Here is a 47,861-nt window from a genome sequence, read left to right as displayed (position 1 = left end):
GCATCGCAGTACTGATCTACCACGGTGATCGTGGAGGTAGCCGTTCTTGAACCCAATTAAATACCCTTGCTAAGTTAAACTGTTAGTAATTAATTATACTCTCATGAGAGTAATAAAAGAGCGTTAGGTTGTTTTGCAGCAGAGCGGCAGATTCTTTAGATATGACGACATTTGCCATGCCACCAAAACCACTTGTCACACCGTAAATGGGCGCTCCTGTTTCTACAGCGTTGTGAATGTAGTCACAGGATGCTTGAACACCTTGTAGCGCATCATGATTATCAGTTATGCAAATTGGTACTCCATAACGTGCAACGCTGACTACTTCATCTATTGTTAGGTCATGATTGTCAACAGTTACAGTTTTACTGGGATTGCCAACAAAGCCTGATATCGAATGAGAGGTTGTGTTTTTAGTTGTTGATGTAATATGCATTGAAGACTTTTTTCCTATCGTGGTGAATAACTGTAGATTGCAGCTCCTGTTTCTTTAGATACTGATGGGGCTGGCAACTCTCGTGCTTATTTTTGGTGTTGTAAGTGGATAATTGTTTTGAGTCCAACGACCAAAGAATTTACCAAGAACAGCCATTTCTTGCATTAATTGGTCAAATGCTTCCAAAGTTAGAGATTGTGGACCATCTGAAAGCGCTTTGGCTGGATTGGGATGAACTTCTATCATCATTGAATCTGCACCAGCGGCGATCGCTGCCATAGTCATGGGTAGCACAAACTCAGATTTCCCTGTAGCATGGCTGGGATCAATCATAATTGGCAAATGAGTTAGCGATCGCAATACTGGGATTGCAGATATATCCAGGGTATTCCGTGTATATTGGCGATCAAAAGTGCGAATCCCCCGCTCACACAAAATCACATTGGGATTATCCGCTGCCAAAATGTATTCCGCTGACATCAACCAATCTTCAATTGTGGCTGCAAGTCCACGCTTCAATAGTACTGGCTTACCTGTCGCTCCTACTTTCTTGAGTAGGGAAAAATTCTGCATATTACGAGCGCCAATTTGAATTACATCTGCCACTTGAGCTACCTTGTCTAAGTCAGCTGTATCCATGACTTCTGTAATAATCCCTAAGCCTGTAGCTTCTCTAGCTCTAGCTAATAACTCTAAAGCACTTTCACCATGACCTTGAAAAGCATAGGGGGAGGTGCGGGGTTTATATGCTCCTCCTCGTAAAAACTGCGCTCCTGCTGCTTTGACTCGCTGTGCTGTTTCTACAATCATCTCTTCGTTTTCTACAGAACAGGGTCCAGCTACTACGACTAAGGGATGGTTTTGACCGAAGATTACAGGTTTATTTGGTGTTAATACAACTACCTCACTAGCTTCACCATAACGAAATTCTAAAGAAGTCCGTTTAAATGGCTTATTCACCCGAATTACCTGCTCAATAAAAGGGCTGATATTTTGAATTTGTTTTGTGTCAGTTTCTGCCGTTTCACCTACTAAGCCAATTACTACTTTATGCTCACCTTGGCATATTTGTGGCGTGATTTTATAACGACCAATTTTTTCAACAACACGCTCAATTTCTACTGATGGTGTCCCTAATTTCATGACGATAATCATTGCTTTGAATCTCCTATAAATATTGCAATCATTTCTTTAGTTAGAGTTCCTAAGTTTGAGGATGTTGTTTATCGAATCCTCAAATATTAATCAGTCTAGTTTTTTCTTTTTATGCAAAATACTATCAGGGCGGCCGCATCATGTCAATAAGCAAAGTATATTCTCAATAGAGTGAAAAGTAATGTCATTAACTTTTGCTTACTGCGAAAGCTTTAGGCGTTGGCGTCGTCCGCCGCAGGCATCGCTTTGGGGCTTAAAAAATAATCAAACGCGAAAGGAAAGATTTTTTCGTTGGTTCTTAACCTTCGTTGTGATCAAGAGTAATTTAGATGCGTTTGCGCTGCTCTTATGACCCTAAAAGAAACAAATTAATGCCTGATGATTAGAGGTACATGAATGTAAAACTAAGTAGGTAAGAAAAAACTAAGTTATGTGAAAACAAGTAAATCCGGAGAAGAAATTTCTCAACATAGCTAAAACATGGGTGCTTGTTTAAGTATCTTCCTAATTATTATGACATTATTCTTGATTTAAGTTTGTTCCAAACCTCATATAAAATTTCATATAAAACTCATGATTATTATCAATAATATAATTAACTTTTAAGAGGATATTTTAAAAGTTGAAGCGGATCAAAAATTATATGAGTTGTCGAACCATAATACGTATCATCGCAGTATAAATAAAAGTATTTAAGGTTTATGTAGTCGTTCATAATCTTTGCTTAAACGCCGACACCAATTAAGCCAACCAAAAGTTCGCTCTACAACCTAGCGCTTAGGTAAAGAGGCGAAATGAGCAGTGATTCCGAAACTTAAGCTAAGGACTTGATAAGTCGCTATCAATATTGCGTAGCTTGCCACCGCAGGCATCGCCAGGGATGAAACCGTACCAATTGAAGCCTCTGAAGTGCGGACACCGAGATAACGGCAAAATGGAACACGTTGTAAACAAATATTGCGGGACGTACTTTAGTAATTTACTAACTTGCCCAAAAATGGTGCTGAGAGGCTGTTTGAAAAGTCCTTTTGTTAGTAGCAAAAAGTTTTAGATCCCCCTAAATCCCCCTTTTCAAGGGGGACTTTGATTCTAATTCCCCCCTTTTTAAGGGGGGCTAGGGGGGATCAACGAGTACTTAAAATCACAGCTAACCACTTTTCAAACAACCTCTGAGACTCACAAGGTAATGATGTTTACAAATTTCAGATTAAGCCTTGTAAGCTTTCTTACAATAGCCCTTCATTTTTAAAACATCTCCTAAAAGCTGCTTTGGGAAATCTACATGGAGTTGCGAAAATTGACGCTGGCTTGTCTGATTTTTATTTAGCTGACGAGATTCAAGGTACTTATCGCGGCATGATGGTTCCAATTCCAGCACATCATTGGCAAACATTAAGACATTTTCTCCTTTAAGTGACAAAAATCCGGGTTCAGATATGCAGATTAATCCAACTGCTGTCAAATACCAATTCATAAATACGGTTATGAACTTTTAGAGAACCCTGTTGCTTGACCACCAGCCCTGATAAGAGCAATTCTTTTTCTTCTGGACTATCAACTGAGACGACTTCTTTTTGATGCCAAATTCTTCGATAGAGTTTGAGTAGCTCTACAGGCCTACATTCACTTTTAAGGATGCGATCGCGAATTGTTCTCAAATGCTCTGGCTGATCTTGAGATTCCCAGTTTTCAATCAAATGCGTTTGCACTAAGTTCTTAATCCTTTCTGCCTCACAACTAACAGGAATAGAGAATGAAGAATTACGGATGATCTGACAAAGCTTTTGAGTAAGAAAAGGCTGACCACTTGTCCAAGCTAACATTTCTTTCAGTACTACTTGGGGATTCCTAACCTTATCTGTTAATCCTTGAAGTAAAGGTTGGGCTTCATGTTCTTTAAAACCTTCTAAGTGAATTGCTTGACCAATATTAAAAGGTGTTCTCTTGTAGTCACTTGTTAAATCAGAAGGTGTAACAACACCAAATAGAGCAAAAGTTAAACGTCGATAGTTTGGATTAATACTTCGTTGGTTATAACAAAAGCGAATTAAAGTAAAAAAGTCATTAACGGGAAATTTTAAGCCCAAGGTGCTATCAATTTCGTCTAGAAAGATAAAAATTTTTTCAGTTTTAACGTAATTTAAAATAATATCTTCTATAAATCGACTCAAGCACTGGATTGGCGATAAATCTTTTTGCTCATTCCACCAGGCTTTAAAATTCACTGTTTCTAGTAGATTAAAGCTTTGCCACAACTCGACTGCTAATCCTTTATACCACTGAATAGGAGTAATGTTTTCACTGCCAAGACGAGTCATGTCAATGGCTGCACAGCTGAAACCTTCTTGCTGAAGATGATGCATCATACGCACCATGAGGCTTGACTTGCCCATTTGCCGCGCATTCAGAATGTAACAAAAATCCCCAATCTTTAACGCTTTATAAAGATAACGGTCTGCGGAACGCACCACATACGTGGGAGCATCCATTGGTAAACTACCACCAACTTGATAATCATAGGTTGAAGGTTGCTCCGCATTCCTGAGTAAGGCATTTTCAAATATCAGTTTATTTTGAGTAACTTTCAGAACTTCTAGCGTTTGTGATAGTTCTTGAGTGCGTTCTTCAACTTTTTGTTCTAGGGTACGGTTGGATTCGGCTAATGCATCTTTTGCCTGCTGTAAGGCAACATTTTTAAGTGTTAATTCCTGTGTAAACTGAATCCGTTCAGCTTCTGCTTTTCTGCGTTGGCTAATATCTTGAAAAGCAGCTATGGCATAGATAATTTGACCATTGTCATCAAAAATCGGTGTAGCTGAGACTTCTAAGGGAGTAATCTTGGCTGCTTGGCGAATTTCAATATCGTCCACAGAGACGCTTTCACCACTTAACGCTCGCACAATGGGCTGCTGCTCAGTGGGGTACAACTGCCCTGTCCCTGCCAAATAAGCTTGATAAATTTCGTTTAATCGATTGTTAGTGACTTCTGTTACGATTCCCTTGCCAAGTATCTGTTGTGCATTTTGATTAGCGTAGTAAGATTTGCCATTGCCATCAATAACAAATACCCCCACTGGTACAGCTTCTAAAAATTGAGCAAGCCTGCTCTCACTTTCACGCAATGCCTCTTCCGCCTTTTGGCGCACGGCGATCTCTTGTTGCAGATTGAGCAATAATTCTGCTTGAGCTTGCTGTGCTAAACGCTCCTCTTCCCAAGCTGCTTTCATCTGCTGCACGTGTTGCAGAGTTTTGTTAGTAGTAACTTCTAAATCTTGAAGATCGAGCGGCTTAGTCAGGAAATCAAAAGCACCGCGATTCATCGCTATTCTGATATTGCCAATATCATTATAAGCAGAAATAATAATTGTTTTAATGAAGGGATATAACTCATTCAATTTATTTAGTAAAGTTAACCCATCCATTTCGGGCATATAGATGTCAGTTAATACTATATCGATATTTAGTTCAGCTTCTAATTTCTCAAGAGCTTCAAAACCATTGTGTGCAAAAATAAACTCAAACTGCTTATTTCTGATTTCTTTCTTAAACTTCTGGCGGATTAAATATTTTATATCAGGCTCATCATCTACAACCAGTATTTTTACCGACATTTTTATTTCCTATGTTATTTGATTTATAAATTTAATATTTTTGTTTTGAGTGTATTAAATGCAATTGGTTTTATAATATAATCATCAGCTCCATATTCTTTAGCAATTATGTAATTACTCTCGTCGTTATATGCACTAATCATAAATACTTTTAAATTAGGAGAAATTGTTTTGATAATTTTGAGCATTTCTAGCCCGCTCATACCCGGCATATTAATATCTGTTAAAATTAAACTGATGCAATTATTTAATTCTCTTTGTAAATATTGTAGTGCTTCTTCTGCTGAAAATGCAAAATGTAATTGAATTTGGTTGTTTTTAATTTCTTTGCGAAATTGCTGTTCAAACAATAACTGAATATCTTGTTCGTCATCTACAACTATTATTTTCATGAGAACAATCCATTAAAAATCTGCCTTACATATAAATACTACAATGAATCATGAGAAATTTTCAGACGATTCAATTCATTTTATAGCAGGTGCCAGGTGCCAGGTGACAGAGTTAAAGTCCTTTCGTGTCTAAATTTTATCGTTTATCGATGTCCTAACTACCTTGGCTTAAATATTATTCTGATTTGGTAGATCCTTAGGTAAATTGATGATGAAAATTGTATAATTTTTAACTTTAGATTCTACTCGTATTTCTCCTTGATGCCCCTGCACAATAATATCGTGGCTAATTGATAAACCTAAGCCTGTTCCTTCACCTGTAGGTTTGGTGGTGAAAAAGGGATTAAAAATTTTATCGACAACTTCCTGAGAAATACCATTGCCGTTATCTTGAATACGTATTTCTACTTTTTCAGCCAAATCCTTAGTTTTAATCGAGATTTTTGGCAAGAATCCTGCTTCTACTTCTTTCTTTTTCTCATTGGCTGCATAGCAAGCATTATTAATGATATTAATGAAGGCACGGCTAATATCTTGCGGTATGATATTCAACTTAGGAATTTGTTGGTCATAATTTGTTTCGATGGCGACTTGAAAAGAAGGATCTTTGGCACGCATCCCATGATAAGCCAAATTTATAGACTCTTCTAACAAAGCGTTGATATCATTTAGTTGTCGTTTGCCGAGTTGCCCTCTAGAGAGCATAAGCATTCCATTGACGATATCATTTGCTCTTTTACCATGCTCATTTATTTTTTGAGCGTTTTTGCTCAGATCATCTAAAATTTCTTCAATGTTTTCTCTGCTTTGTGACTCTAATTGATCTTTTTGAGTTTCTAGCTCTTCAAGCAATTCCTGGGTTAATTGCACAGAAAGTTCGGCAAAATTGTTAACAAAGTTTAAGGGATTTTTGATCTCATGGGCAATACCTGCTGCTAATGCTCCTAAAGAAGCTAATTTTTCTTGAGCAATAATTTGGTCTTGTGTGGCTTTGAGCTTTTGCAGGGTGCTGGCTAATTCCTGATTTTTGTCTCGTAATTCCTGGGTTCTGGCTTTTACTTTCTGTTCTAGAGTTCGATTGTAATCCTCTAATTGCTCGTAAAGGCAAGAATTTTCAATGGAGATAGCTGCTTGAGTAGAAAGGATTCTTAAAATTTCAACTTGTTCAGGAGTAAATGCACCCGTTGTTAAATTATTTTCTAGATATAAAATACCGCTCAGTTTGCCTTGATAAAGCAGAGGAGTGCAGAGAACCGATTTAGGTTGATTTACTACAACGTAAGGATCACGGATAAACTCTCCTTCATGAACTGCATCATTTAAAACTATATCCTTTTGAGTACGAGCAACATAATTGATGATAGCAGCTGATAAGGGAGGTGTTTGGCGATCGCTATCTGATGAGTTAACTGGAATCGACTGCATAATAGTAACGCTATCAGAACTTACCGATCCTTGAGCTCCAATTACCCACTCACCTGCTTTGTCGAGAATTAAATAGCCTTTTTGAGCACCTGCATTCTCGATCACAATTTTCATCAACTTTTCCAGCAATTTGTTCAATACAATTTCACTGGCTATAACTTGCGATGCTTTCACAACTGTTTTCAAATCCAGTACTTCTGAGCTAGTTTGTTCACTGGTAGTTTTAAAACTAGGTTTTCCTGGTGCTATGATCTCAGATTTGATAGCTAGCAAATTAGGATATCTATTTTCTAAATCTTTAATTTTAGCTGCTGCTCCCCATTTGAGATAGCAATACCAGGCATCGGTCATATAAATTTGAGCGATTTTGTTGAGACCATTAGCTAAATAGAACTTCGCCGCTAGTTCATTAGCTAGTGCTTCTTCATTGCAATATTGATTTTCTTTAGCTAACTCAATAGCGCGATTATAAAATTCCATCGCTTTTAGCGCATCTCCTTTCACACGATGCTGCTCTGCTTCTACTAAGTAAAATTTATGCAAGTAATTTATCGAAGCATAACGCGTCCAATTTCGCATTTTCTCTTGATGTTCTGTAACTTTTACTAATATTTGCTGTTTTTGAGTTTTTGATGCAGAGTCATAGTTAGCAAGGCGAGCTAGGGAATCATAAAAATAAAATAGAGAAATCAGTAATGTAGCAGTTGCTCCATCTAGATATTGTTCTGCTTTTTCAGCATTTTCAACAGCTAGAGAATAATCTCCAAAAAGATAACATAGGTACAGTTTATTAAAATATAAAGCGCAAAGGGCATAGCGATCGTTTGTCTTGAGATGAAGCGGAAGCATAATTTCTTCATTGTATGCTTCTCCTAACAAACGGTAGGGAGATTCAGCACGCCCCATCAAGTTTAAGACAGTCTGACCATAAATATTATTGTAATTGAGGGTACCTTCTTGTTTTAGTTGGCTAAGAGTTTGACTGTAGCTAGCTATTTCTAATGCCAAATTATTAAGTTCTTGTCCTACAAAAATTGAATGGAATGAGTATATAAAAGCACAGGTAGTTCCATAATATAAATCTCCCATTTCTAAGCCAATTTGATAGGTAATTTGCAATAGCTTTAAAGAGGATCTAATCGGTTCTTTCCAAATACTAATAGTTGCGTAAAACACAGCCTTGATTTTAGAAATAAGTTCTTTAGCATGAAATTTATCCACCAAATTTAGAGCTAGGCAACCAAATTGATAACCTTCCTCAATTTCATCTAATACACCACACAGAATTAATCCGTAATTAACATAAGCAAAAGCAGATAGAGAAGTGTTCCCATATTCCAGCGATAAATTTACCTGTTTAGAAACTAGTAATGGTAACAAATTAGAAGCAGCAATATAGATAGAAGAAAATATGCAACTTGTCACTCTCATTACCGCTAATTTGTACGGTTCGTTCATTTGGGGCAAATTAATTAAATCCTCGATACATTTACCCGCTAAATTTGTTCGAGTTTTTTCTAATTCTTGTTGAATATCTAATGGTTGAACTAATTCGGGAAAATCAATTCCTAAAGTATGCAACACGGGCAATGCAGTCTTAATAGCTTCTAGCTCTTTATTTTGGGCTTGTAAAGCTTCAATATTGACTTCATATACTTTTAGCTTATCTAATGAAGTTTTTGCTTCTGTTAACACCACTAAAGTTAATTTTTCCATCTGTTCAAAATTTCCATTTAAATATGCTACCTCCGTTGCTTCCACATATATATTTAGTTTCAAATTGTAGTTTTTTTGCCAACTTTTATCTTCTAAAAGTTCCTGCCCTACTTTTAAATATTTGAGTGCGGCTTCGTAAGCCATTGCTGCTTTGGCTTTTTGTCCTGCTAGTAAATTGAGTGCTGCAACTTTAATTTGTTCTTGTTGATCAGTAATAAGTTTACGCCCTACATTAAGATGATCGACAATCTCAAATATTTTTTCAGATAAATCTTCTGCTTGAGTATTCTTCCATAGCAAACGGCCAATTTTTAAGTTAATAGCTGGATTTTGTTGTTCATCAATGAGAATATTAGCTGCTTGCTGGATGCGGTCATGCCCGAATTTATAATTTTGAATTAGTAGTTGTTCGTTTAATTCTGACACAGGAATAATTAAACCTGTATCAATTGCTGGAACTAAACTTTTGAAAATTTCCGTTTCTGGTTTTTTACAAACTATAGAAATTGTATATAAGTTAAATTCTGCTCCCATACAAGATGCTACAATTAAAATTTGTTGAGTAGCTTGTGGCAATTTTTGCATTTGAACGAGCATTAATTCAACTACATTATCAGTAATGTTTAACTCTTCAATCAATTTTATATCCCAATGCCAAGAGGGTTTTTGATTTTTATCGAATGAATCATGCTTATATACAAGCAAGTCATTTGAATGAATTGTTTTTAAAAATTCATTAACAAAAAAAGTGTTGCCATTAGTTTTTCGGTAGACTAATTCTGCTAAAGGTTTTATATATTTTATTTCACTGAAGATTGCATCTGCAATTAATTGATTAATATGATGTAATTCTAGTGGCTTTAAAATAATTTCATTTATAATTATTCCTGCTCGTCGTAAATTTATAAGAGTATTTTTTAAAGGATGAGCGTGGTTGACTTCGTTATCTCTATAAGCTCCAATGAGAAATAAAAATTTAAGTTTTGCATCCATCATAATCAATTCTATTAACTTTAGGCTGGCCGAATCTGCCCATTGTAAATTATCAAGAAAGATAATGAGAGGTTGCTCAGGGGAACAAAATACGCGAATAAAATTTTTAAAGACCAAATTGAAGCGATTTTGAGCTTCTGTTGCTCTTAATTCTGATACGGGTGGTTGCTTGCCAATGATTAATTCGACTTCGGGAATAACATCTATAATTATCTGTCCATTAACTCCTAAAGCAGTTAAAAGCTTTTCTCGCCATTGATTCAGTTGTGCTTTACTTTCACCTAAGAGTTGCTGTACCAAGTTAGTAAAGGCGTTGACAACCGCAGAGTAGGGAACATTACGTTGAAATTGATCAAATGTACCTAAGATAAAATAGCCTCGTTTTTCAGTTAGAGGTTTATAGAGTTCTTGTACTAACCTTGTTTTTCCAACCCCAGAATACCCACCTACTAGCATAAGTTCCGTTACGAATGGTTTGGCTTTTTCTGGTGCTGTTACTCTTTCAAATGCTGCGATTAGGGTTGAAATTTCTGCATCTCTACCATAGAGTATTTGAGGAATTTGGATCTGTCCGGTAATATCTTTAGTGGCTAGGGGAAAGTCTACTATTTTACCTGTAGATTCAAATTGTCTGAGGCATTCTTCTAAATCAGCTTTAATACCGTAGGTACTCTGATATCTTTCTTCAGCCGTTTTGGCCATCAGCTTCATCACTAAATTAGAGACCACCAAAGGAATGTTAGAATTGAGTAAATGAGGAGGTATGGGTTGTATAGCTAGATGGCAGTGAACTAACTCCAAGACATCAGTTCTCTCGAAGGGTAATTGTCCTGTCAGCAGTTGGTAGAAGCTAACGCCGAGAGAATAGAAATCGGTGCGGTAGTCTAAAGGGCGATTCATTCGCCTGGTTTGTTCAGGGGAAATATAGGCTAAAGTGCCTTCAATAATGTAGGGATTTTTGAGGCTAGGATCTTCTCGTTTGAGTACGGTAGCAATACCAAAATCAATGATTTTGAGTTGTTTAGTGGCGGGATTGAAAACAATATTAGCTGGATTAATATCTTTGTGAATTAAATGGGCTGCATGAATATTACCTAAACTTTTAACTATCTCAATAGCAATAGGAAAAAAAATTTCAAATCTAAGAGGTTGTTCTTTGAACCATCGGTCTAAAGATATCCCCCCAAAATCTTCTAGGATCATAACCAGCGTTCTCTGATAAGAGCCTAAACCATAAACTTTTATTGCTCCTTCAAAATTAAGATTGCGCGTAATTTCATATTCCTGCTTATAGCGAGCAAGTTCTTGGGTAGTAGAATAGTCTTGCTTTAATACTTTGAGGATAACTGGCTGATTGTCAGATTCTTGAATAGCCCGATAAACTTCTGAATTATTGCTTTCGGACATTTGGGTAAGTATTTTGTATCCACTCAGAGTAATCATAATAAACTACCAAAATACATTAACATCAAGTGGCAAATACAACATGGATTTTATAATGTATTTTGAGCTATTGCTTAAAATACATCATATTTTGATTTATGTTTTAATTACTACTGGTTCTTCTGCGAATGTTATCTAATGAGTCGAAGAAGAATTCGTAAGGAACTTTCGTTATACTGCGTAAAGCAGATAATAATCTATATCTTCTATAGCTATGTTTAGCAGGAATAACTTTCTCAAAATACTCTGAATGCAAGCTAAAACCAAAATGAACTCCTTCTGGTACACGAAGTTTAGCAATAGGGCCTTGACTCAGATAATCAGCAGCGAATAACCATGCTTCCAGGTAATCTGTAGGTGTCAAAATAGTGGTAAAAATATATCCCTGCTCTTGTGGAATAAATTGAATACTATTGACAACATACCCGTCAGGAAAGACATAAAAATCAAGCAATTCTTTACCTAAATGAGATATATGAGTATCAGGATTTTGTTCTTGTTCTTCCTTGATTTGTTTGGTAAGTTCTTCCCAGTTTCTATTTAAGGGAACTTTAGCTAAAACTGACGGAACATCATGTTGGGGTAGTTGTTCGTCCTTGAGAATACGATTCTGGCAATCACGAAATCCAAGGTATTGACGACGGCAAATAAAATCGCGGTGATAGCCAGTATAAACTTGATAGATGGCAGAATATCCTTCTTTAGTTAAGAATTCTCTGGGATCGGCTGTGTAGAGTGTTGTGGAAAACCATCCGGGATGGATAAAGGCTTCTTGGCTTTGACAATGAGCATCTTTGATTACTACTTTACGCAATACCCCAGGATCAAATGCAAACATCCAAGGTATACCCCACCAATCTTTACTGTAGGGTTCGCCACTAAAGTGTTTAACATCCTCCTCTTCGAGTGCATCTGTCAGGCTAATTGTTGCTTGTTGTATGGCGACGCAATGAATTTTGTCGTCAATATGATAGTAGTTGCATAAAAAGTGGTAGCTATCACCATCAAAAGTTATTAGGCGTGAGGTGATACTATCTTTATGTTCTTTTTCAATCTCTTCACCTTTATGTTCTTTTTCAATCTCTTCACGGCTGACAACATAAAGCTGGGTTTTTTGATACGGCTTAAGAGGAGGAATTTTTAGCCCTAACAGCATTGATACTCCCATTTGGAAGGGCATATCTGGGAGCATAATACATTCTTCTGTGACTATAACTGTGTGTGGAGTACCATCAAGAACCGTTCCCTTGACTTTCCAATGTTCTAATTCTCCTTTGCCATCCCAATAAGTAATGTAGACAGCACTAACCATATCAGTAAATAAATTGCCTGGTCGAAGCTCAGACTTTAATTCACAGGAAATAAGTTTTTTAATGTTAGGGTCGTACAAGGGGTGGGCTGTATTTGCTACCAAAGGAAAGAAGGCTAAGGGAACAGAAATGATATGTTCGTCAAAATATCCTATGGGTGTTATCGTTTCAAGAGTATCTGGATCTACTTCCCAGTAACGACCTGCATCTGCTGTTAAAAGCAGCCTTCCATCCATGTTCACAACAGCTGTGTTGGCAATTTCTGATACTCCTAAAGGAGTGATAACTGCCGGGAAAAAAGCTTTTGACAGATTATATATTGGTAGTTTGTTATTCCAAAAACTATCCCAAGTTCTCAGTTTATTTGCGTAGATTTTGATTTTGTCATTTTGAGCTTTGAGATCCCATTTAATAATTACACCTTCACCAGCAAATAAATGGCGGTCTTTCAGGCGGTGGAAAGGGGCAATCATAAAGACATAACCGGATAAATTATTTGGACAAGTTCCCTCAATTATTTCCGCTTCCCAGCCATTACTGTTTGTTTGAGGAGAACGTTTAAAATTTTTAATGTTAAATTTTGGAGTATTTGTTGAGTTCTCTTCCATAAATTTCACCTTTTAAGAGTTTTTATTGTCTTTTTTTTAAAAACTTGCTAATATAATTAGCTCCGGTTTTTAATAACTATGACTAATATTAAATATACTTATTATTAATCAATTATTAATTACAGGTTTCATCTGTTCTTGATTGCTGATTATTGAAATACTGCCGATATAACTGACAACTGGGTGTAGCTTTATTGGCATCTAATTTGATAAGTCCCATGCTACTTAACTTGTAAGCTAGAATTGGTTCTAATTGCACAGGTTCCGTAGAACTCATAACTGCATGAACAGCTATGAGCAATTCCAACTGTTGTTGCAGAGTTACCCAATGACGTTGTAAGTGATAGGAATAAATTCCGGTAGATGTAGGAGCAGTTTTCAATAGTTGCGCCAAAGTCATCTCTTCAAAACTTAGATGATAGATTGCCATGTGTATCAGTGCTGGATGTCCCCCAACCATAGCCATTAATTGTCGGCTTTCCTCTCCATTGCTCCAGTCAAGTCCATAACTTTGGGCTAACTGCTGCACCTGATCCAAACAGAAATCACTCAACTGAATCGGTAGACCCACATTGAAAGGCGACTGGTTAAGTTGCAGAGGAACATAAATTTCAGTGGAGTGAACGACAACCAAGCGCAGCTTTTGCCAGATGAGCAGTCTTCTGGCTTCTTCATACCACGAACGCAACATCGGTAGAAAATCTCTTGCCACTTGTGGATGTTCAAAAATCTGGTTCACTTCGTCTAAAACCAAGACTACAGGAGAGTTGATTTGCTCTAGTAAATACTTTCGGAAATATAATGAACAGCTGACTTTGCTGCCGATATCTTCATCCCAATAGTCGTCTAATCTTGGTTCAATTTGTAGTTGGCGGCTGACATTAGCACATAGCCAGCGCAAAAATAGATTCAATTCATTCAAAATTGAACTATCAATCTGTTCCAAATTAAGACTTACAGTGCGGTAGCCTTGGGAGTCAGCGTAGTTCAAAATCCTCAACAACATTGAAGTTTTACCCATTTCCTTGGGAGCTTTTATCCGTACTAAGGCTCCTGGTTTAGAAATTTCTTCATAAACTCGTGTAGAAAGGGTAGAATTTTCAATGTAAAAAGAGGAACCAAGAGGAACTGGACCACTGGGGTAGCTAGGTGACGGTTTTTGGTCGGTATCAGGAAATGAGTCCACAGAATCTTGCTTTAGAATCGTTGTTTTTAAAGGCGTACAGGTAGCATCAAGATAAGACTCCAGTAACACCCGGCAATTTTTTTTAGTAACACGACTACCGACGAGTTCGGTGAGTCGTTGGCACAATTGTGGAGCAACGACGTTAGTAAAGTAGCCAGCACTATAGCCCCTCTCTTGAGCAATTTGGTGATACGTTTGATATTGCCAAATACCTTGCATAATCAGAATTTCTGTGTAATTGAGAGGGCGAATTTGCTTTTCAAGTAGCTTGCGATTAACAATTTCAACTAAAGGTTCGAGTTCTATAGAATCCATGCACTTATCCTCTCTGCTGTTCTGCACAATAATTTATGTAATTACAAAAAAGGCTAGGATGTATATAGGATAAGCTTCATATCCTCTTAATATCCTAAATCACTCTCCAGTAATACTTTTGCTGATTATTATGTAATTTTATTAATTAATGCATTGTGCAACTTAATGTTGTTAAACCTTGATTCCTTGTGGGGTAAAGAGGAGTTTGAACGATTCCACAATAATTTAGAGAAAGTTGCACATCGCGTTAATTCTATCGCTAATTTTTTATCTTGATATTGTTAGATATAATTAGCTTAAGTTTGGTCAGATTATTACATGAAAATTGATTTACCTCCCTTCGTTTTAGTCATAGCTTTTAACCGCATTCAAGGTTTTAATGGATGAAAAAGAGTAATTTTTCGTATCTTTAATGCAAATCTTATCGCTTCCTAACACTATTTGCAAGTTATATATTATTTTATAATATTTTAAATATTTTTACCTCTAACTAGCTTTATAAATAAACCTTTATAGAGTTAACCTTTTTTAAGCATATCTTCAGAGATAATTGCTATTTTAATTTGAAAAATATTAATTTGTTTGTTTCTTTCTTTGATCTTAGCATTACCAAGCTAATTAGTTTCATAAAAATCTCATATAAAATCTCATTTAATGGCTTGAACCTTCATATAAAATCTTAGCGCTCGCTTTTAAATCTCATAAAAATCTCATATAATAAAATCTTATTTAATATTCTGCGCTTTAATAAACATACGCTGTGATACCAGGCTGAACAAAAAACTTAAAGCTTAATTGTTTTACGTAAATAACCAGGGTTAGTGCATCTCAAACCCTATTGGCAGGTGAATTCTAGCAGAGTGTTGAGTTTGGTAGAGCCGCCGCTAACACAGAAAACATATACCGGAACTTAGACAAAAATTAAGTCCAAATGAAGCCCAAACTGGCTTTATAGGCAGCAAACACGTCACGATGAATGGTCAACCAATCGTAAGGATTCAGGTGAAGGGGTATTGACAAAAGGGATGCTTAAGATAAAGTAGGCCAATCATGATCAACAACCTGCCTCAACAGCTAGACCTTGAACGCTTACGCCAGTTGCCCAAAGAAAAACTGGTGGAGATGATCATTCAGCAGGCGATCGTTAACAGAGAGTTGCTCTTATCAATCCAGGAACTGAAACAAGAGATAGAAAATCTTTGCTGACATTAACCTTGCCGCTAGTGAGATGCAACTTAGCGGTGCGATCGCCAGAGAATATCGCCTCAAAAATGCACTCTTAGATGTGCAAGATAATTACGACTTCATTCTCATTGACTGTCCCCCTTCTTTGAAGTTACTCAGTATCATCAGCCTGACTGCTGCTACTCACATTCGCGTTCCTATCCAATGTCAATTTAAGTCATTTAAGGGAACCGAACTTTTACTCAGTATGATAACCCAAGTACGCAGTCATACTAACCTCAGTTTACAATTTGCTGGATTTGTTCGCACAATGTTTGATGGTCGGACTGTCCAAGAGTCGCGTACACTTAAAGCTATAAAGAACAACTATCAGACATTGGCACTGTATACCTACCAATACCCAAAACTATTGCCTTTGCCGATGCTTCTGAGCGCCGAGTCCGACTAGCATTATTTGATAAAAACCATCCCGCCGTGGGGGTACTCTAAAAAATTGCCAATAGCATAGATAAACTTAAAGTAAAACCGTGAGTAGCAAACGTAACGAACCTTACGCTGCCATCAAAAAGCCCATCGAACTGCTGCTTGGCACTGCAACTGGGTCACAATCTGATGATCAACCCAGCGCTATTAACACAATTGCCATTGCTAAAATCAAGCTGCCTTTTTCACAACCAAGGCGCTATTTCGACGAGCACAAACTGGAAGAATTATCACGATCAATTAAAGAATTGGGTATTCTAGAACCTCTGTTAGTGCGTCCGCTCTCTGGGGGCGATTATGAATTAGTAGCGGGGGAACGACGCTACAAAGCAGCATTGATGGCTCTTTTAACTGAGGTTCCTGTAGTAGTTCGCACAATGGATGATGCGACTACATACCAAGTGCGCCTCCTTGAAAACCTGCAACGCGAAGACCTCAATCCGCTAGAAGAGACTGAAGGTATCCTTGAACTTTTGGCATTACGGTTGGTAATTAGCACGTCAGAAACCGTCAAACTACTGCAAAAAATGGAAAACGAAGCTAAAGGAAAAATTACCCGTAATGTTACGGGTAATTCTCAAACTCTACTTGTTGAGGAAGTATTTATAGCGTTAGGAGGTATGAAGTGGGATTCATTTGTTCGCAATCGCCTGCCTTTAGTCAATCTTCCTCTTGATGTGCTCTCAGTACTGCGTTCTGGAAAAATTGAGTACACCAAAGCACGAGCGATCGCTAAGGTGAAAAATGAAGAAATAAGAATTCAACTACTAGAAGATGCTATCACCTACAATCTCTCATTGAGTGAAATCAAACGGAAGATTCAAGAAATTGAGCAGAAATCGGAATCAGAGTGCTCCTCTCAAACAGAGTCAACATCTCTAAAAGACCGCGCTGATGACACACTCCGCCGCTTTAAGCAGTCTAAGGTATGGGATGACCCCAAGAAAAAAGTAAAGCTAAAGAAGCTGTTGACTCAGTTGGATGCACTGATGAAAAACGACTTCACAAATGGATGATTAATACCATTTCACTTTAATAATGATACAAATACCTTGGTAGGGGCTTGTCTTTGCCCATAGGTGTCAACTTAACGTAAAAGCTATGTCCCGCAAGGAACTGAACTTCCTTGGCTTTTAGCGGAAGTCTTCTGTTGATGACTAAATATAGCCAAAAATCTTTAGTCTACTTCAGTAGACTTTAGCTATCAGCCTTGAACTTTAGTTCGAGGCGGGTGAGGAAGCTTTCAGTTAAGCTACTTTTAGCTTAAGTTGACACCAATGGGCAATGCCATGCCCTTACGATAAATCTATATATATCAGGATTTTCGTGAATTGGTATAAGCCATATACTCTCTGTGCAATTAAAATTCAAATAAAAAATTAAATTTCTATAATAAATTTGTATTGCTCTGATTAACTTTAAAAAAAGGTAGCAGATGGGTAAAAATCACCCCTCTGCTACAAGCATGCGGAGGTATAAACTTGATTATTTAATTGGCATGAACCAATTCTTGAGGCGCTGCGGCATCATATTCTACAGCTTTAACAAATTCCTTGAGAACATCTTTGAGTCTTTGCTCAATTTCCTCATCTAACAGAACGCTGTTATCAGCTTGTCGTTGAACTTGTTTGTCTACCGCATAAATAGTAGCTAGGATATGCCGCGCTCCTAATTCAGATAACACAGGTTTTAGGGCATATTCAATTGCCAATAAGTGAGCGATCGTCCCACCAAGGGCAATTGGTAACACAGGTTTACCTGTCAATGATTTTTGTGGCAGCAAATCTAGAAATGTTTTTAGCACTCCTGTGTAAGCAGCTTTGTAAATTGGGGTGGCAATAATCACACCATCTGCCTTTGCTAATAAAGCTTTTGGCTGTTCTAAAGCTTGGCTCTCGTAACGTCCAAAAACTAAATCTTCAGCAGGCAAATCCCGAACTGAAATAATGTCTACATGCAAGCCTTCTTGTTGTAAAAGCTTGGCAGTGTATTCGACAACACCATAAGTTCTAGATGGATGGGTTGGACTACCAGCGATCGCTAAAATATTTGTCATTCAATTAAACTCCCAATTTCTAAAATGGGTTCAGTATGTTTTGTGGTTTTGGTCTTCATAGCTGATGCTGTGTTGACCTGATCACTCAGACGTTTGTAGGGACGGCGCAAACTCATACTCTCTACTTCCCAGATGTAGCCATGAATAACTACATCCTGGGGAATTAAAGCAGAATTACGCAGCAATTCTACCTGCTGTGTGCAGATTTCATCCACATCGGTAAACGTTTTGATCCATTTGGAAAAAACGCCTTTTGGTAGCTTCAACTCTGGCAAAGCAGGATCGACACTAACTTGATCCACGTCAATACCTTGATTTCGCAATACCTCACTGAGAAAGTCTCCTGATGCTGTCATCATGCCACATTCGGTATGATTAATAACGATGATTTCTTTGGTGCCAAAAAACTGTGTAGTTAACATTGCTGACCGGATAGCATCATCCGTCACTAAGCCCCCAGCATTACGGAAAATATGAGCATCTCCTTCACCAATTCCTAATGCTTTTTCCACAGGTAAACGTTCGTCCATGCACGCCAGCACCCACAAGCGTTTATTGTTAGGTATCCCCAACTGACGACGCAATGCCCACGCTTCTTTTTCTGAGATTTTTTGGTCAATTTGTTGGTGCAACATGGCTGGTAATCTTCTAGTTCTTAATTACTAGGATATAGACGTTGCTCTTTTTGGATGCTGTTGCTTAGGGAAATCTTCATTTGCCACAATCTCGCCAAATGGACTTAAGACATGTTGCTTCTCCACTACGGGCAAATTTTCTAATGGCAGATGAGGAAATAGAAGTTCTGCAACTCGATAAGCTTCTTCTAGATGGGGATAGCCAGAGAGAATAAAGGACTCAATACCCAAAGAAGCGTATTCCAATATCCTGGCAGCTACGGTTTGGGGATCGCCTACTAAGGCCGTTCCCGCACCACCCCGCACCAAACCAACTCCCGCCCATAGGTTCGGGCTAATCTCTAATGCCTCACGATTACCGTGGTGTAGTTGAGTCATCCGCCGTTGCCCAACTGAGTCCATCCGGGCATAAGCTTTTTGGGCTTTAGCCATCGCCTCATCATCTACATACTTAATCAATTGATTCGCCGCATCCCAGGCTTCACTCTCAGTTTCGCGCACAATCACATGTAGGCGAATCCCAAACCGCAAAGTTCGCCCTTCTGATAAAGCAAGTCTCCGAACTGATGCAATCTTCTCAGCTACTTGCGCCGGTGGTTCACCCCAAGTTAGATAGACATCTACGTGCTTGGCAGCAATTTTTTGAGCAACGCCAGAGGAACCGCCAAACCACAAGGGAGGATATGGCTTCTGGACGGGTGGAAACAGCAGTTTACCATCTTGGATGTTGAGATAGTCGCCCTGAAGATTAGCTTGTTCACCACTAGCGATCGCTCGCCATACTGTCAAAAATTCATCTGTTAATTCATAGCGCTGATCATGATCCAAATGCAAGCCATCTCCTGCTAACTCTACGGGATCGCCACCTGTCACGACATTAATCAGCAAGCGTCCTCCAGAGAGTCGATCAAAAGTCGCCGCCATCCGCGCTGCTACTCCAGGTGATACCAAGCCGGGACGAATCGCTACCAAAAAACGCATCTGTCGCGTCAATGATACCAGCGTTGACGCTACAATCCAAGCATCTTCGCAAGAGCGACCCGTGGGCAGCAATGCCCCTGTATAACCAAGGTCATCCACCGCTTGGGCAATCTGCCGCAGATAAGGAAAGCTTACTGCCCGTCCGCCTGTTGCAGTTGCAAGGTAACGTCCGTCGCCGTGGGTTGGGATGAACCATAGTAGCTGCATGAGTCCTGTCCTTTTAAACTACGGCAATTCGATAGAATTACCGCTCTTTATTTATAGCTTTCAGAGTATCACATATTCTACTTAACCAAGCAAGAAGTTTTTCATAAAACTCCGGTATCTCTATCAAGCTACGAGTTTAGAAGCAGCAGGCAGAGGTAGAAACTGTTTATATATGATTTGGAATCCTAAGTCATACTTGTAAAGAAAGAGAAAATTACTCGAAACTATCCTGTTTGCAGTTCAGAGGCATTTTGATTATTGGCTTCTACAGGTAAGAATCCACCTGCCTGCATTTTCCATAACCTGTAGTAAGCACCACGGCGTGCCAGCAGTTTGGTATGAGTGCCATCTTCGATAATGCGCCCTTGGTCAAATACCAAAATGCGGTCTAGATGGGCAATAGTAGAAAGTCGATGAGCTACCACGATGACCGTTTTTCCATTCATCGCTGAATCTAAAGTATCTTGGATGGCTTTTTCGGTGATGGAATCGAGGCTGGAGGTAGCTTCATCTAGAATCAGGATCGGTGCATCTTTGAGAATTACCCGTGCGATCGCAATTCGCTGTCTCTGTCCTCCAGAAAGTTTGATACCACGTTCGCCCACCAAAGAATCATACCCTTCCTTAATCTGAGCGATAAAATCGTGAGCGTAGGCCTGGCGTGCTGCCTCGATCACTTCCTCGTCGGTGGCATCCAGTCGTCCATAACGAATATTTTCTATTAATGTCCGATGGAACAGAGACGGATCTTGAGGAATCAAGCTGATCTGGGCGTGTAGCGCATCTTGCGTCATGTCTCGAATATCCACCCCATCAATGAAAATCTGTCCCGATTGGGGGTCGAATTGACGCAAAATCAGATTCACGAAACTGGATTTCCCAGAGCCAGAAAAGCCAACCAGTCCAACACGCTGGCCTGGTTGGATGGTGATAGACAGGTTGTCGAATACTTTTTTCTCAAGGGAGTAGCTAAAATTCACTTGCCGAAACTCGATCTTACCTTGGGTGATTGAGTGGGCGATCGCACTATCACGATTAATGATCTCGTGGGGTTGAACAATAGTGAAGACACCATTGGCAATATTGCCGATATGTTCAAAAAATTCTAGAAACCGTTTACTTAAATTGCGGGCTTCACTGATGATTAACAGTGACAGACTGGTTGCTACGACGAAATCCGCAGTAGCGATCTTTCCCTGACTCCAAAGTGAGAGCGAGTAATACAAAGTGCCAATTTTCAGGACTGCTGCTGAGATAAACTGAAACCAGCGGATTCGCTCCGAGTACCAGTTGGATTTTCTCACCTCTTTGAGTTCGTCCCTTAATTGCTCATTCAAATAGCTTCGTTCAAAACCCAGGCGAGCAAACAGTCGGCTACTGGTGAGATTTGTTACCGCATCTACAATGATGCCCGTTGTCTCACTTCTTGCTGCTGCGGCTTTTCGGGAGTAAATTCGGCAGCGAGTTGCCAGCCAAAACGAAATACTGATGAAGAGAACTGCCCACACCCCCACGAATCCAGCAAGTGGAGGATAGACGCGATACAGTAATATCGTGGTGACAGTATACACGATGATTACTGGCATAAATTCAGTAATCAGCATTTGCATCGTCTGAGTCACACCCAGAGAAGTTTCGCTAATCCGATGTGCCAATGCCCCGGAAAAACTGCTGCTCAGATAGCGATGCGAATGGTGCTGTAAGTATGCATATAGCGATCGGACGATGTGCTGTCGGTGGATCGGATGGAGGATAGTCTGCAAAAGTCCAGCCGCTCGCCCGAATATCACTTCACCCACACTCAAGGCGGTGAAAAGCATCAGGGGTTGGCTCATGGCATCAAAAATGAGTTTGCTGTCGCCCGCCCGTCGCGTCACACCCCGGATGATCTCGCCAATGGCATAAGGCAACATGATGCCGCAGGTTGCGTGTATTACCTCCAGAATCACCATTGTCACGTACCACCACCGAAAATGACTGACAAAATGACAAATGAACCTGAATGGACTATCAGGCAAGTTGGGCGCATCAGCAGCACGTTGAAAGTATTGGGATTTTCTGGATTTTTTCGTCATCAAAGTCGCTCTTCTAGCATCTTATACCAATTCGTAATTCGTTTTGCTGAGTAAACCAAGTTTTAGAATCTTTCTCCCTTTCTCTCTGTGTCGCGCCAGTTGCTTCTCCCTTGGCGCTAGCCTCTCCCTTTGGGATTCGGGGAGACGCGCAAGGGGGACAAGTCTCTTAACCGCACTGGCTTCTCTGTGCCTCTGGGGTACCCTGCAAGAAGCCCTTCGGGTTCGGGGGTGACGCTCGTTGCGCTAAAGCGTCTCCCCTTGGGAGAAGACTCGCTAACGCTGCGCTATCGCAAGACGCTCCTTTGTCGCTAACGCTGCGCTAACGACGGGAACCGCCAAGACTGCGACTCCCTCACCGCTTTGCGTCTACGTTATTTAACCCCGCATAGTTGTCTTGGCAGACTACTAGACCATAATTTCTGGCGGTGTGATTGCAGCATACAAATCAGGCGGAAGTAACGCATCCTGAATGTTGATTTTCTTCGGTATGACACCCTCTTGAAAGAATAAATCTGCTACACGCTGTTGTTCCGCTATCAGTGCAGGACTTAGGCCTCTACGCCCTGCGAAAGTGCGACGAGACATTACCTTGTCGGCTACATCTTCATCGAGCTTTTGTGTTGTGATCATCAATTTTTTTACTTCATCTCGATTCGCCTCTGCCCACTTATCAAGGGCATGAAGTTCTTCAATGATAATTTTGAGCAAGCCAGGGTTTTCTTCGGCAAACTTCCTCTCAGCAATATAGTAGCCCCCAGGAGAATCTAGCCCCACAGAATCTCTGAGGACACGAATTCGACCCATTTTTTGCGCGATCGCATAGTGCGGATCTCCTGTCATCCAAACGGGAATTCTCCCTTCGAGAAACGCACCCCGCGCCTCGATAGTCGCCATACTTTTGATTTTGATATCCTTGATTGTCAAGCCGATTGACTGCAAAGCTCTAAGAATAAAATAGTGCGATGCCGATCCTTTTTGAAAATAAACTTCTTGCCCCTTGATATCCTCAAATTTCTGAAGTGGAGATTCTGGAGGTACAGCAATCACACTACTTGTTCCTGTTCTTTCGGTTCTTTGTGTACCAATGACATAAACCAGGTCTGAACCAGCGACTTGGGCAAAAATTGGTGGCGTTTCTCCTACTGAGCCTACGTCAACTCTTTTCGCAGCCATGCCTTCCATGAGTTGAGGCCCTTGGACAAATTGCGCCCATTCCACCTTGATCCCCAGTGGCTCCAAGCGTTTCTCTAAAACTTGGCGATTTCTGAACAGATCCCCTGCACTTTGATAACCCATGCGGAGAACTTTAGTTTTTATACCAAGAGAAATTGAATTGCCACTAGTACCTGCTACATTCTGTTGGCTTTGTTGGCTACAACTTCCCAACAAATATGCCATAGAAAAACCGCCCAGACTAGATGTAGCAACATTTAGAAAACGACGGCGTTTAATCATAGTTGTTTGATAGATGAAATAGTTTGGATTGGAAAGGTTAAAATTTGCACAACTAACGCAGAGAATCTCCCCTGCGATATTCGGCGGTGATGTCGTCTAGCTTTTGTTTCAAATTGTCGTCGAGTTTTAGTTCTACAGCCTTGAGGGTGTCAGTCAGTTGTTCTGGACGACTAGCACCAATAATAGGGGCAGTAATAATCGGATTAGCCAGCACCCAAGCCACCGCTAGGGTAGTGAGTGACAATCCAGCCAAATCCGCCACTGTACGTAATTCCTCGACAGTATTGAATTCGCCATCGCGCCAGTATCGTTCTTGATAACGTTCTGCCGCAGCACCCAGAGTAAAACGAGTCCCGGCGGTGGGGCCTTGAGTGAGACTGTGTTTGCCAGTGAGTAGACCGCCAGCTAAGGGATTGTAAGGAATTACACCTAGTCCTTCTTCTTTCGCCAAGGGCAAAAGTTCTCGCTCAATTTCACGGAATAACAGGTTGTAGCGGGGCTGAATCGAAACAAAGCGAGTTAAATTCCGCACATCGGCGCGACCCAAAGCGCGGGCGAGCCGATAAGCTAAGAAGTTGGAAACCCCTATATAGCGAACCTTACCAGCACGAACTACTGTATCTAAAGCTTCTAAGGTTTCATCAAGAGGGGTTGAGGCATCGTCAGAATGCAATTGGTACAGGTCAACATAATCCGTTCCCAGTCGTCTGAGGGAAGCATCGATCGCATCCAAAATGTGTTTGCGCGAAGCACCCTGATCCCAAGGTGCAGGGCCAACCTTACCTACAGCCTTGGTAGCCAAAATAAAATGTTCGCGTTTGCCTTTGAGCCAGCGCCCAATAATTTCTTCGGTACTTCCAGCAGTAGCAAGCCCACCCCCAAGGGGATAAACGTCGGCTGTATCGAGAAAGTTGATTCCAGCATCGGCGGCGGTGTCAAGGATTTGTCTGGAAGTTTCTTCATCTGTCTGCAATCCGAAAGTCATTGTACCGAGACAGAGACGGGAAACGGTCAATCCAGTTTGACCGAGTTTAGTTGTTGGTAATGTCATCAAGATTTTCGTCGTTGTTGATTAAGAATTTAGAAGCTGAGTTTTTTCGTTACAGATTGCAAGCAGACTAATCTGGCTGTATTGCCTTACCCCACCAAACTCTTTTAAACAGCTTGCCCGTTTGCTCATGCAATATTTCGTAATGTTTTAACTCTACATCTTTCCAATCAGATAAGAGGTCTAGCAAATATTCTTGAGAGAAAAAGTGCATAGTTTGTCCGTGACGTTCTAGAAAGTAATTTGGCTCTATTTCGCGCATGGGTGGGTGACGTTCTGCCCGAACTAAAGCATCTTCTGTAGAATTAACGTGGAAAACAAACAATCCGTTGGGGCGTATTATTCGGTGAATTTCTTTAAACAATTCGCGTGTAATCCGATCTGAAAACATGTGGATGGCAACATTGGACATGACAGCATCAAAGGTTGCTTTATTAAAAGGCAAAGGTTTTGCCATGTCGGCAACTACAAACTGTGCGTCCAGTCCTAACTTTTCTGACTTCTCACGTCCTTGTCGTACTGCTTCATCTGAAAAATCCAGACCAATTACTGTAAAACCTTGTTGTACAAGACGTAACACGTCGTTTCCTGTACCGCAACCAAGGTCAAGCACGGTTTTAACTTTAGCAGCATTAAGGAACGGAAGGTGAACCTTCGTCCATTGGTTTCCCCAATCTAAATCAGTGCTAGTATCCTTTAATTTAGTGAAGAATTGATTCCAGTGATCAGATGATGCGTAAGACATAAGGTGTCAGACAACTAGGGGTATATTGCGACGGCTCTGTGAAATCAGCCATTGTTGCAATTTCGGGTCACTGTACACTTCATCGGCAATAAAATGATCGCCTTCCGGCAGTACAGTAAAATCTACTGTTCCCCCCAGTCCGCGCAAGGTAGCGACAATCTCCTGCGTATCTTCAATCGGTAGTTTTTCGTCCTTTCCACCTTGGAATATTTGGATAGGAATATCCTTAAGGGCAGCTAGTTGGCTTGCTTCTAATGTTTTGGGTACACGACCAGACACTGCTACCAGACCAGCGAAGCGCCTAGGATGAGAAGCAGCGATATGCCATGCCCCAGCCGTACCTAAGCTGAACCCAGATAAAATTATACGGGACGGATCGATGGGTTGGGAGGCGATGAGATCATCGAGCAAAGCAATCACATCCAACTCTCGGTCTACCCAGGTTTGTCCTTCAGGCAACTGGGGGGCGGCAAAGACATAAGGTAAGGAGCTGGACGAATCCACAAAACGAGGTAGACCCCATTTCAGCAGCACATTTATATCTGTACCGCGATCGCGCGCTCCATGTAGAAATAACACCAAGGGCGCGGGTTGGTTAATATTGTCTGAGATAGGCGAGAGGAGATAAGGTAAGGAACCATTACTGGTGTTAAACGAGCGGTGTTCGACAGACATAGTTGTGACTCCTAAAGTTTGGGGAAATTTGGGGATTGGGGAGTATAGATAAATTTTTGATTTTGCTGAGTAAACCAAGTTTTAGAATCTTTCTCTCTGTGTCGCGCCAGGTGCTACAACGGGGGGAACCCCCGCAACGCACTGGCTTCTCTGTGCCTCTGCGGTTCGTTATTTAAGTAAGAAGGAAAAAAGAGAAATAAAAGTTGATTCACCAAGCATTCTTGTCTTAACAGACTACTAGATTCAACTAACTGGCACTTTCTGTTTCCATACTGCATCTGCATACAGCGAGGTATCGAAGTCTGGTGCAACGTTGTCGCTAGTAATGCGGGCTTCATGTAGCGCCCAATCAGCAAAGAACAAATCATGGCTAATACGTCCTACCACTGCTGGTACGTCGCGCCGGATGCTGGGTATGTCACCAATTGGCAGTCCGAAGCTGACGAAGCCAGACGGGTTGAAAACATGGATATCCTTCAGGTAAGGTGCGCTACCTAGGACTTTTTCTTGGTATTCATGGGCGCTACCAAGATAAGGATAAACACTTAATTCTTCATCGCCCTGGTCAGATGGTGGTTCGTAGCGATCGCTCCACTGGGCAATATGATGGGCAAAGTCGGCAAGTTCAGGCCGCGCCGCCGGATCAACAAAGTAGCCAGTACCAGCGATCGCAAAATCGAACTCGAAAACATCGTCGTTCACCTGCGCGAAGATGCGGCCGTCTTGCTCGTGTGCTGATCTCCAAGTTGCGGATAGGTGCAGGTGGAAGTTCGGGAATGCGATCGCCCGTTCAATTGCGTCGGTTGGTGGTGTGGAGCCGAACTGACGATAACGCAAAGCCTGGAACCAGCGATCGGCATCAGGTATTTGGTAATAGTTGTTGTAAGCACCAGGATAACCACGCACACGAATTACTGGTAGTGATGCGATCTCTGACCGTCGTGAGAACAAGTGTACTGCTTTAGCTCCCGATTCCAGAGCTACCCCAGCAGCATCGAAGGCCGAAGCCGCAGCACCCAGCACCGCTACAGTTTTGCCTCGCAGCGCATCAAAGTCGATGGCATCGGCGGTATGTGCGTATAAAATGCGTGGTAAAGTAGCCAACACTGAAGGCACGTATGGGCCACCAGCACCGACAAAACCATTGCCCAGAATAATTTTGCGGGTAGTTTCCACCTGGGGGATACCGTTCACTTCTAGATGCAAGCGAAAGAAACCGTTAGCAGGCTCAATCCGCACCAGCTTCGTTTGGTAACGCACTGGAATTTCTAGAAACTGCCGATACCAACTGAGGTATTCAGCCCAAAGCAAGCGAGGAATACGGTCAATCGCCGCGTAAGCCTCAGCACCGTGTCGCGCCTCATACCAAGCCTGAAATGACAACGCCTGAATACCCAGTTCCGGCCCTGGCAGATTCTTGGGCGTGCGTAGCTTGTTCATCCGCGCCTGATTTAGCCATACACCAGCATGGGCTTCATCTTCAGCCTCATCGATAATTGTCACCCGGCCGATACCAGCCCGTCGCAGTGCAAAGGCAAAGGTAATACCTGTACCACTACCACCAACTATCGTTACATTGTGGTCAATATCAGCATGGTCGGGTACCCAGTTATCAGGATAGGGGCCGAGTAGGCGTAGCGCCTCACGCGCACCAAAATTAGGGTCAGTTGTTGTTGTCATGTCAATCTTCTAGGGTAAAACGCGTGTACTGAAGAAGGGGATGTAGAGGAGCAAGGAAGTTATTCCCTGATCTCCTCCTAATCTCTAGCCTTGTCAAGGTGACCTATGAAATTTAGTGATCAAATTTCTGCTTTTCTCTCTGTGTTCTCTGTGCTTAATAAGGTTAAATAAATTATTTTTTCACCGCAGAGGCGCAGAGAACACAGAGTTAAGAAGTTAAAGAGAATTTCTTGACCAAAATTTTTACCCACCTTTACAGGGCTATCCTAATTTTTTACGCCGTTACCAAACTCTTATCAGCTTGTGGAGATTCGATGTTAGCTACCTTAGATTCAACCGCCGTACCCTTGAAGAAGTCGGGATTAGCTTGAGTATAAAACTTGTAAGGATTATTGAATACATAAGCCTTAAAGTCCGCTTCAGAAATCACACCTTCTTGTACCAAATCCCAGCTTTCTGCTAATGGGTCGGTTAAATCTGGCACATCCCAGTGACCAACATCTGAGGAATAAATGGCGTTGATTTTCACACCCAAGGGATTGGCTTTGTCGTTGAATGCTGCTGCTATAGTGCGATCGTCAGACTCGGAACCAAAGAAGAAACTATTTACCCAGCGATCGCGGATATCTTCAATTGTTTCAATCCCAGCTGCGGCAAAATCTTCTAGTTCGCTACCAACGGGTGAACGGCTATGACGGTTGAAGGAAGAACCCAAGACACTCTTTGTTAGTTCCTCTTTATTCAGAGGATGTGCTTGCAGGAATTCGCTACCAAAACGCTCAAACAACACGAACAACTCATCAGCATTGGTGAGTTCTGGGTTGTAGTTTTGCAGTCCCTTCAGATTGCGCTTGGAGAAACGATCTACTAAATGAATGTAGACGTGAGCGCCCCAATCTGCACCACCTTCGAGCATACCTACGCGTAACTGTGGGAAACGTTTGGTAACACCACCAAAGAACAGTGCTTTGGCAAATGCTTGTGAGCCATCGCCAAAGTGACCGATATGGTTGTTCATGTAGTTGCTGATGGAGGAGCGTCCAGTCCAACCTTGACTGCCGTAATGGGTAGTAATGGGTACACCTAATTCAACTGCTTTTGCCCAGAATGGATCGTAGTCGTATTCACTATCCAATCCGTAAAAGTCAATGTAAGAGGCATACTTAGCGATTTCAGGGTATTGATCTGCTGGATATTTATCAGCGATCGCCTTAATTGGCCGTTTCACGCCACCAGGAATGTTTGCCACCTTCAGCCCTAGTGTTTTCACTGCAAATTCTAGCTCCTCAACGGCTTCTTGAGGATTACCCATCGGGATACCAGCTACAGGTGTCAGGCGATCGCTATATTTCCGATACAAGTCAGCATGATAGTGATTGACTGCGCGTTGTAGTGCTTGACGATTCTCTTTACTTGCTCCAGCCGGTGCAAGAACATTATTCGGAAACAGTACCGAATAATCTGACCCCTGCTCCGCCTGACGCTCATAGAATAGTTCTGGCAAAGTGTAAGTAGCGAGATCCAAAGTGTTACGGGTAACTCTCGCCCACCAAGGCGATCGAATTGTGCGGTTGTACTGGCGTTCTTCTGGAGTTTGTTGATACCAGTCTTTACCATTGCTCTTGGAATTGAGACGAGAATCTTCCGCCTTGCGTAATTCATCTACGAGTTTCGAGCCACCGTATTTAGCAATGTAATCCTCAAGCGCCGGAGTGAAATCATTAGTGTGAACATCAGTGTCAATTATCGGATAATTGAGGTTTGCTTTGATTGCGGCGGAACGAGAAGTTTTCAATCTGCTATATTCAGTCATGTTTTTTCCTTGAATAAATGACAAAAGTAGTGCTGAGAAATGAGTTATGAGTGCTGAGTACAACTACGCATCTGAATGTTACTTGGTAATTTATTGGATTGAAAGCCCAATAAAACCCTAAAATTGATAAGCGATTTATCGCATCTGGATAACTCAGCTAAGACAATTCAACGGAAAGAACCCATAACGTGCTGGCTCCCGCAGGAGTGTCTACAGCACTCGAAACTCACTACTCTTTTAATCAGGACTTACGCTTTTTGTTTGTAGTAAGGACTTTAGTCCTAATTTTGTTCAAGTAGCGTTTGCAAGAGAAGACTAAAGTCCTCTCTTTGAGACGCTATGCGAACACTACGAACTCAAAAGAATATGCGGCGTTGCGTAAGCCCTATTAATTTACGCCAACACCAATCTCTCATTCACTTGTTTAGCGGCAAATTGATTACTTGGACGACGCAGCCCCAGGTTTTCCCTCAAGGTGCTACCTTCGTATTCAGTACGGAACAGTCCGCGTTTCTGGAGGATGGGAACGACTAGGTTAACGAAGTCATCTAATCCTGTGGGCAGGATTGGTGGCATGATATTAAAACCATCTGCTGCACCATTGTTGAACCATCCCTCTAACTGGTCAGCAATGCTTTCGGGAGTACCAAGGATAGTACGATGACCTCTGGCGGTAGCAAGAGCGAGATATAACTGGCGCAGCGTCAGAGTGCCACGAGTAGCTAAATCCTTGACTAATTTCAGACGACTCTTATTATTATTTGTATCACTCGGTAGTTCGGGAGCTACATCATCTAAAGAATATTTCGACAGATCCACACCTTTGTAATAGTTGTTTAAAATACCCCAAGCTACATCAGCATGAATCAACGATTGCAGAAATTCGTATTTCTCTTGGGCTTCTTCTTCAGTCCGGCCAATGATTGGGAAAGCCCCAGGCATGATTTTCAGATCGTCTGGAGAGCGTCCATATTTCGCCAACCTACCTTTGACATCAGCATAAAATTCTTGAGCATCGACTAGAGTTTGATTGGCAGTGAAAATCACCTCAGCAGTACGCGCAGCTAAATCTCGTCCAGCTTCCGATGCTCCAGCCTGCACAATCACCGGATAACCTTGAGGTGGACGACCAACATTCAAAGGGCCTTTGACAGAAAAATGTTTACCCTTGTGGTTGAGTGTATGTAGTTTATTCTGGTCGAAATAGATACCAGATTCTCTGTCACGGATGAAAGCATCGTCTTCCCAACTATCCCACAGTCCTTTGACCACTTCCACAAACTCTTGGGCACGTTCATAACGTTGGCTATGTTCTGGGTGATGCTCAAGACCAAAATTAAGTGCAGCATTCTCGTTACCCGTGGTGACTACATTCCACCCCGCTCGGCCTTTACTCAAGTGATCCAGCGAGGCAAACTTACGTGCCAGGGTGTAAGGTTCTTCATAAGTAGTCGAGGCGGTGGAAATGAAGCCAATGTTTTGGGTTACAGAGGACAAGGCCGAAAAGAGTGTGACTGGCTCGAAATGGACAAGTTTACCATTGCGTTTTTGAGTTTCTGGAGCGCCACCCCAAACTCCTGGACTGTCGGCTAGAAAAACTGCATCGAACAAGCCGCGTTGGGCAGTCTGGGTAATTTCTTTGTAATGCTCAAAATTGAATCCAGCGTCTATCTGTGCATCTGGATGTCGCCAGGCAGAAACATGATGTCCAGTGGCTTGAATGAATGCACCTAAACGAAACTTGCGTGTTTTACTCATCTGCTAGTAATGCTTCTTTGATATCAGCTTCAAATGCTTCGGCTTTATCGCCATAGAAAATTTTCAAATGAAAGTCTACTTTACTGACTCATTGACTCATTGACTTTTACTTAGCCAATTGCTACAGGTCGGAGAACCCGCCCACGGTGCTGTCTCCCCAACGCAGTGGCTTCAGGGGGAAGCCGCAAAAGCGTCTACAGCACTCAGCACTTTCAAACTAGACGGTCATGTGATAAATCACACAAAGAGTGCATGAAAATATTTCTTTGCCCAGTCATCCGTCATCAGTCCCTATTTTCAAGTCAGTCAGCCAGTAAATGAAATGCTGGAGTGTATCCCTCACAAAATACTATAACTTGATTGATTTACCGTATTTTACTCTTTAACAAAGCTTTTCATACTTACAAGAAAAATGCAAGTGCTGCTTAACACAACTTTGCTAATAATGTCTTTAAATACACCTCTAAAGTGGCTTGCTTTTTAATGCATTTTATGATTTTAAACAGAGTTGATATTAAACTACTAAAGCTCGATAGTTTTTTAGTAGTTTGCTGACAAAGTTCTCAGAACATCGCACTGTGAGCCTTTCTTGCCTCATCTGTAATCTTTTAACACCATTTAGTCTTTGCCAAAAGCTGTTCGGAAACCAGAATTCAGAATCGATTAAATAATTCGTAATTCGTAATTCGTAATTCGTAATTAAGTTTTGTAATGGGAATTTAACCCCAACACAAAACTTGCTTTTTTATTGAACCGGGGACTTAAACCCACGGAACTAGTTAAAAAAGAATAATTGTCAACCAACACTTATCAGGCACTGGTACAGAATTCAGGGGAAATTCTGACTTCTAAGTTCTTCTTCATCAAAAAACCTCTGTAAAGCAATCTATATGAGAAATATCAGTAGATCGAAAACTTTTGTAAGTTGACGAAATAATCAGGGTTTCAGCCGACATTTTGGGGCTGATGATCGCGATCGCTTGCACTGCACTCTTAACCCACCAACAACACCCGTTCCTTGAAAAGCAGACTCTAACAGGATTGCGACAAATTGTGTTCCTAAACTTAAATGAACAGCTGGTAAGGGTTCTGGAAAACTTTTCGATCTACTGAATATGGTAATGCAGCACATCACGATGCATTTGTACAGTGCGTAAGTCCTAAATTAACATTTTTGAGGGGTCTAAGTCCCTCGCTTCTAAATCGCGACAAGTTTTGCGGTGGGGTTAAAATCCCCAGACGCTCGCGGACTCGCTAACGCTTCGCTAATGCAAAACTTAATTACGAATTACGAATTACGTTAGCGTAGCGGTAGCGAGGAACGAGCGTCATTACGAATTATTTTAACATTTTTGAGGGGTCTAAGTCCCTCGCTTCTAAATCGCGACAAGTTTTGCGGTGGGGTTAAAATCCCCAGACGCTCGCGGACTCGCTAACGCTTCGCTAATGCAAAACTTAATTACGAATTACGAATTACGTTAGCGTAGCGGTAGCGAGGAACGAGCGTCATTACGAATTATTTGAATTAGGAATAAGTAAGTCGGTGAGAATAATTAAAACTATATTAACTAATGTAAAAAATATTGAGATTAGTTTTTAGTGAGGACTTTAGCCCTACTTTGAGGGCTAGAGCCGCTCACTACAAACCTTTAATTATTTACGCCGTCCTACTTACTCAAAAATCAAAAATAGGTAAAAGTCAGGTAAAGCCAGTTGATGAATGAAAATAGTATAATTCTTCTCTAGGACTGTTAGATAATAAATTATTTATATGACTGTATATGAAATCAAAACTAAATATATATATTGGAAAATGTAAAGGACAGCCTTGATGACAGCAGCAAAGTCAAACTTTGAATATCAAATCGGAGGAAGTCTTGAGAGTAGCGCTCCTAGCTATGTGAAACGACATGCTGATACAGAATTTTATGAGCGCTTAAAGTGGGGTCAGTTTTGTTATGTGCTGAACTCGCGGCAGATGGGCAAGTCTAGCTTGCGAGTGCAGATGATGCAAAGGCTACAAGCAGAAGGAATCATCTGTGCGTTTATTGACTTGACAGGAATGGGAACACAGGATGTAACTCCAGAAAAGTGGTATGCAGGGATTGTCCAATCTTTGGTGAGTAGTTGCCATCTGCACTCAAAAATTCAATGGCGGAGTTGGTGGCGTGAGCGGCGAGATTTGCTTTCACCGGTGCAGTGTTTGAGCCAATTTATTGAAGAAGTACTGTTAGTAGAGGTCAAGCAAAATATAGTTATTTTTATTGATGAAATTGATCGTGTTTTAAGTCAGAATTTTTCATTGGATGATTTTTTTGCTTTAATTAGATTTTTCTTTCAGCAACGAGAAGTAAATTATAAATATAGGCGTTTGACTTTTGCACTATTGGGGGTTGCAAATCCTAACGAACTGATTCAAAATAAGACCCAGACACCATTCAATATTGGCAAGGCGATTGAACTGCAAGGATTTCAGCCTGATGAAGTACAACCATTAATAGATGGTTTGAACCAAAGAGTAAGTAACCCCGAAGGGGTTCTCATGCAAATACTAGAATGGACAGGTGGGCAACCGTTTCTCACGCAAAAGCTGTGTCAGTTTATAGTTTTGGAGTCAACTGCTCAAAAATTTTCATCGGTTGAGCAACTAGTAAGGTCGAACATTGTTGAGAATTGGGAATCTCAAGATGAACCTGAGCATTTGAGGACGATTCGCGATCGCATTTTGTACAGAAATGAAAAACGTACAGGTAGATTATTAGAGTTATACCAGCAAATTTTACGTCAAGGAGAAATTTCTGCTGATGGAACTCCTGAACAAATCGAATTACGGCTGTCAGGGTTAGTAGTTGAGCAACAAGGCAAGCTCAAGGTATATAATCGCATTTACGAAGCTGTATTCAACCACAGTTGGGTTGAGCGTAAATTAGCAGAGTTGCGACCCTATGCAGAAGCGATCGCAGCCTGGTCAGCATCAGCTTACCAAGATGAATCCTATCTATTGCGAGGACAAGCTTTACAAGATACCTTAACTTGGGCATTAGGTAAAAGCCTTGGCGATTTAGATTACCAATTTTTAGCCGCTAGTCAGGAATTAGCCAAACGCCAAGCCCAAATGTCACTGCAAGTACTAGCACAAGCTAATAAACTTTTGGCACAAGCTAGACAAAAAGCCAAGCCAGAAGTTTTACAACGGCGAATTGGCTTATTTTGGATACCAAGGATTGCTATATGTCTGACTGTACCTATTCTGCTGCTGCACTTTGGTGGACTGTTGCAGGGTGGCGAGTGGAGTATACTTGACCAGTTTTTTCGCTGGCGACTGTTGCAAGAGTCACCAGAGAAACGGATAGCGATTATCACTATTGATGAAGAAGATATAAAAAAGGCAGGAAAGTGGCCTATTCCTGATCAAGTTTTAGCTAAGGCAATTGCTAATATTAAAGCCCAACAACCTAGAGCTATTGGTTTAGATATTTATCGAGATTTGCCTGTAGAACCTGGGCATCAGGACTTAGTTAACATCTTCCAATCAACTCCAAACTTATATGGAATTGAAAAAGTTGTGGGAAGTAAGATTAATACCATTGCCCCTCCTCCCACTCTCAACCAAGAAAGAGTAGGCTTTGCCGATCAGGTGGTGGATGCAGATGGTAAGGTGCGTCGGGCATTATTATCAGTAGACCTCTCGCAAAATGAAACACGCTACAGTTTGGCAATGAAACTGGCGCAGCACTATTTAGAGGACGAAAAGATAACCATAAAATTTCTTGACAACGATCCCGAACGTCAAAGGTTGCGTTGGGGTAAAGCAGTGTTTGAAAGGTTTGTGGGCAATGATGGAGGCTACGTCCATGCAGATTCTGGAGGTTATCAAATTTTGCTGAACTTTAGAGGAAATCAGGAAAATTTTGCTACTTTCCCTTTAAGAGATATCTTGGAAAAGACCATTCCTCCTGATAGTTTACGCGATCGCCTAGTTTTGATTGGCACTAATGCTGCAAGCATTAAAGATGTATTTTATACCCCCTATAACAGTGGTCTATTTAGTTCTCCGCAGCCGATGACTGGGGTGAGTGTTCATGCCAATATTATTAGTCAAATAATTAGTGCTGTTGTTGATGGCAGACCTTTGCTTCGTGTTTGGCAAGAACCCACAGAATGGCTGTGGATTTTAGTTTGGGCGGGATTAGGAGCATTAGTTAGCCGACAGTTGAGGTCTTCAATTGCGATCGCTGCCAGTATAATCTTTGCTGGTGCTGGACTTTTGGGGATTGGCTTTTTAGCCTTTTGCTTGGGCTGGTGGTTACCCATCATTCCCTCGCTGTTAGTGTTTTTGGGGTCAGCAGTCGCCTTAGAGTTGGTTACTCACAAGCAACTTGAAAGACTCCAATTCCATCATACTTTGGCACTGCTTTTAGAAATGTGCCAAGACCATCCCCTTGCTGGAGCAATTGCCATTGAATACCTCAAACAGTCAGAAAGCCAGGATAATCAGGCTTTTATCGAGCAGCAGTTACGAGAAAAACAGTTAGGGAACTCCAAGAAATAAAAACAACCGCTTGAAGTTGTTGACTCTTGACCAAATAATTACTAATTCGTAATTCGTAATTCGTAATTCGTAATTAAAGGTACAGAGTAACTAACTAACATTTTATGGAGACAAATAAATTTATTCCTCAATTAGGCCCCCGACTTCAGTCGTGGGGTAATAATTACGAATTACGTTAGCGTAGCGGTAGCGAGGAACGAGCGTCATTATAAATTACGAATTATTTTGACTGTTGACTGTGAACAGTGGGATATTTTTTTATTTGGAAGTTCCTTAACTACTTCTACAATTGAAGTGGTTGAGTAGCGATCGCTTCTAGCCCTACGGACTTAAGAAAGTCAGTCCAGATATCTGCTATGACTTGATCATTAGGTTGAGCATTTCTGATTTGAGCTAGGGTAATGACAGCATCGTACCAAATTCCTTGTTCACTGTAAGCATCTGCCTGCTCCAAAGTTGTCCTCGGCTGACTCTGGAGTTGAGGTAAAACCACACGGCGTACCCACGAGGTGATCACTGGATCGTTAGGGTTAGGTTTTTCCCCACATATCAACACTAAAGACCACTGATAATTTTTGCTTACTTCCAGAGAGGGGAAGCTATCTGCTAACTTGATGCTAATAATACCAGGTTCACCTTTAATAGGAATGAAGCTTTGGGAATGAAGCTGATTGTCTTCTGTCATCAAGCTTAAGACTACTTGCTTGGCAGATGTTTGCGGCAGATACACTAAAAATGTCGGATGCTCTGCTATAGTCAACCCATAGTTGCTGTCAGTGGGAGCAAGAAGCATCAAAGGGGTTTTATTGGCTGAGGTAGTGTTTAATGTTGCATCTTGAGGACATTGCCAATTACTACGCGATCCACCCGATGATGTAAATTTTGGTTTACCCTGATTTGATGGTGGTTTGAATATTATCCGTTGGGATTTTGAGCGATTAGTCGGCGTTGGAATATTTGCATTTGATTGGGCAATTGTTGGTTGCGTCCCCATCAGAAACAACCCGATCATAATTAGACCAATCAACTGTTGATTATTTAACATAAGTTATCCTTTGGTGAAGTCAAAGCTCTTTAATTAAATAGCACTTACGCACAAGAGATCCCCCAACCCCCTTAAAAAGGGGGCTTTTCAGATCCCCCCTTTTTAAGGGGGGTTAGGGGGGATCGAGGTTTCAGGTTTTCACTGCGTAAGTCCTATTAAAGTGATACTCATTACTAATGCTCAATTCCGAAAATACAGTATATTACTTGCTGACTACAACCAATTACCTACTAAGACAAATGCTGCCCAGTAGTAAGGACGACTATAATTTGACGATCGCAACAGGAACAACTGAGCTTGACGAAGTGCCTCAGCTTTAGTTACCCCAGGTTGGTTCAATTCTGAATAGAACTTGTTCATCAGCTCAACTGTAGATTCATCTTCTACTGACCAAAGCGTTGCTAATGTACTACGTGCCCCTGAACGCACCGCCACCCCTGCTAGTCCCAGAATCGCTCGATTATCACCTGCGGCGGTTTGGCAAGCACTCAAAATTAATAATTCTAAAGGACTTCGACCAGGGCGATCGCGTGCTTGCAATAATTGGTCTAATTCTTTAACATTAATCCGACCGTCCCAAGTCAACAAAAAGGTATTCTCAGCCTGGGAAGAAAACTGACCGTGGGTTGCTAAGTGAACAATGGGGAAGGGTACATTGTTGATTTGAACTTTCAAGCGACTGCGGGTAAATTCTTGGTTTAAAAGAACTTCTGTGGGAACTATTTTTGTAATCTCCTGAACTTCCTCTTCCACTCCCGGCAGTTTGGAAAACCCTTGCCTAGCCTCAGCCAAACCTCCTACTAAAGTTTGCAATTTGTTTGGGGAAAGCGAAGCTGAATACAACAACTGCAACCCTGGACTCAAAGCAAGGTTATATTTTTCAATCAGATACTTCTGCTTCTGACTATCATAAAGTGCCGACATGGGTACTGCACGCAAAACTCCATCTAGTACAAACACCAAAGTTTTAATGTCATCCTTTTCCAGTTCTGGCTCAATTGGTCGGATTAACCAGTCATAAAAAGTTTTTTGTGGAAGAAGTGAATCTAAGCCAGAACTGTAGATGTTACGGGTGAAGCCAGCAAGTATATTATCGTAGACACGCTCGACCTCCCCGACTTCCCCTGGCTGGGAACTAGGTTTCAGAGGCGTTGCGTAGTATTTTAAATCCTTTTGAGGTCTAGACAAGATGACAGCAAGGCGATCAGGCAAAATAATCGAATAGATAACCGCAGCATTTGGATCTAGCTGGTCAATTGGTTGGGGTTGACTGGTTATACAAGCTTCCCGAAAGAAGTTAGTCAGTTCTGCTAGTTGGAGTGCTTCTATAACATCACGAGCTTGCTTGAGATTTTTCTGATTAATCTCCGTTTGTTTTATCTGTTGAGAAGCTTGGGGTTGCAAGAGCAAATTGACCAGTTCTCGATAGACTGGTTCTACACTATCACGAAAAGTAAATTGAATTTCTGGGTTAATACCAACTAAGTCTTTACGCAAAGACTGAAGAGTTTCGTAGGCTAAGGTGTAGGCTTGAAGTGCGCTTTTTTGGTTTTGTTGAGTTTGGTAAATCCGTCCTAACTGCCACTGCCAAAGATAGGTAATACTAGAATCATTAAAAGCAGATTTCTGCTGTAAAGCTTGTTCAGTTAATTGTCGTGCCTCTGTCAATTTCCCTATTTGCTGGTAAACTCCTCCAAGATAACCACGCACATCGGCTTCGGCTTGCTTGTCTTGCAATTGTTGAGCTTGGTTGAGGGCGGTTTGTAAAATTTGCCCAATTTCTGGCCATGAGGGAATTTTTGAGGATTCAAGAGTTTTAACACCAGTGCCCGTAGGTGTATTTTTTACAAAGCTACATAGTTGCAGAATCGGGGATGATAAAGCATTTGATGAGTTTTCACTCAGTCCTGATTGCAGACACATCAAACTTTGAGCAAATTTAATGTGAGCATAGACAGTGGGATGAGTAATAGGTAAGTCATTGAGATGAGACGTGATTTCAGATAGCAAGGTTGGTACTTCAGACCATTGTTGAGTTTGTACCAAAAGGCTGAATCGATTCAATTGAGCTTGTCTTTTGATATCTGATGAGGTAGATGATTCCGCTTGCCGATAGCAAGTAGCAGCCTGTTGATAAAATTCAGCAGCAGTGGTTATACTGGCTGCTTGAATGCATATAGACTGTGTAAGGGCTGGCTGTTGTTCGCTTGGTTTTCCCAACTGTATTTTTCTATTACCCAAAGACCGGGCTGTATTGCCTAAACTCAAGTAAATAGCAGCCAGATTTTGCGAATCTCCTGATTGTTGAGCTAATTGCCCAGCTGCGGACAAAACCATTTGGGATTGTTCGAGTTGACTAACAACTCGTAAAACATTACCGAGACTACGCAAAGCCAGGATATCTAAAGAAGAGGAATTTTCCTTGTTGACAAATCGTTCTTTTAAGGTTTGCAGTTCTTCTTTTGTGATCTGGCAGTTTTGATGATCAAGCTCTAAAGTTTTTAGTAAGGTCTTGCAAGCCATTGGGTAAAGACCCAAGTCTTGCATGGCTTGAGTTTGGTTAATCTGGCTTCTAATTGCACCATTTTGATTGCCGAGATTTTGATAAATTTCAGCCGCTTGTTTCCAAGTTGCTAAGGCTGCTTCTGATTCTCCTATTGCTAGTTGCAACTGTCCTTGGATATCTAATGTAGAACTGAGGATTTGCGATCGCTCTGGTGTTTTTGGCTGTGTTTGGAGGATATTTAAGCTGGTAGCGATCGCTTTTTTGGCTTGCTCCCACCTACCGAGTTGTTGAGATGTGAGGGCAAGATTGCTCAACGCCATTGCCTGGTTGAGTTTATCCTCTCGCGCCGCAAAAGTCGCAGCAACTTGTTCCCAAACGGTTAGGGCTGACTCAAATTGTCTGTTTTGGTAAAGTGATTTGGCTTGTTCTACTAACTGTAAAGGCTCTTGTTGAGTTTGTCCGATCGCAGTTGATGCCCAAACTTGGGTAGTAACCAGCACTCCTCCCATAGACAAGAAAAATAACAGAACTACTAAAATTAGCGATCGTACTTGGCTACTATAGAGTCTAGGGGCTATGAAATCACTCTGTTTATAACGGCTAATTTTCGAGAAAAATCTTGCTTTGAGCGTAGGCGTAGCCCCTCGTAGACATCGCCCTCTCTGCTTTTTTTTATTCATATTTTATCCTGTCAAGTAATTCACAAAAATAATTGTTTTCACCTTTTTGGCCTTATCGTGCAGGACAACTGCTTAAATTTTTAGGTAGACGATGGGTTCCAGTGACGTTGGGATTGTAAGCGGTGAGAACTACTTCACCTTTATTGTTGAATACCCATCCTTTAACTGGCACAATCGGGCTGGGGATTTGGGATTTTGAATTCTCGCTGGAGGAGGTTTTCTGCGGTGGTTTTACATTACTGACGGTTGAGACTGGTTCAACTAAACCAACCTGAGTAGCTTCTTGGCTCAAGTCTTCGTTGGGACTAGGAGGTAACCCACCACGTCCTGTGATCGTGAATTCACTACCAACACCTTTACTACAGGGATTTTGGGCGATTTGGTCATTGGGATCGACAACATTTGCAGGTAATTCCACTAAATTCTGGCTGGGAGCAATCTGATTGATGTTTACCACTCCCTGATTGCCACCAAACTCTGAACTAGCGGTGATCTCATTGAACAAATCTCTAGGCTTGTCCTGAAATTCAATCCCAAAGATACTAGTAGCTGTGATATCAACACGACCACCGTCACCATAAGTTGCATTGGCGGTTATATCACTACCCTTTGGTTTGGAGGGTAGTGCAACTAGAAATTGGGTATCAATCTTAATGTTCCCGCCAGTACCAATTGCCCCTGGTTGGCTTTCAATGCCTGCATTGGTAGTAATTTTGCTGTCACCTGACATCAGCAATAAATCTGCTACCTCTAGGCTGATATTGCCGCCTCTTTCTTTAGCGGTTTCGGCTGAGATCGTTCCCTGCTCCAAAGTTAGAGAATTGGCTTCCAGAGATATATCGCCTCCTATGCCGCTTCCCCTGCTATTGACAGAAAGTTCGGCGCCATTTTGAATCAGGACATTTTTGGGGGAGCCAATCACGAAGATATTACCGCCATCACTAGTAGAAGTGTTTTCAGTCTCAGCTAAAACTGCGGTTCCAAAGTCAGACAGAGTAAGGCTGTTTGGTACATTCAGTGTGATATTACCTGCTTTTGAACTCGCTGAAGTATTAGTGCGGATTTTTCCGGCGCTGGAGAGTTCAATAGTGTCAGATGTGACATCAATGTTACCAGCATTGCCATTCCCATTAGTATTGGCGCTGACAATAGCCGCATTACTTACCTGCAAGCGAGGAGCGTTGATAGTAATCCCTTCGGAGGCTCCGGTTGCGCCAGTCCCAACTTCGCTGGCTATGGCGGAAACAAGAGAGCGATCCCTAGATGTACCATCAACAACTACATTATCAGTAGCTGTGACTCGAATCGAGCCGGAATTGCCCTTTCCTAAAGTACTAGTATTTAGTTCTGCGCCATTGGTAACTCTCAGGATCGGAGCATTAATTTCAATTCCTCCTGACTTGCCCGTAGCAGTCTCTGTCACTAGGCTAGTTGCAGCACTGCCTTCACCCTGCCTCGATTCGCCATCAAAGATTACCTTATCATTGGCATTAATGGTGATCGTGCCTGCATTGCCTGAGCTTTTAGTGCTGGCATCAAGTAAAGCGCCATTCGTCACCTCCAAAATCGGAGTTCTAATCTCGATATCACCAGATTTACCATTTGCTCCGTCAAAAACTTGACTGAATGCAGCAGTGCGATCGCCTTTGCTCGATTGGCCATCAAAGAGTACCTTGTCAGTGGCAGTAATGCTAATCGGGCCTGCATTGCCTGAGCTTTTAGTGCTGGCATCAAGTAAAGCGCCTTTCGTCACCTCTAAAATCGGGGTGTTAATCACGATCCCGCCTGAGTTGCCATTTGCTCCGTCAAAAACTTGACTGAATGCAGCAGTGCGATTACCGCCAGATTCGCCATCAAAGATTACCTTGTCAGTGCCAATAATGCTGATTTTGCCTGCATCTCCCTGTCCGGAAGTACTGGCACTGAGTTGAGCACCCTTGGTGATGGCAACACTACCTGCGTCAATCTCAATTCCGCCTGAGTTGCCTACAGCACCTTTTTCCACCTGGCTCAATATAGATTTGCCATCTACCAATACCTGATCGCGGGCAGTAATGCTGATTTTGCCTGCATCTCCCTGTCCGGAAGTACTGGCACTGAGTTGAGCACCCTTAGTGATGGCAACACTACCTGCGTCAATCTCAATTCCGCCTGAGTTGCCTACAGCACCTTTTTCCACCTGGCTAAATGCAGAACTCAGGAATCCTAAAGAAGATTGGCCGTCAAACACGACCTTATCAGTGGCAGTCACTCGGATTGTGCCCGAATTTCCTTTTCCAATAGTATTGGCTTCCAGATAACCGCCATCAGTCACCTCAACGGTACGTGCATTAATCTCGATTCCACCCGAGTTGCCTACAGCATTCTCTCCCACCTGACTGAGTGCAGAACTACGGAATCCCAAAGGAGCTCCGCTAAAAACCACCTTATCAGTAGCATTCACTCGGATTGTGCCCGAATTTCCTTTTCCAATAGTATTGGCTTCCAGATAACCGCCATCAGTCACCTCAACGGTACGTGCATTAATCTCGATTCCACCCGAGTTGCCTACAGCATTCTCTCCCACCTGACTGAGTGCAGAACTACGGAATCCCAAAGGAGCTCCGCTAAAAACCACCTTATCAGTAGCATTCACTCGGATTGTGCCCGAATTTCCTTTTCCAATAGTATTGGCTTCCAGATAACCGCCATCAGTCACCTCAACGGTACGTGCATTAATCTCGATTCCACCCGAGTTGCCTACAGCATTCTCTCCCACTTGGCTGAGTGCAGAACTACGGAATCCCAAAGTAACTCCGCTAAAGACCACCTTATCAGTAGCAGTCACTCGAATTGTGCCCGAATTTCCTTTTCCAATAGTATTGGCTTCCAGATAACCGCCATCAGTCACCTCAACGGTACGTGCATTAATCTCGATTCCACCCGAGTTGCCTACAGCATTCTCTCCCACTTGGCTGAGTGCAGAACTACGGAATCCCAAAGTAACTCCGCTAAAGACCACCTTATCAGTAGCAGTCACTCGAATTGTGCCTGCATTTCCCTTACCACTGCTACTGGTATTTAATTGACCGCCATTTTTCACTTCAACGTTATCCGCGTTAATCTCGATCCGACCTGCGTTACCAGCAGATCCAGCTTCCACTTGATTGAATGCAGCACTGACAAAGCCGTCCGATACTCCATCAAAAACTACTTCTCCAGTGGCATTAATTTCGATATTTCCCGCCTGAGTTCCAGGTGAACCCAAATCTTTGCCTATTCCAGCTTGCAGCTGACTTCCTCCCAAAACATTCACGTTACGACCGTTAATCGCAATACTACCGCCACTCCTACCTTGAAGATTCACAACTGCTTCCTTAGAGAGTGCAACATTCACCACTGCTTTGTTAGAGAGGGATACATCAGCTCGTTCAACACCATTGGGAAAACTTAAAGAAGCTACTCTTGGTATTCCTTGGGACTCTTGGACATTAAAACCGACTATTCCCGCACCAGTCAATCCTCCTAACTCAATGCGACCCCCAGGTACCCCCAAGCTCCCACCATCAAGGATGACATTTCCACCGACTAGTCCCAAAGTGTTCCCCGCCGGTAAGTAAAGAACAGCAGATGATTGATTGACAATGCTGGCTGAATTCTCTCTCAAGCGCAATCCTACAGGAATATTCACTGTCAGCAGTGGTGGGGAAAGCGGGTTCGTGGCGCTAAACTCCAACCCATTATCAAACACTAGGCTATCGGCGGTAGAAGCTACAAATGATCCTCCCATATTTAAAAGGGCATTGGGGCCAAAGACAATTCCATTAGGATTAATCAAAAACAGATTGGCTGGGCCCAAAACCCCCAGAGTTCCCAGAATCCTCGATTCCTGACCTCCTGTCACCCTAGTCAAAATATTCGTAATTTCTCCTGGATTTGTAAAATAGGCTTTTGCTCCTTCACCAACGTTAAATTCCTGGAAGCTGTGGAATAGGTTACTTCCTTGAATTGCTCCCCCATTAATCCGCTCAATATCACTGCCTTCAAGTTTGCCTTTTACTACAACTGAACTTTTATCGCCTAGAGTCGCATCAGGTGTAATTTGAGATGTAATTTGTGCTTTTGCTGGACAGGGAGCAATACAAGAGAACAAAGCCAATACAAAATTCACCCCTATAGATAGAGGTAAAGTATTGGATAGGAGCGATCGCTTGGGGTGTTGCATAACTTTTGATTTCTAGACCTTTGTTAATCAGAGATTTTGTGACAAAAATTTTTAGAAAGGATTCGCAACTATTGAGAAATAAATACCGTCTTCCTGTAAAGTCCTGCCTCTGTCTTGAATATTTGTTAATGGAATACCATAATCAAGGCGAGCATTAAGGCGATCGCCCATTTGCCACTGTAAACCCAATCCCAACCCCAGCAAAGTATTAGGATTTGGGTCTGCATTCCTGGAACTATTCCAACCCACACCAAAATCAATAAACGGCACTACTTGCAAAACTCCTCCGACGTTTTCTACCCGCAGTACTGGTAATTGCACTTCTGCTGATGCCAAAAAGCCGTTATCTGTCAACAGAATATCTTGTCGATAACCCCGAACACTACGCAGACCACCCAGCCCAAATTGCTCTAAAGGCACAAGGGCACGGGTTGTCAATTGCAGGTCAGAACGGATCACTAGTAAAGTTTGCGGTGCTAAAAGTCGCACATATTGTCCTTGCCCGCGCCAAGAAAAAAACCGACTATCAGGAGGTTCATTGTTGACGGTAGCATTGAAGATATCTAAACCCAAGTTAAATTGAGAGCGCAGGGCTAAGGCTTGTTGAGAATCCCTCTGCTGATATTCTTGGAAGAATTGTAAGGCAAAAATGCGGGTTTCTCCCTGTTCATTAGCACCGGGTGACAGAGAAAAACCCCTACCTAGCAGTTCAGATTTGCTTTGTTGTCGTAACGCGGATAGACCCACAGCAAATTCTCTGTTGGGAGATAAGATTAAAGGTTGGCGGAAGCCTAACTCGAAGTAATTGGAATTACCAATGATATCTAGGCGGTCAAAGGGTGGTTCGACAATTTCAATACTCGTCAAACCACCTCTGAGGGTAATTGTGCCATTACGAGGATTAATGGGTATATTGTAGCGCAAGTCAAAGGAGTTGCTACCATCAGTATTGATATATTCCAGATTCAAGCCATCCCCAAAACCGAATAAATTTCCTTCGTTAATGCGGACACCGCGTCGTAAGCTGCCAACACTAGGCGCACGAGCATTATCTATAAAAAATTCTGTATTAAAGGAGTCGGCTTCTATTACCTTGACTGTTAGTAAACTTAATTCGGGACGCGACCCAGCAGACAATTCGGCTGATATATTCTGAATTAGGGGGTCAAGTTGCAATAGTTGCAAAGCTGACAGCAAGCGCTTTTGATTTAGGGGTCTAGCGGTGGCAATGGCTAATCTGCTGCGGATGTAGTTCGAGTTCAACCGTCGTGTACCCATTACCGCAATTTCTTCTAGTCCTCCTTCAATAATCTGGATTTTGACGACAGATCCCTGTTTAGATAAGGTTTGACCAGCCGGAATGACAGCACCACAATTAATATACCCCGCATCGGTATAGAGTTTAGTTACAGTAGCCTCAACTTCTAGTAATTCTACAAAGGTTAGCGATCGCTTGGTGAATTGGGCAGTAATTTTAGTTAACTTTTCGTCACTAAATGCCGTGTTCCCATCAAACTCGAATTTCCTAACAATGATACTTTCAGGAAGGTCTAAGCCTTCTTCAGAGGAGGGAAATGTTTGAGGAGGAAGTTCTAGGGCAGGTTCTGGTCGTGGCTGTGGAATTGGGATTGGCTGTTTTGGTTCTGAGTCGAGAACCTGAGATAAAATTGGGTCTAATCTTAGTTGATTCAACTTTGATAAGCCTGTTGTGAGTACAGGGATCTGACGCAATTGATCCTGGCTCGTTAACAGACGAGTTTCTGATAAAGTTAAGTTTTCAATTTCTTCAACAGACTGTCTCTGGCTCTTAATAGGTAAGATATCAGCAAAGGCACTACCTTGGTTAAAAGCAAGTAACATTCCTAAAATTCTGGTAAATTTTAGAGCTAGTGTTAAATCCCAGAAGCTTACACAGCATATTTTCCCCATTTTTATGAAAAAGCTCACTATTTTTTAAATCATTCTGCCACCACCATAGTGAGACAAGGGACTTCCAACTAAAAAAATATCCTATCGCGGTGTAGGCAGGGGGGCTATTAGCTGGGGGCAGGGGGAGAAAGAAAAATATTATCTGAGTAAATTGGATAATTTATTTTCTGGAAGTCCCAAGCAAAAAACTCTAATTTACAGCAATTCTTCACCTCTTTAGCTGCTACAGAAAATGGTTTGAGCAATCGTATTACTTTCCATTTTTTATATAAAGCTACAATGTACAGAAGCAGATTTGAGGAAATATTACCACTTCAGTTAGATATTTCATAGCTTTTTTATACTCTATAGAAATAAAAATAAGCTGAATACTGGACAAGTCTTCAAGCACAAAAACCGCTACGTCTGGTTGGTTAGCTATCTCTGCTGTGCATATATTCAGCACGTTTAAGGACTTGAAAAAGCGTAGATTTTGGGGTTCTGGGTTGTGGAGCGATGGAACGTTTTACTCGTCTGTGGGTGGAGCGTCGGAGGAAGCGGTTAAATAAGTAGGTAAACATAATTAATTACACAATGTCATTGCGAATGTAGCGTAAAGCCTTCTCTTCGAGAGGCTCCGCCAACGGCATAGCTTCGCTTAACGCGGTAGCGTCTCTAAGAGTTGCGAAATGAAGCAATTCGCTTGCGGCTGGGATTGCTTCGCTTCTCTACGAGACGCTGCGCGAACGCTCGCAATGACTGTAATGAATTTTGCGTAGTTACTTAATATATTGCAACTCAAAAGCAACGCGGATAGTGTTAAATGATGGGGCAGACGCTCCTTCCGACGCTCGATTACTCGCTTGCCGCCGGCGCTATCGCTTTGCGCGTCGCTTACGAACCCCATCATTTAACCGATGCTAAATCCCCGCCCACAAGGGGACTGGGTTTTACACACCATCTATTAGTAATTTACTAGGGCTTATCGCAACACCCAACAACTCCAATATCTCTACAATTGGGCGTTTTGCTGCCTCGGCTTTTTGAATATCCCCTAGTAATTTTTTAGGAATGTACTTTGTCCTTTTCTGCCCCTTTCTCTGCCAGTGATAATAAGCCTGCGGGTATTCCCTACCGTTTCTAGTAACTGGAGTTTAGACTAAGCTATGGAAAATGACCCAGCAGGGCTGAGTTAATCAGAGACTTAACAAAATTATGAATAATCTTTAGTATTAAACCGCAACTGATGGTTCTTTACGTGGTGATGTTAGTGTTTTTTTAACAATCGGGCATCGGTTTTTACGGCTACGCTTTTTTCCTGGTTCCCAACCAGGGGACTTTCCGCGAGGTTTGGGTGCAGAGGTCGGAGTACCAATCACCGCAAAAACTCCTCCCATAGCTTGAGCGACTCGTCCAGGGGTCAAATTACCCTGGGACTTCTGCCAAGGTAGCGACTTGACCACTTGCGTCTAAATACTGGTGATAAGGATAAGTCTGCTAAGGAGTAAACATTGCGGGTTAGCAATATGGCATCTGTTAATTCAAAGGTCGCGTCTTTGGCTCTACCTAAATATTTGTAA

Annotated in this window: 29 protein-coding genes and 1 pseudogene; 5 read left to right on the top strand and 25 right to left on the bottom strand. The window is 41.7% G+C overall.

From position 1 onward, the window contains the following. Window positions 1-82: 82 nt before the first annotated feature. From LC653_RS29650 to LC653_RS29605, 9 genes and pseudogenes are all read right to left on the bottom strand, one after another. Window positions 83-436 (bottom strand): aromatic amino acid lyase, encoded by a 354-nt coding sequence (locus LC653_RS29650; protein WP_229498222.1) that lies wholly within the window; start codon window positions 434-436, stop codon window positions 83-85. 54 nt (window positions 437-490) lie between these two features. Then, window positions 491-1,591, bottom strand: a complete 1,101-nt coding sequence (gene aroF, locus LC653_RS29645; protein ID WP_229498221.1) for a 3-deoxy-7-phosphoheptulonate synthase — start codon at window positions 1,589-1,591, stop codon at window positions 491-493. A gap of 639 nt (window positions 1,592-2,230) precedes the next feature. Then, a pseudogene (locus LC653_RS29640) lies at window positions 2,231-2,361 on the bottom strand (transposase); the annotation flags it as partial. 437 nt (window positions 2,362-2,798) lie between these two features. Continuing rightward, complete coding sequence (locus LC653_RS29635) at window positions 2,799-2,984, bottom strand: hypothetical protein (RefSeq protein ID WP_229498220.1); 186 nt, start codon at window positions 2,982-2,984, stop codon at window positions 2,799-2,801. Window positions 2,985-3,021: 37 nt separating this feature from the next. Further along, window positions 3,022-5,202, bottom strand: coding sequence for an AAA-like domain-containing protein (locus LC653_RS29630; protein ID WP_308189162.1), 2,181 nt, complete (start codon window positions 5,200-5,202; stop codon window positions 3,022-3,024). A gap of 23 nt (window positions 5,203-5,225) precedes the next feature. Then, window positions 5,226-5,594 (bottom strand): response regulator, encoded by a 369-nt coding sequence (locus tag LC653_RS29620; RefSeq protein ID WP_229498219.1) that lies wholly within the window; start codon window positions 5,592-5,594, stop codon window positions 5,226-5,228. Between the two features lie 168 nt (window positions 5,595-5,762). Then, window positions 5,763-11,135, bottom strand: a complete 5,373-nt coding sequence (locus LC653_RS29615) for a trifunctional serine/threonine-protein kinase/ATP-binding protein/sensor histidine kinase (RefSeq protein WP_229498224.1) — start codon at window positions 11,133-11,135, stop codon at window positions 5,763-5,765. A gap of 139 nt (window positions 11,136-11,274) precedes the next feature. Further along, entirely contained in the window at window positions 11,275-13,089 is a 1,815-nt protein-coding gene (locus LC653_RS29610; RefSeq protein ID WP_229498218.1) for a carotenoid oxygenase family protein, read from the bottom strand. 115 nt (window positions 13,090-13,204) lie between these two features. Then, complete coding sequence (locus tag LC653_RS29605; RefSeq protein WP_233718638.1) at window positions 13,205-14,590, bottom strand: AAA-like domain-containing protein; 1,386 nt, start codon at window positions 14,588-14,590, stop codon at window positions 13,205-13,207. 1,050 nt (window positions 14,591-15,640) lie between these two features. Here LC653_RS29605 and LC653_RS29600 point away from each other — a divergent pair. From LC653_RS29600 to LC653_RS29590, 3 genes are all read left to right on the top strand, one after another. Further along, a complete protein-coding gene (locus LC653_RS29600) occupies window positions 15,641-15,796 on the top strand; it encodes a hypothetical protein (RefSeq protein WP_229498225.1) in 156 nt (51 codons plus the stop codon). 22 nt (window positions 15,797-15,818) lie between these two features. Continuing rightward, entirely contained in the window at window positions 15,819-16,223 is a 405-nt protein-coding gene (locus LC653_RS29595) for a ParA family protein (RefSeq protein WP_308189161.1), read from the top strand. Between the two features lie 79 nt (window positions 16,224-16,302). Continuing rightward, a complete protein-coding gene (locus LC653_RS29590) occupies window positions 16,303-17,274 on the top strand; it encodes a ParB/RepB/Spo0J family partition protein (RefSeq protein ID WP_229498217.1) in 972 nt (323 codons plus the stop codon). Between the two features lie 473 nt (window positions 17,275-17,747). On the opposite strand, the gene ssuE is transcribed toward LC653_RS29590, so the two are convergent. The 11 genes from ssuE to LC653_RS29535 all read right to left on the bottom strand — a co-directional run bounded on the left by ssuE (window position 17,748) and on the right by LC653_RS29535 (window position 31,386). Continuing rightward, window positions 17,748-18,314: an NADPH-dependent FMN reductase gene (gene ssuE / locus LC653_RS29585; protein ID WP_100902127.1), complete on the bottom strand. Its 567-nt coding sequence runs from the start codon at window positions 18,312-18,314 to the stop codon at window positions 17,748-17,750. Continuing rightward, a complete protein-coding gene (locus tag LC653_RS29580; RefSeq protein ID WP_229498216.1) occupies window positions 18,311-18,949 on the bottom strand; it encodes a beta-class carbonic anhydrase in 639 nt (212 codons plus the stop codon). The genes ssuE and LC653_RS29580 overlap by 4 nt, the downstream gene beginning before the upstream one ends. Window positions 18,950-18,976: 27 nt before the next feature. Beyond that, entirely contained in the window at window positions 18,977-20,137 is a 1,161-nt protein-coding gene (gene ssuD, locus LC653_RS29575) for an FMNH2-dependent alkanesulfonate monooxygenase (RefSeq protein ID WP_229498215.1), read from the bottom strand. Between the two features lie 224 nt (window positions 20,138-20,361). Beyond that, on the bottom strand, window positions 20,362-22,212 hold the full coding sequence (locus LC653_RS29570; RefSeq protein ID WP_229498214.1) for an ABC transporter ATP-binding protein: 1,851 nt from the start codon (window positions 22,210-22,212) through the stop codon (window positions 20,362-20,364). A gap of 405 nt (window positions 22,213-22,617) precedes the next feature. Beyond that, a complete protein-coding gene (locus LC653_RS29565) occupies window positions 22,618-23,667 on the bottom strand; it encodes an aliphatic sulfonate ABC transporter substrate-binding protein (protein ID WP_229498213.1) in 1,050 nt (349 codons plus the stop codon). A gap of 52 nt (window positions 23,668-23,719) precedes the next feature. Then, complete coding sequence (locus LC653_RS29560) at window positions 23,720-24,718, bottom strand: aldo/keto reductase (protein WP_229498212.1); 999 nt, start codon at window positions 24,716-24,718, stop codon at window positions 23,720-23,722. Window positions 24,719-24,785: 67 nt separating this feature from the next. Continuing rightward, on the bottom strand, window positions 24,786-25,460 hold the full coding sequence (locus tag LC653_RS29555) for a class I SAM-dependent methyltransferase (RefSeq protein WP_229498211.1): 675 nt from the start codon (window positions 25,458-25,460) through the stop codon (window positions 24,786-24,788). A gap of 6 nt (window positions 25,461-25,466) precedes the next feature. Then, complete coding sequence (locus tag LC653_RS29550; protein ID WP_229498210.1) at window positions 25,467-26,135, bottom strand: carboxylesterase family protein; 669 nt, start codon at window positions 26,133-26,135, stop codon at window positions 25,467-25,469. A gap of 243 nt (window positions 26,136-26,378) precedes the next feature. Continuing rightward, a complete protein-coding gene (locus LC653_RS29545; RefSeq protein WP_229498209.1) occupies window positions 26,379-27,815 on the bottom strand; it encodes an NAD(P)-binding domain-containing protein in 1,437 nt (478 codons plus the stop codon). Window positions 27,816-28,089: 274 nt separating this feature from the next. Further along, window positions 28,090-29,628 (bottom strand): amidohydrolase family protein, encoded by a 1,539-nt coding sequence (locus tag LC653_RS29540; protein WP_229498208.1) that lies wholly within the window; start codon window positions 29,626-29,628, stop codon window positions 28,090-28,092. Window positions 29,629-30,021: 393 nt separating this feature from the next. Then, on the bottom strand, window positions 30,022-31,386 hold the full coding sequence (locus LC653_RS29535; RefSeq protein WP_229498207.1) for an LLM class flavin-dependent oxidoreductase: 1,365 nt from the start codon (window positions 31,384-31,386) through the stop codon (window positions 30,022-30,024). Window positions 31,387-33,217: 1,831 nt separating this feature from the next. Here LC653_RS29535 and LC653_RS29530 point away from each other — a divergent pair. Then, window positions 33,218-35,938: a CHASE2 domain-containing protein gene (locus LC653_RS29530; protein WP_229498206.1), complete on the top strand. Its 2,721-nt coding sequence runs from the start codon at window positions 33,218-33,220 to the stop codon at window positions 35,936-35,938. 283 nt (window positions 35,939-36,221) lie between these two features. Here the strand turns inward: LC653_RS29530 and LC653_RS29525 are convergent, their stop codons facing one another. The 4 genes from LC653_RS29525 to LC653_RS29510 all read right to left on the bottom strand — a co-directional run bounded on the left by LC653_RS29525 (window position 36,222) and on the right by LC653_RS29510 (window position 46,233). After that, complete coding sequence (locus LC653_RS29525; protein WP_229498205.1) at window positions 36,222-36,983, bottom strand: DUF928 domain-containing protein; 762 nt, start codon at window positions 36,981-36,983, stop codon at window positions 36,222-36,224. A 213-nt stretch (window positions 36,984-37,196) separates the two neighbouring features. Beyond that, window positions 37,197-40,169, bottom strand: a complete 2,973-nt coding sequence (locus LC653_RS29520) for a CHAT domain-containing protein (protein ID WP_229498204.1) — start codon at window positions 40,167-40,169, stop codon at window positions 37,197-37,199. Window positions 40,170-40,221: 52 nt separating this feature from the next. After that, window positions 40,222-44,373, bottom strand: coding sequence for a two-partner secretion domain-containing protein (locus tag LC653_RS29515; protein ID WP_229498203.1), 4,152 nt, complete (start codon window positions 44,371-44,373; stop codon window positions 40,222-40,224). Window positions 44,374-44,424: 51 nt separating this feature from the next. Beyond that, on the bottom strand, window positions 44,425-46,233 hold the full coding sequence (locus LC653_RS29510; protein WP_229498202.1) for a ShlB/FhaC/HecB family hemolysin secretion/activation protein: 1,809 nt from the start codon (window positions 46,231-46,233) through the stop codon (window positions 44,425-44,427). A 497-nt stretch (window positions 46,234-46,730) separates the two neighbouring features. On the opposite strand from LC653_RS29510, the gene LC653_RS47525 reads away from it, so the two are divergent. Continuing rightward, entirely contained in the window at window positions 46,731-46,850 is a 120-nt protein-coding gene (locus tag LC653_RS47525; RefSeq protein WP_372478242.1) for a transposase, read from the top strand. Between the two features lie 663 nt (window positions 46,851-47,513). Here the strand turns inward: LC653_RS47525 and LC653_RS29505 are convergent. Beyond that, on the bottom strand, window positions 47,514-47,705 hold the full coding sequence (locus LC653_RS29505) for a hypothetical protein (protein WP_229498201.1): 192 nt from the start codon (window positions 47,703-47,705) through the stop codon (window positions 47,514-47,516). Window positions 47,706-47,861 lie beyond the last annotated feature (156 nt).

Origin of the sequence: Nostoc mirabile CHAB5784 (assembly GCF_020829645.1) — a bacterium.
Taxonomy (GTDB): Bacteria; Cyanobacteriota; Cyanobacteriia; order Cyanobacteriales; family Nostocaceae; genus Nostoc; species Nostoc mirabile.
The sequence above is the reverse complement of the archived record's forward strand: the minus strand, read 5'-3'. Positions and strand labels throughout refer to the sequence as shown.

What these genes read in the sequence shown, in the direction of transcription:
- LC653_RS29650 (WP_229498222.1), bottom strand. Translation starts at nt 436, where the DNA reads ATGCATATTACATCAACAACTAAAAACACAACCTCTCATTCGATATCA.
- aroF (WP_229498221.1), bottom strand. Translation starts at nt 1,591, where the DNA reads ATGATTATCGTCATGAAATTAGGGACACCATCAGTAGAAATTGAGCGT.
- LC653_RS29635 (WP_229498220.1), bottom strand. Translation starts at nt 2,984, where the DNA reads ATGTTTGCCAATGATGTGCTGGAATTGGAACCATCATGCCGCGATAAG.
- LC653_RS29630 (WP_308189162.1), bottom strand. Translation starts at nt 5,202, where the DNA reads ATGTCGGTAAAAATACTGGTTGTAGATGATGAGCCTGATATAAAATAT.
- LC653_RS29620 (WP_229498219.1), bottom strand. Translation starts at nt 5,594, where the DNA reads ATGAAAATAATAGTTGTAGATGACGAACAAGATATTCAGTTATTGTTT.
- LC653_RS29615 (WP_229498224.1), bottom strand. Translation starts at nt 11,135, where the DNA reads ATGTCCGAAAGCAATAATTCAGAAGTTTATCGGGCTATTCAAGAATCT.
- LC653_RS29610 (WP_229498218.1), bottom strand. Translation starts at nt 13,089, where the DNA reads ATGGAAGAGAACTCAACAAATACTCCAAAATTTAACATTAAAAATTTT.
- LC653_RS29605 (WP_233718638.1), bottom strand. Translation starts at nt 14,590, where the DNA reads ATGGATTCTATAGAACTCGAACCTTTAGTTGAAATTGTTAATCGCAAG.
- LC653_RS29600 (WP_229498225.1), top strand. Translation starts at nt 15,641, where the DNA reads ATGATCAACAACCTGCCTCAACAGCTAGACCTTGAACGCTTACGCCAG.
- LC653_RS29595 (WP_308189161.1), top strand. Translation starts at nt 15,819, where the DNA reads ATGCAACTTAGCGGTGCGATCGCCAGAGAATATCGCCTCAAAAATGCA.
- ssuE (WP_100902127.1), bottom strand. Translation starts at nt 18,314, where the DNA reads ATGACAAATATTTTAGCGATCGCTGGTAGTCCAACCCATCCATCTAGA.
- LC653_RS29580 (WP_229498216.1), bottom strand. Translation starts at nt 18,949, where the DNA reads ATGTTGCACCAACAAATTGACCAAAAAATCTCAGAAAAAGAAGCGTGG.
- ssuD (WP_229498215.1), bottom strand. Translation starts at nt 20,137, where the DNA reads ATGCAGCTACTATGGTTCATCCCAACCCACGGCGACGGACGTTACCTT.
- LC653_RS29570 (WP_229498214.1), bottom strand. Translation starts at nt 22,212, where the DNA reads ATGACGAAAAAATCCAGAAAATCCCAATACTTTCAACGTGCTGCTGAT.
- LC653_RS29565 (WP_229498213.1), bottom strand. Translation starts at nt 23,667, where the DNA reads ATGATTAAACGCCGTCGTTTTCTAAATGTTGCTACATCTAGTCTGGGC.
- LC653_RS29560 (WP_229498212.1), bottom strand. Translation starts at nt 24,718, where the DNA reads ATGACATTACCAACAACTAAACTCGGTCAAACTGGATTGACCGTTTCC.
- LC653_RS29555 (WP_229498211.1), bottom strand. Translation starts at nt 25,460, where the DNA reads ATGTCTTACGCATCATCTGATCACTGGAATCAATTCTTCACTAAATTA.
- LC653_RS29550 (WP_229498210.1), bottom strand. Translation starts at nt 26,135, where the DNA reads ATGTCTGTCGAACACCGCTCGTTTAACACCAGTAATGGTTCCTTACCT.
- LC653_RS29545 (WP_229498209.1), bottom strand. Translation starts at nt 27,815, where the DNA reads ATGACAACAACAACTGACCCTAATTTTGGTGCGCGTGAGGCGCTACGC.
- LC653_RS29540 (WP_229498208.1), bottom strand. Translation starts at nt 29,628, where the DNA reads ATGACTGAATATAGCAGATTGAAAACTTCTCGTTCCGCCGCAATCAAA.
- LC653_RS29535 (WP_229498207.1), bottom strand. Translation starts at nt 31,386, where the DNA reads ATGAGTAAAACACGCAAGTTTCGTTTAGGTGCATTCATTCAAGCCACT.
- LC653_RS29530 (WP_229498206.1), top strand. Translation starts at nt 33,218, where the DNA reads ATGACAGCAGCAAAGTCAAACTTTGAATATCAAATCGGAGGAAGTCTT.
- LC653_RS29525 (WP_229498205.1), bottom strand. Translation starts at nt 36,983, where the DNA reads ATGTTAAATAATCAACAGTTGATTGGTCTAATTATGATCGGGTTGTTT.
- LC653_RS29520 (WP_229498204.1), bottom strand. Translation starts at nt 40,169, where the DNA reads ATGAATAAAAAAAAGCAGAGAGGGCGATGTCTACGAGGGGCTACGCCT.
- LC653_RS29515 (WP_229498203.1), bottom strand. Translation starts at nt 44,373, where the DNA reads ATGCAACACCCCAAGCGATCGCTCCTATCCAATACTTTACCTCTATCT.
- LC653_RS29510 (WP_229498202.1), bottom strand. Translation starts at nt 46,233, where the DNA reads ATGTTACTTGCTTTTAACCAAGGTAGTGCCTTTGCTGATATCTTACCT.